The sequence below is a fragment of the Tepidanaerobacter sp. EBM-38 genome, assembly GCA_001896545.1.
Lineage (GTDB): Bacteria > Bacillota > Thermosediminibacteria > Thermosediminibacterales > Tepidanaerobacteraceae > Tepidanaerobacter.
Map to the genome: position 1 here is coordinate 57,672 of MPOT01000025.1, position 57,671 is coordinate 115,342.

Annotated in this window: 54 protein-coding genes, 1 tRNA gene, 1 pseudogene and 1 riboswitch (2 of these 57 cut by a window edge); of the genes and pseudogenes, 44 read left to right on the top strand and 12 right to left on the bottom strand. The window is 38.8% G+C overall.

From position 1 onward, the window contains the following. The 3 genes from rd to BUC45_RS02135 form a co-directional block, all read right to left on the bottom strand. A protein-coding gene (rd, locus tag BUC45_RS02125; RefSeq protein WP_296969994.1) for a rubredoxin crosses the window boundary here: on the bottom strand, positions 1 to 22 show its beginning. 137 nt of this gene lie to the left of the window's left edge; the window shows 22 of its 159 coding nt (coding positions 1–22); the start codon lies at positions 20 to 22; the stop codon falls past the left edge of the window. Positions 23 to 64: 42 nt separating this feature from the next. Further along, complete coding sequence (locus BUC45_RS02130; protein ID WP_296969995.1) at positions 65 to 400, bottom strand: rubredoxin-like domain-containing protein; 336 nt, start codon at positions 398 to 400, stop codon at positions 65 to 67. 367 nt (positions 401 to 767) lie between these two features. After that, on the bottom strand, positions 768 to 1,859 hold the full coding sequence (locus BUC45_RS02135) for a D-alanine--D-alanine ligase family protein (RefSeq protein ID WP_296969997.1): 1,092 nt from the start codon (positions 1,857 to 1,859) through the stop codon (positions 768 to 770). A 264-nt stretch (positions 1,860 to 2,123) separates the two neighbouring features. On the opposite strand from BUC45_RS02135, the gene BUC45_RS02140 reads away from it, so the two are divergent. From BUC45_RS02140 to BUC45_RS02205, 14 genes are all read left to right on the top strand, one after another. Continuing rightward, positions 2,124 to 2,270, top strand: a complete 147-nt coding sequence (locus tag BUC45_RS02140) for a hypothetical protein (protein ID WP_013777485.1) — start codon at positions 2,124 to 2,126, stop codon at positions 2,268 to 2,270. 147 nt (positions 2,271 to 2,417) lie between these two features. Beyond that, positions 2,418 to 2,585: riboswitch (cyclic di-AMP (ydaO/yuaA leader) on the top strand. 96 nt (positions 2,586 to 2,681) lie between these two features. Then, positions 2,682 to 3,815 (top strand): NAD/NADP-dependent octopine/nopaline dehydrogenase family protein, encoded by a 1,134-nt coding sequence (locus BUC45_RS02145; protein WP_213974349.1) that lies wholly within the window; start codon positions 2,682 to 2,684, stop codon positions 3,813 to 3,815. Beyond that, positions 3,812 to 5,464, top strand: coding sequence for a cobalamin B12-binding domain-containing protein (locus BUC45_RS02150; protein WP_296969999.1), 1,653 nt, complete (start codon positions 3,812 to 3,814; stop codon positions 5,462 to 5,464). Before BUC45_RS02145 ends, BUC45_RS02150 begins: the two co-directional genes overlap by 4 nt. 297 nt (positions 5,465 to 5,761) lie before the next feature. Continuing rightward, positions 5,762 to 6,181, top strand: a complete 420-nt coding sequence (locus BUC45_RS02155) for a PaaI family thioesterase (RefSeq protein ID WP_013777489.1) — start codon at positions 5,762 to 5,764, stop codon at positions 6,179 to 6,181. Between the two features lie 106 nt (positions 6,182 to 6,287). Continuing rightward, positions 6,288 to 7,058 (top strand): prolipoprotein diacylglyceryl transferase, encoded by a 771-nt coding sequence (locus BUC45_RS02160; RefSeq protein ID WP_296970001.1) that lies wholly within the window; start codon positions 6,288 to 6,290, stop codon positions 7,056 to 7,058. A gap of 56 nt (positions 7,059 to 7,114) precedes the next feature. Then, positions 7,115 to 7,192, top strand: a tRNA-Arg gene (locus BUC45_RS02165). 318 nt (positions 7,193 to 7,510) lie between these two features. Beyond that, complete coding sequence (locus BUC45_RS02170; protein ID WP_296970084.1) at positions 7,511 to 8,080, top strand: DUF2284 domain-containing protein; 570 nt, start codon at positions 7,511 to 7,513, stop codon at positions 8,078 to 8,080. A 250-nt stretch (positions 8,081 to 8,330) separates the two neighbouring features. Further along, positions 8,331 to 9,758 carry a stalk domain-containing protein gene (locus tag BUC45_RS02175; protein WP_296970003.1) on the top strand — a complete coding sequence of 476 codons (1,428 nt, stop codon included), beginning with the start codon at positions 8,331 to 8,333 and terminating at the stop codon, positions 9,756 to 9,758. 207 nt (positions 9,759 to 9,965) lie between these two features. Next, entirely contained in the window at positions 9,966 to 10,802 is an 837-nt protein-coding gene (locus BUC45_RS02180; RefSeq protein WP_296970004.1) for an Asp23/Gls24 family envelope stress response protein, read from the top strand. Between the two features lie 33 nt (positions 10,803 to 10,835). Then, positions 10,836 to 11,684 (top strand): sulfide/dihydroorotate dehydrogenase-like FAD/NAD-binding protein, encoded by an 849-nt coding sequence (locus BUC45_RS02185; RefSeq protein WP_013777496.1) that lies wholly within the window; start codon positions 10,836 to 10,838, stop codon positions 11,682 to 11,684. Beyond that, on the top strand, positions 11,672 to 13,066 hold the full coding sequence (gltA, locus tag BUC45_RS02190; RefSeq protein ID WP_296970006.1) for an NADPH-dependent glutamate synthase: 1,395 nt from the start codon (positions 11,672 to 11,674) through the stop codon (positions 13,064 to 13,066). Before BUC45_RS02185 ends, gltA begins: the two co-directional genes overlap by 13 nt. A gap of 161 nt (positions 13,067 to 13,227) precedes the next feature. After that, positions 13,228 to 14,187: an acyl-CoA dehydratase activase-related protein gene (locus tag BUC45_RS02195; RefSeq protein ID WP_296970008.1), complete on the top strand. Its 960-nt coding sequence runs from the start codon at positions 13,228 to 13,230 to the stop codon at positions 14,185 to 14,187. Then, positions 14,184 to 15,311: a 2-hydroxyacyl-CoA dehydratase gene (locus BUC45_RS02200; RefSeq protein WP_296970010.1), complete on the top strand. Its 1,128-nt coding sequence runs from the start codon at positions 14,184 to 14,186 to the stop codon at positions 15,309 to 15,311. The genes BUC45_RS02195 and BUC45_RS02200 overlap by 4 nt, the downstream gene beginning before the upstream one ends. Further along, positions 15,312 to 16,274, top strand: coding sequence for an acyl-CoA dehydratase activase (locus BUC45_RS02205; protein WP_013777500.1), 963 nt, complete (start codon positions 15,312 to 15,314; stop codon positions 16,272 to 16,274). Between the two features lie 142 nt (positions 16,275 to 16,416). Here the strand turns inward: BUC45_RS02205 and purE are convergent, their stop codons facing one another. Together purE and BUC45_RS02215 are read right to left on the bottom strand one after the other, a co-directional pair. After that, complete coding sequence (gene purE, locus BUC45_RS02210) at positions 16,417 to 16,938, bottom strand: 5-(carboxyamino)imidazole ribonucleotide mutase (RefSeq protein ID WP_296970012.1); 522 nt, start codon at positions 16,936 to 16,938, stop codon at positions 16,417 to 16,419. Positions 16,939 to 16,941: 3 nt separating this feature from the next. Beyond that, positions 16,942 to 18,084, bottom strand: coding sequence for a 5-(carboxyamino)imidazole ribonucleotide synthase (locus BUC45_RS02215; RefSeq protein WP_296970014.1), 1,143 nt, complete (start codon positions 18,082 to 18,084; stop codon positions 16,942 to 16,944). 327 nt (positions 18,085 to 18,411) lie between these two features. Between BUC45_RS02215 and alr the strand changes: the two genes are divergently transcribed. Next, positions 18,412 to 19,554, top strand: coding sequence for an alanine racemase (gene alr / locus BUC45_RS02220; protein ID WP_296970085.1), 1,143 nt, complete (start codon positions 18,412 to 18,414; stop codon positions 19,552 to 19,554). A gap of 48 nt (positions 19,555 to 19,602) precedes the next feature. Continuing rightward, positions 19,603 to 20,676: an NAD(P)/FAD-dependent oxidoreductase gene (locus BUC45_RS02225; RefSeq protein WP_296970016.1), complete on the top strand. Its 1,074-nt coding sequence runs from the start codon at positions 19,603 to 19,605 to the stop codon at positions 20,674 to 20,676. A gap of 137 nt (positions 20,677 to 20,813) precedes the next feature. On the opposite strand, the gene BUC45_RS02230 is transcribed toward BUC45_RS02225, so the two are convergent. After that, positions 20,814 to 21,305: a YhcN/YlaJ family sporulation lipoprotein gene (locus BUC45_RS02230; RefSeq protein WP_276792579.1), complete on the bottom strand. Its 492-nt coding sequence runs from the start codon at positions 21,303 to 21,305 to the stop codon at positions 20,814 to 20,816. A 92-nt stretch (positions 21,306 to 21,397) separates the two neighbouring features. Between BUC45_RS02230 and BUC45_RS02235 the strand changes: the two genes are divergently transcribed. The 4 genes from BUC45_RS02235 (at position 21,398) to BUC45_RS02250 (ending at position 25,457) form a co-directional block, all read left to right on the top strand. After that, entirely contained in the window at positions 21,398 to 21,874 is a 477-nt protein-coding gene (locus BUC45_RS02235; protein ID WP_276792580.1) for an FHA domain-containing protein, read from the top strand. Beyond that, on the top strand, positions 21,834 to 23,066 hold the full coding sequence (locus BUC45_RS02240) for an FtsW/RodA/SpoVE family cell cycle protein (RefSeq protein ID WP_296970018.1): 1,233 nt from the start codon (positions 21,834 to 21,836) through the stop codon (positions 23,064 to 23,066). The genes BUC45_RS02235 and BUC45_RS02240 overlap by 41 nt, the downstream gene beginning before the upstream one ends. After that, positions 23,059 to 24,471, top strand: coding sequence for a penicillin-binding transpeptidase domain-containing protein (locus BUC45_RS02245; RefSeq protein ID WP_296970019.1), 1,413 nt, complete (start codon positions 23,059 to 23,061; stop codon positions 24,469 to 24,471). Before BUC45_RS02240 ends, BUC45_RS02245 begins: the two co-directional genes overlap by 8 nt. A gap of 77 nt (positions 24,472 to 24,548) precedes the next feature. After that, positions 24,549 to 25,457, top strand: a complete 909-nt coding sequence (locus tag BUC45_RS02250) for a DMT family transporter (RefSeq protein ID WP_296970021.1) — start codon at positions 24,549 to 24,551, stop codon at positions 25,455 to 25,457. A gap of 73 nt (positions 25,458 to 25,530) precedes the next feature. Here BUC45_RS02250 and BUC45_RS02255 read toward each other — a convergent pair whose 3' ends face one another. The 5 genes from BUC45_RS02255 to BUC45_RS02275 all read right to left on the bottom strand — a co-directional run bounded on the left by BUC45_RS02255 (position 25,531) and on the right by BUC45_RS02275 (position 30,016). Further along, positions 25,531 to 26,235: an ABC transporter ATP-binding protein gene (locus tag BUC45_RS02255; RefSeq protein WP_296970023.1), complete on the bottom strand. Its 705-nt coding sequence runs from the start codon at positions 26,233 to 26,235 to the stop codon at positions 25,531 to 25,533. Beyond that, a complete protein-coding gene (locus BUC45_RS02260) occupies positions 26,229 to 27,011 on the bottom strand; it encodes an ABC transporter ATP-binding protein (RefSeq protein WP_296970025.1) in 783 nt (260 codons plus the stop codon). Before BUC45_RS02260 ends, BUC45_RS02255 begins: the two co-directional genes overlap by 7 nt. Before the next feature lie 3 nt (positions 27,012 to 27,014). After that, the gene (locus tag BUC45_RS02265) at positions 27,015 to 27,878 is read right to left on the bottom strand and encodes a branched-chain amino acid ABC transporter permease (RefSeq protein ID WP_296970027.1); all 864 of its coding nucleotides are present in this window, start codon (positions 27,876 to 27,878) and stop codon (positions 27,015 to 27,017) included. 11 nt (positions 27,879 to 27,889) lie between these two features. Then, the gene (locus BUC45_RS02270; protein ID WP_296970029.1) at positions 27,890 to 28,759 is read right to left on the bottom strand and encodes a branched-chain amino acid ABC transporter permease; all 870 of its coding nucleotides are present in this window, start codon (positions 28,757 to 28,759) and stop codon (positions 27,890 to 27,892) included. Between the two features lie 87 nt (positions 28,760 to 28,846). Next, positions 28,847 to 30,016 (bottom strand): ABC transporter substrate-binding protein, encoded by a 1,170-nt coding sequence (locus BUC45_RS02275; protein ID WP_296970031.1) that lies wholly within the window; start codon positions 30,014 to 30,016, stop codon positions 28,847 to 28,849. A 688-nt stretch (positions 30,017 to 30,704) separates the two neighbouring features. Between BUC45_RS02275 and groES the strand changes: the two genes are divergently transcribed. From groES to BUC45_RS02305, 6 genes and pseudogenes are all read left to right on the top strand, one after another. Then, positions 30,705 to 30,989 (top strand): co-chaperone GroES, encoded by a 285-nt coding sequence (gene groES, locus BUC45_RS02280; protein ID WP_013777515.1) that lies wholly within the window; start codon positions 30,705 to 30,707, stop codon positions 30,987 to 30,989. A 22-nt stretch (positions 30,990 to 31,011) separates the two neighbouring features. Further along, positions 31,012 to 32,628: a chaperonin GroEL gene (gene groL, locus BUC45_RS02285; RefSeq protein WP_296970033.1), complete on the top strand. Its 1,617-nt coding sequence runs from the start codon at positions 31,012 to 31,014 to the stop codon at positions 32,626 to 32,628. 145 nt (positions 32,629 to 32,773) lie between these two features. Continuing rightward, complete coding sequence (locus BUC45_RS02290; RefSeq protein WP_296970034.1) at positions 32,774 to 33,025, top strand: LytTR family transcriptional regulator DNA-binding domain-containing protein; 252 nt, start codon at positions 32,774 to 32,776, stop codon at positions 33,023 to 33,025. Positions 33,026 to 33,154: 129 nt separating this feature from the next. Then, a pseudogene (locus BUC45_RS02295) lies at positions 33,155 to 33,379 on the top strand (carbon starvation CstA family protein); the annotation flags it as partial. A gap of 168 nt (positions 33,380 to 33,547) precedes the next feature. Beyond that, positions 33,548 to 34,594 carry an S-methyl-5-thioribose-1-phosphate isomerase gene (mtnA, locus tag BUC45_RS02300; protein WP_013777517.1) on the top strand — a complete coding sequence of 349 codons (1,047 nt, stop codon included), beginning with the start codon at positions 33,548 to 33,550 and terminating at the stop codon, positions 34,592 to 34,594. 32 nt (positions 34,595 to 34,626) lie between these two features. Next, a complete protein-coding gene (locus tag BUC45_RS02305; RefSeq protein ID WP_013777518.1) occupies positions 34,627 to 35,463 on the top strand; it encodes an amidohydrolase family protein in 837 nt (278 codons plus the stop codon). An 8-nt stretch (positions 35,464 to 35,471) separates the two neighbouring features. Here BUC45_RS02305 and BUC45_RS02310 read toward each other — a convergent pair whose 3' ends face one another. Further along, complete coding sequence (locus tag BUC45_RS02310) at positions 35,472 to 36,038, bottom strand: YdcF family protein (protein WP_296970039.1); 567 nt, start codon at positions 36,036 to 36,038, stop codon at positions 35,472 to 35,474. A gap of 254 nt (positions 36,039 to 36,292) precedes the next feature. Here BUC45_RS02310 and BUC45_RS11960 point away from each other — a divergent pair, with 254 nt between their 5' ends. The 18 genes from BUC45_RS11960 to BUC45_RS11965 all read left to right on the top strand — a co-directional run. Then, on the top strand, positions 36,293 to 36,364 hold the full coding sequence (locus tag BUC45_RS11960) for a hypothetical protein (RefSeq protein ID WP_197537071.1): 72 nt from the start codon (positions 36,293 to 36,295) through the stop codon (positions 36,362 to 36,364). Positions 36,365 to 36,366: 2 nt separating this feature from the next. After that, positions 36,367 to 37,467, top strand: a complete 1,101-nt coding sequence (gene mnmA, locus BUC45_RS02315; RefSeq protein ID WP_296970041.1) for a tRNA 2-thiouridine(34) synthase MnmA — start codon at positions 36,367 to 36,369, stop codon at positions 37,465 to 37,467. A 250-nt stretch (positions 37,468 to 37,717) separates the two neighbouring features. After that, positions 37,718 to 39,286 (top strand): sigma 54-interacting transcriptional regulator, encoded by a 1,569-nt coding sequence (locus tag BUC45_RS02320; RefSeq protein WP_013777521.1) that lies wholly within the window; start codon positions 37,718 to 37,720, stop codon positions 39,284 to 39,286. A 239-nt stretch (positions 39,287 to 39,525) separates the two neighbouring features. Continuing rightward, positions 39,526 to 40,419, top strand: coding sequence for an NAD(P)-dependent oxidoreductase (locus tag BUC45_RS02325; protein WP_013777522.1), 894 nt, complete (start codon positions 39,526 to 39,528; stop codon positions 40,417 to 40,419). A gap of 1 nt (position 40,420) precedes the next feature. Beyond that, on the top strand, positions 40,421 to 41,836 hold the full coding sequence (locus BUC45_RS02330) for a hypothetical protein (protein WP_013777523.1): 1,416 nt from the start codon (positions 40,421 to 40,423) through the stop codon (positions 41,834 to 41,836). Positions 41,837 to 41,853: 17 nt separating this feature from the next. Next, positions 41,854 to 43,071 carry an aconitase/3-isopropylmalate dehydratase large subunit family protein gene (locus BUC45_RS02335; protein WP_013777524.1) on the top strand — a complete coding sequence of 406 codons (1,218 nt, stop codon included), beginning with the start codon at positions 41,854 to 41,856 and terminating at the stop codon, positions 43,069 to 43,071. After that, entirely contained in the window at positions 43,058 to 43,594 is a 537-nt protein-coding gene (locus BUC45_RS02340) for a 3-isopropylmalate dehydratase (protein WP_013777525.1), read from the top strand. The genes BUC45_RS02335 and BUC45_RS02340 overlap by 14 nt, the downstream gene beginning before the upstream one ends. Then, complete coding sequence (locus BUC45_RS02345) at positions 43,575 to 45,422, top strand: cobalamin-dependent protein (RefSeq protein WP_013777526.1); 1,848 nt, start codon at positions 43,575 to 43,577, stop codon at positions 45,420 to 45,422. The genes BUC45_RS02340 and BUC45_RS02345 overlap by 20 nt, the downstream gene beginning before the upstream one ends. A gap of 33 nt (positions 45,423 to 45,455) precedes the next feature. Next, complete coding sequence (locus BUC45_RS02350) at positions 45,456 to 46,610, top strand: PrpF domain-containing protein (protein ID WP_013777527.1); 1,155 nt, start codon at positions 45,456 to 45,458, stop codon at positions 46,608 to 46,610. Continuing rightward, positions 46,607 to 48,031 (top strand): glutamate mutase L, encoded by a 1,425-nt coding sequence (locus BUC45_RS02355; protein ID WP_013777528.1) that lies wholly within the window; start codon positions 46,607 to 46,609, stop codon positions 48,029 to 48,031. The genes BUC45_RS02350 and BUC45_RS02355 overlap by 4 nt, the downstream gene beginning before the upstream one ends. A gap of 20 nt (positions 48,032 to 48,051) precedes the next feature. After that, positions 48,052 to 48,924 carry an isocitrate lyase/PEP mutase family protein gene (locus BUC45_RS02360; protein ID WP_013777529.1) on the top strand — a complete coding sequence of 291 codons (873 nt, stop codon included), beginning with the start codon at positions 48,052 to 48,054 and terminating at the stop codon, positions 48,922 to 48,924. A 241-nt stretch (positions 48,925 to 49,165) separates the two neighbouring features. Then, complete coding sequence (locus BUC45_RS02365) at positions 49,166 to 50,437, top strand: cytosine permease (RefSeq protein WP_013777530.1); 1,272 nt, start codon at positions 49,166 to 49,168, stop codon at positions 50,435 to 50,437. 175 nt (positions 50,438 to 50,612) lie between these two features. Next, on the top strand, positions 50,613 to 51,773 hold the full coding sequence (locus tag BUC45_RS02370; RefSeq protein WP_013777531.1) for an amidohydrolase family protein: 1,161 nt from the start codon (positions 50,613 to 50,615) through the stop codon (positions 51,771 to 51,773). Between the two features lie 284 nt (positions 51,774 to 52,057). Then, positions 52,058 to 52,645, top strand: coding sequence for an amino acid synthesis family protein (locus BUC45_RS02375; protein ID WP_013777532.1), 588 nt, complete (start codon positions 52,058 to 52,060; stop codon positions 52,643 to 52,645). 66 nt (positions 52,646 to 52,711) lie between these two features. Beyond that, complete coding sequence (locus BUC45_RS02380; protein ID WP_013777533.1) at positions 52,712 to 54,220, top strand: FAD-binding protein; 1,509 nt, start codon at positions 52,712 to 52,714, stop codon at positions 54,218 to 54,220. An 839-nt stretch (positions 54,221 to 55,059) separates the two neighbouring features. Next, positions 55,060 to 56,151, top strand: coding sequence for a PTS transporter subunit IIC (locus BUC45_RS02385; protein WP_013777534.1), 1,092 nt, complete (start codon positions 55,060 to 55,062; stop codon positions 56,149 to 56,151). A gap of 101 nt (positions 56,152 to 56,252) precedes the next feature. Next, a complete protein-coding gene (locus BUC45_RS02390; RefSeq protein WP_013777535.1) occupies positions 56,253 to 57,125 on the top strand; it encodes a xanthine dehydrogenase family protein subunit M in 873 nt (290 codons plus the stop codon). A gap of 5 nt (positions 57,126 to 57,130) precedes the next feature. Beyond that, positions 57,131 to 57,671 carry the 5' portion of a molybdopterin cofactor-binding domain-containing protein gene (locus BUC45_RS11965; RefSeq protein ID WP_366749564.1) on the top strand. Its footprint extends 1,286 nt past the window's final position, so only the first 541 of its 1,827 coding nucleotides appear in the window; the start codon lies at positions 57,131 to 57,133; the stop codon falls past the right edge of the window.

Sequence of the window (57,671 nt, forward strand, 5' to 3'; positions counted from 1 at the left end):
TAGTGCAAACCCATTTTTTCACGAGATTCATCCTCCTTGTTTCTTGTTTAAGAATATTATGGTATTAACCCCATTTGTTTTTACTAATATGTCCCTTGAGTTCGGCTTTTATCCTCTGCTGAATATCAGTAGCAAAAGCTTTCGTTGCTTCAAATATTTGAACACAAGGCGGATCCAATTCATCTTCAATGCCTTTCTCGCTAACTTCTTTTGCCTTTTCAAGCAAAGTTAGCAGTTCCATATGCAGGTTATTGGTATACCTAGATCTTTCCACTTTAGCGGCAGTATCATCATCTAATCTTTGGAATTTTTCTTTAGGTGCACCGCATTTAGGACATTTTTCAGGAGCTTCATCTCCATCGAATATGTAACCACAGACACCACATTGCCATTTAGACATAAAAACGACCTCCTTATTAATTAATAATTTTAAAAATTACTACTACAACCTCATAATTAAAACTTGATTCTACTGTAAAAACCTTCTTGCCTAAACTTATGGCAGCATATAGTGTGTCGTGCTATAATCGGGAACAATGTGTGTTGGTATTTAAGGTCAAATTTGATTTTTACAGTACAATCAAACTTAACAATAAAAACATTTATATTATTAATACTTTTGTAACTCCAATCATATTATAATAATAATTACTATTACATGTCAATACATAAATTAAAAAAATGCCGAAAATCGGCATTTTGGACTTTGAACAAAATTCGAAACAATATAAGTTATTTTGCGGACAAATGTGAAACAAGCTCCATACTTACGCTAATGTCAATTCGTTCTTCTGCCTGTGGCGTTCAAAAGCAAGATTAATTAGTTTATCTATAAGGTCTTTATACGAAAGGCCGGAAATCTCCCACATTTTAGGATACATACTTATTCTGGTAAATCCTGGAATAGTATTTAGTTCATTTATATATATATTACCCGAAACCTTACTCATGAGAAAATCGACTCGAGCCATACCGCTACAGTCTAAAGTCTTAAAGGCTTTAATGGCTAACTCTTGGATTCGTGTTATATCTTTTCGTGAAACAGGGGCGGGAAGCAGCAGCTTGGATTTATCACCGTCCAGATACTTTGCGGTATAATCGTAAAAATCACGGCTGGGTATTATTTCTCCAGGCAAAGAAGCCTTAGGTTCGTCGTTGCCCAGAACCGCACACTCAATCTCGCGGGCATCAATAAACCTTTCTACAAGTATTTTTGTATCATACTGTGCCGCCAACCTCATAGCCGACTCTAATTCGCTAGGGCTGCCGGCTTTACTGATACCAACACTTGAGCCTAAATTGGCAGGCTTAACAAAGCAAGGATAACCTAAGAATTCTTCTACTTCTGAAATAATTTCAGGCATTCGAGCAAGTAATTCTCTCTTATAGAACACCTTATAGTCTACAATAGGCAGACCGCTTTGTTCAAGGATTTTTTTGGAAAAAACCTTATCCATACAAATGGCGGAAGAGGTGACACCACAGCTTACATAAGGAATGTTCATCAACTCGAAAAGACTTTGCACTGTGCCATCTTCGCCGCGAGGGCCGTGCAGAACAGGGAAAACCACATCAAGATAGTAGCGGCTTTCCATTCCATCCTTTAATGTAATAACACATTTGCAACTCGGATCAGGTGACAGTAAGGCTGGAATAGCTTCATCTTCCCAACTGCCGTTTTCAATTTTCGATATGTCACCTAAAAAAAGCTTCCAATTTCCCGCTTTTGTTATTCCTATAGGTATAATGTCATATTTTATTTTATCCATTACTTGAATAACTGAAACACAAGACATTAGCGATACCTCGTGTTCACCGGATTGACCTCCGAATATAATGCCGACCTTTATTTTTTGCACTGATAATACCCCTTTCAATTTAACATAAAAACGCAAGGCTATCTATAATAATAACTTCGTATTTGCAATCTGTAATCATTAATATAGTATTCATTATAATATAAAAAAAGTCTTATAACAAACCAAAAATACCTCACATAGCAAAAATTCTAAAAATATTCTTATTGACTATTGACTATTGACTTTTTGATAATTATGACATAATATATTATTATACAATCGATATTGAATTGCATTATCAGTGACGCAGGAGGAGGATGTTCTATGGCAAGAGATAAGATATCCATGCTCAAGTTAGAAAGAGAAAGCCTTTTGAACCAATGGACAAAAAATGAAGGCAGCAGGATAAATCTTTTGGTTCGTATTATGGAAATCGAAGAGCAGATAGATGAATTGAAAAAAGGTGCATAATTTGACAATAATTAACCTTTTAATCCAACTAAGCAGGCTTAAAAGGTCGATTGCCGTCATATAAAAACCGCCAAAATTAGGTGTAGTGTAGTTGACAGCGGTTAAAATATTTGTTATAATTAACTGAAATCAATAAAATCTAAGCTCTCAATCTGAGCGCTTAATTCTTTCATTTTGAAAGAAGCGGGGGAACCAATCTTTTGGGGTGAATCCCCTTCGATTAAAGAATAATAATTCATTCTTAATCAAAGGGGTAGGGTTAGACTCTTCAATCCGAACCCGGCAGCTAACCTCGCAAGCGTGGCAAGAGGAGGTTGATAGTATTGAGTGCTATTAAAAGTAACTCAAAAGCTATGGATCTCCATAGCTTTAATTTTGTCCAAAAATATATTAAAAAGGAGGGGTATTGTGATGATGAGCCCTATGGATGTAAACTTTGTAGTTATAGGTGCAGGTAATGGTGGATTAGCCATGGCAGGTTATCTAGCTTATAAAGGTTTTTCAGTTAATCTTTACAACAGAACTGAGTCGAAAATCCAAAACTTAATCGATAATCCTCGCATTGACTTAAGCGGTTCCATAGAAGGTACGGGAGTACTCAATTTAGTCACAAGCAATCTTAGAGAGGCTATACAGGGAAGGGATATCATAATGGTGACAACACCTGCTACAGGCCATTATGACTTAGCTCGATTAATGGCACCTTACTTGGAAGATGGTCAGATTATAGTATTAAATCCAGGCCGCACCGGCGGGGCGCTAGAGGTTTATGAAACCTTGAGAAGTTTTGGATGCCAAAAAGAAGTTGTGGTTGCAGAAGCTCAAACGTTTATCTATGCATGTAGAGCAACAGGGCCTCAAAGTGCTAAGATATTCAGCGTAAAAAACGAGGTAGCCCTAGCGACAATTCCAGCTATACACACAGAGGAAGTCATAAGACTTTTATCCGGGGCTTATCCTCAGTTTACTCCTGCTGATAATGTAATGGAAACCAGTCTCAACAATTTTGGTGCAATATTTCATCCCGCACCGACATTGCTAAACAGTGGTCATATTGAGCGAGGACAGACTTTTGAGTATTATATTGAAGGCATAACTCCCTCAATAGGTCAAATGCTCGAGAAGCTCGATTCCGAAAGAATGAAGGTGGCTACGCTGCTGGGCGTAAAAGCCGTTTCAGCCAGACAGTGGTTAGAGGAATCCTATGGAGCAAAAGGCGACACTATTTATGAAGCAATTCAGAACAACCCGGCTTATAAGGGGCTTACAGCACCTAAAGGCCTAGATACGCGATATATATATGAGGATGTGCCATGCAGTCTGGTTCCGATTGCATCTATTGCTAAAGAACTTGGTGTTGAAACTCCTGCCATAGACACCATTATTAGATTGGCCAATATTATAACGGGGAAAAACTTCCTAGACGAAGGTAGGACAGTCGAAAAACTTGGCTTAAAGGGTATGACTGCATCACAAATTCTTGAGCTTGTTCACACAGGAGAAGTTGTTACTACTTCAAGTGAAGATGAGGAGGTGGTAGCATGATGAAAAAAGTAATTGCTGCCTCAATAGGCAATTGTGTCCATGTTGCAGGTATAATGAATTTTTTATCTCTGGCAGAAAGGGAAGGATATAGTACCTACTTTTTGGGAGCTGCGATTTCCATTGATGAACTTATCGAAGCTGTGAAAGAGGAAAGACCAGATTATGTAGGAGTAAGCTATAGACTTACACCTGAACCGCTGGAAAAAATCTTAGCAGAACTAAAGGAAAAAATATCTCTTGAACACTTAGAGGATATAAAGTGGATTTTCGGTGGGACCGAACCTACGGCTAAAGTTGCTGAAGAAAGTGGGATATTTAACTTTATCTTTAATGGAACAGAAGACCCCGATGAAGTGATTGGATTCTTAAAAGGTGTTACATTTACAAAGAGCGATGACTATCCACAAGACCTTGTTTCAAGGATTTTGTCAAAATATCCGTATCCGATATTGCGCCATCATATCGGTTTACCTTCACTGGAGGAAACCATTGATGCCATTAAGAAAATAGCTGAATCCAAAGTTTTAGATGTTATATCAATAGCACCGGACCAAAATGCACAAGAGCACTTTTTTGAACAAGAGAAGATGGATCATAGATTGGACGGTGCGGGTGGTGTGCCACTGCGCTTTAGAGAGGATTTTGAAGCAATCTATGAGGCATCCCGCCGTGGAAATTATCCAATCCTTCGTTGCTACAGTGGAACTAAAGACCTTATTCCATTTGCAGAGATGCTAAATGAAACCATAAAAAATGCGTGGTGTGCGGTTCCGCTTTACTGGTACAGTGTTTTAGACCGTAGAGGTCCCCGCACGGTTGAAGAAGCCATTAGAGAAAATCAGCAGGTTATGAAATGGCACGGCGAGCGGTCAATCCCGGTTGAAGTTAATGAGTCCCACCATTGGAGCCTGCGAGATGCTCATGATACGATAGGTGTGGTCACTGCATATTTGGCGGCATATAATGCCAAGAAAATGGGAGTTAAGGATTATGTTGCACAGTATATGTTCAACGTGCCTCCTTCTATCTCACCTGCAATGGATCTTGCAAAAATGCTAGCAAAAATTGAAATGATAGAAGACTTGCAAGATGAAAACTTTACCGTATACCGTCAGGCTCGGGCAGGTATTGCCAGCTTGCCTGCGGATCTTGCTCAGGCTAAAGGACAGCTTGCAGCATCTGCTTATCTTGCTATGGCCATAAAGCCGCATATTTATCATGTTGTAGGTTACTGTGAAGCTCACCACGCAGCAACTGCCGACGATATTATCGAAAGCTGCAAAATAGTGCGGGGCATTATCAGAAACACGATGTTGGGGGCTGTGGATATTACCAAAGACTCCAAGATACAGGAACGAAAGAATGAGCTGATTGAAGAAGCGAGTATTACCTTACAAGCTATAAGAGCATTAAGTCCTGATGTAAAGGACCCATTGACAGATCCGGCCACTCTTACTAAAGCTGTGGAAATCGGAATACTTGATGCGCCACATCTTAGAGGAAATCCTGCTGCTAGGGGAGATTTAGTAACACAGTTGGTTGATGGGGCTTTATATGCATACGATGCGCAGGAAAAACGCATCATTAGCGAAAAGGAACGCATTGACAGGATATTAAATAAAAATAAAGTAAGCTGTGTTGCAGTATAAACCGGCTTTTGCCGGTTTATATTTTTCTCTTCATTTCCCTTAACAAAAATTGACTTTATGTGAGTTGCTTTCTGTGTTGAAATCAAAATTTTTTCAAAAAAATCAAAGTTTATGCTTTGATTTTTTATATCTATAAAATCAGTATTCGCATTTTGTGCTGCTCTTGTTTTTACAGCGGCATTCTGCTAATATTATAAAACAAGATTACTTTTAAAGTAGAAACATATTTACTCAAGCATGTCAAGATACTATATAAAAATACAGAAAAACAATTGCTTTTTAAAACGGAGGTTGTCTATGACCACAAACAATGGAGTAACAATTGATTTTTTGAAAAATATAAATTCCCCTTTTGACAAGAAATTAGGATTAAGAGTGGTTGAGGTGGAAAGGGGCAAGGCAGTTATAGAGCTGAATATAAAGCAAGAATTTTTGAACAGCAACGGTATAATTCATGGTGGGTTAACGGCCAGTTTATGTGACACAGCCATGGGTGCTTCGGCAATGACACTGGGTGTTAATCCCTTAACTGTGGAGATGAAAGTAAATTACCTATCTCCAGGCGGCACTGACGGCAAATTTATCGCTGTGGGCAGAGTTATTAAAGAGGGTCGCACGTTGATATTTGCCGAAAGTGAAATATATTATAACGATAAACTTATAGCTAAAAGCATTGGAACATATATTGTAAAACAACCAAGGGAAATTGTAGGCTGACTTGTGTATTTACGCGCTATTTTATTGATAAAACCTTAAATATAAGAGAGCCGAAAGGTGGGTTATCTATTACCCGGATATTTTTATTTTACAAGGAGGTTTATTTATGCTGCTTGATTTAAGTCCCTATGCTTTTAAGATAGGACCTATCGCTGTGCATTGGTACGGAATATTCATGGCAATTTCGTTTTTGGTGGGTTCGTATCACTTATTAAAGATGGGCAAAAAGAAGGGTTTCGATGAAGATTTTTTACTAAACCTTGCTATGACGGTAATCATTGCAGGGATAATAGGGGCAAGACTGATGTTTGTACTGTGCAATTACCCGCAATGGTTTATTTCGGCGCCTTTGAATGTGATAAAAATATGGGAAGGCGGCTTGGCTTGGCATGGCGGACTTCTTGGTGGCCTTTTAGCCGGCTGGTCATACTGTAAGAAAAACGGAGTAAACCCTTATGTTTTGGCTGATTGGACAGTGGTTGGCTTATCTTTCGGGTATTTCCTTGTAAGAATAGCCAATATTTTTAATCAAGAAGTTTTAGGCAGGATGACTCAATTTTCATTTGGACGTTGGCCGGCTCAGCTTATAGGTTCTTCCATCGGCTTGATACTGCTGATACGATATATTTATCTCCAAAAAAAGGAGGTTCCTCCGGGATATCAGTTCTGTTCATTTATTTGGTATCACCAACTGCTTAGAGCTGTTATAGAAGAGACAGTGAGGGAAAACCCGGTGTATTTAATAAAATATGTAAATCCACGCTGGGGCTTGGGAGTGGTAACGCTGACACAGTGGTTTACACCACTTGTAATGGGCATTGCATATTATATGTATAAAATCTCTAATAAATACAATGTAAAAGACAGCGACAGTTAAATCATTGACTTGCAATGAGAATTGAGGTATCATTTTATATGTAGCATAAGCGCTATGCGCCTGTAGCTCAGCGGATAGAGCACCGGCCTCCGGAGCCGGGTTTTGCGGGGGTTCAAGTCCCTCCAGGCGCACCATATGATTTACCAAGGCTTTTAGCCTTTTGTATTTGCAGGTGGAATAAAATCATAGTTATATAATAGATGCTTTATCGAAACAGTAGTTATTCAAGATATTTGTAACTTTTTTATAAGTTAAAGAGCCTCCGGGCTCTTTTTTCATAAATGGACGACCGCATCTTGCAGTGCCGATTCATATGTTATAACACAATTTATATAAAAGTAAATACTCGAAGCGTCCTTGACGTAATCGACGGCTGGATTCATTTGTAATTTTATGGGGAAATATCGTATAATAAAACTGAAAATTAGGGGAGGAGGTAATATCGAGTGGATATGTTGGCCGAAGTCGAGAAAGCCAAGGAATTAGTAGATATGGCATTAAGTTTTAACGGTATTGTCGAGGCAAAGCTAATACATTCAAGAGATATTGTAGTGGATGAAAGAGTAAGATTTCAGTGCAGCTATTCAGGTTGTAGGGATTATGGACGAAAGCTTATGTGCCCTCCGCATACTCCCGGCGTGGATGAATTTAAAAAGATTTTATCAAGCTACTATATGGCTGTTTTAGTACAATTAGAAGGAGCCATAGTAAATAAAGATAATTGGGAGCCTGAAACGGATCGGTGGGCATTGCAGCTTCATGATATTATTTATAAATTAGAAAAAAAGGCTTTTTCACTTGGATTTCCTTTTGCAGCAGGATTAATTGGAGGTTCATGTAAACTATGCAAGGATTGTCCGGGAGAAAACGATACTAATGCTAAGTGCCTGCATCGGGAAAAGGCAAGACCTTCAATGGAAGCCATGGGCATCGATGTGTTATCGACTTGTAAGAACACAGGAATAAAAGTGGAGTTTTCGCCGACAAAGGTCATATGGGCGGGAATGGTGTTGCTCGCTTAATAAGATAAATACCGATAAAATATTACAAAAACATTACAGTTATGTTTAATTAGCCACTTTCCATAAAAGAGGTGTTATAATTAAATAGTGCTTCATATTTTTCACGTTCGGAGTACATAAAAACAAGGAGGATGTATAATATTCAAAAAATTATGCACGTATAAGCGGCATGTAACAAGTCCTTATCGACAAGTATATGCCGCAGTTTTTCTTACTTAAAAGATTTGTATTATCTGAAAGGAAGATAAATATGACTAGCAGTCGAAGTTGGAGAAAGTTTATTACATGTATTATTATTACCCTGCTTATTTCGGCAATTTTTGCACCGATAAAAACTTGTTTGGCTGCAGCCCAGGTTCAGGTATTATTAAACGGAGAGAATTTGGACTTTGATGTTCCGCCGATTATAGAAAATGATCGCACATTAGTGCCTTTTAGGAAAATTGGCGAAGCACTTGGCGCTCAAGTCGAATGGGATCAGGAGACCAAAACTGTTACGGCTTATAAGGAAGATAAAACAGTAATCCTGCGTATTGGAGACTATACAGCCTATGTAAATCAAACTCCTGTAGAATTGGACATGCCTCCTGTGCTCAAAGATAATAGAACCTTGATACCCATAAGGTTTTTTAGCGAAGCTTTTGGAGCTACGGTTATGTGGGATAATGCCATTCGAACGGTTGTGATAAATACGGGCGAAAAGCCTTCAAAATACATAATGGGCTATTACTACTCCCAATCTTATGAAGATTTTTTAAAAAACCTTGATAAAATGTCGGCTATAGCAGTTAAATGGTACACTTTGGACGATAGCGGCGGTTTGACTAATAAAGATAATTTGCGCCATATAAATGTTCCTGAGGGTTATGACAGCGTGACTAAACTCTCTAAAGAAAATGGCATAGAGATTCACATGCTTGTATTTGAAAGCGATAAAACCAGGCTTCAAACTGTATTGGCAACTCCTGAATCCCAAGCAGGCTTGATAAACCAGATAATTGCAACAGTTGAAAGCGAAGGTTTCGATGGAGTTAATATTGATTTCGAGGCTGTAACGAGTGAAGAAAAGGAGCAGTTCAATGAATTTATAAAGAGCCTTTACGAAAACTTAAAAGCCCGAGGCAAATCGTTAAACCTTTCACTGCCAGTTAAGACTGAAAAAGTTGATTGGAGACCGGGATATGATTATGTAACACTTGGCAAGTATTGTGATTTTGCAGTTTTAATGGCCTACGACAAGAATCCGGGTACACCCGGTCCCCAATCGGGAATCGATTGGGTGGAGGAAGTTGTAGATTATGCCATAGCCCGCATTCCGGCAGAAAAAATAGTATTAGGTATAGGCTGTTACGGATATGATTGGGCTAATGGGGGAAGAAGCACTGTTATTTTAGAAAACAACGGTGCAACCTACTTAAAATTCGCCGATGAACTTTTGAAAAAATATGGTTTAAACCTCAATCTTGATCAAAATTCAGGTCTCCTAAACGGAAAGTATACCGATGAAAATGGACTTGTGCATGAAGTTTGGATGGAAAGCGATTATTCGGTAGATGCTAAGGCTAAAATGGTTATGCAAAAAGGATTAAAAGGTATTGCCATATGGAGATTAGGCTACACTACCCCATCGTTTTGGGATACTTTAGCGAATAATTTCGAACCTGCGAAAATGAATTAAAATGTAACGCCTTTTTATTTGTATATTATGTAATAAATTAAGACCCTCTTGTCATCAGGGTCTTAATTTATATCTTAGCCGATATGCTTTTAATTAATCAATGAAATTCAATTTAGAAGTTTATATGGTAAGATGACAGTTATCATGTATACAAATATCTTTAAAAAGATGATATAATAAATAAGATACATATTTGGAGGCACAATCATGCGAACGTTAGCTCTTGTAGGAAAGAGCGGTACAGGCAAAAGCCATAAAGCTCAAATAGTCGCAAAAAGAAATGGAATAAATTTTATAATAGACGACGGTCTTCTTATACATGGCAGCAGGGTGCTTGCCGGCTATTCGGCTAAAAGGGAAACTACGCGGGTAGGAGCGATTCGTCGAGCTATCTTTCAAGATCCGGCACATGCAGATGAAGTAAAAAGCAAGATTTCAGAGATGAAGGTAGACAGCCTTCTTATTCTGGGCACGTCATATTCCATGATTGAAGTAATATGTAAAACTCTTGATATACCAATGCCGGAGCAGATTATCAAAATAGAAGATGTTTCTTCACCGAGGGAAATTAACACTGCTATCAGGATACGCGAAACAACCGGGAAACATATAATCCCCGTCCCTACTCTGGAAATAAAAAAAGACTTTTCCGGATTTCTTTTAGATCCTTTACGAATATTTAGAAAGGGAAAGAGCAAATATCCGGAAATGTTGGAGGAAAAATCCGTTGTAAGACCTACTTACAGCTACATGGGCAGGTATACCATAAACGATACTACTGTAAATCAGATTGCTCTATATACTGCTCGACAGGTGCCGGGAATCGGTCCTGGAGGGAGAGTTTTTATTGAAAACAATGCAAATGGAGTTATATTAAAACTTGAGCTATCTGTTGAGTATGGTATACAAATGCAGCCAGTCCTTGCTGAGGTAAAAAAGAAAGTAACCGAAATGATTGAACATATGACAGGCTTAAATGTTTTAAGTGTAGATGTAATTGCAAAAAATCTTTATTTTAAGCCTGAGCCGAAAAATAAAAACTAATATAAAATGTATTAAAATTTAAGGAGGTTTACCATGTTTCAAATAATAGACAAAAAAGACCTAGCGCCATCCATCAAACAGTTTGTGGTAGATGCGCCGCTAGTAGCTCAAAAAGCCCGGCCCGGGCAGTTTATAATCCTGCGGATAAAAGAAGGTGGAGAAAGAATCCCCCTTACGATAGCTGACTATGACACACAAAAGGGCACTATAACAATAGTATTCCAAGAAGTTGGCAAAACAACCAAAGAACTAGGAACACTTAAAGCCGGGGATTACTTGGCAGACTTTGTAGGTCCATTAGGCAAGGCAGTAGAATTTTCAAACCACAAAAAAGTTCTCGGAATTGGCGGAGGACTTGGGGTAGCTCCACTATATCCAAAACTCAAGATGCTGCATGAAAACGGAGCTGAGGTAATCAGCATCATTGGTGCAAAAACAGCTGATATGCTTATAATGGAAGAAGAAATAAAGGCGGTCAGTGATAAAACATATGTCTGCACAGATGACGGTTCAAAAGGGCGTCATGGCTTTGTCACTGTAGTTCTTAAGGAGCTGCTGGAGCAGGGAGAGAAATTTGATGAAATCATTATCATAGGCCCGCCAATATTGATGAAAATTGGGACAGAAATTGCCAAACCATATAATATACCTATAATGGTCAGCTTAAATCCAATTATGATAGACGGTACAGGCATGTGCGGAGGCTGCAGGGTGACAGTGGGTGGAGAAACTAAGTTTGTGTGTGTAGATGGTCCTGCATTTGATGGAAGTAAGGTAGATTTCGATGAACTTATGAAGCGGCTCCAAACATATACAAGCGAAGAAAAATTAGCATTAGATAAATATCATAGCGAAAGGGGTGCCTGCAAATGCCATCAATAAACAGAAGCAAAACAAAAACCCCCATGCCTTCACAAGATGCAAAATTGCGCAGCAAAAACTTTAATGAAGTTGCACTAGGCTATACAGAAGAAGATGCAATAAATGAGGCCCAGAGATGTCTAAACTGCAAGAAACCTTCATGTATGGAAGGTTGTCCGGTACAGGTTCAAATACCTCGTTTTATTAAACATATAGCAGAAAAAAACTTCGAAAGTGCCATAAGCGTTATAAAAGAAACCAATAGTCTTCCGGCAGTATGCGGAAGAGTTTGCCCTCAAGAAGAACAGTGTGAGCAAAAATGCGTACTGGCAAAAAGAGGAGACCCGGTAGGCATTGGAAGACTTGAAAGATTTGCGGCTGATTGGGAGCGGCAGCAGGGGGTAAAAATTCCTGATAAAGCTAATCCCATAGGCAAAAAGGTGGCAGTAATAGGTTCCGGCCCTGCAGGTCTTACCTGCGCCGGAGATTTAGCCAAGCTGGGCTATGATGTTACAGTATTTGAGGCTTTTCATGAACCTGGCGGAGTCTTGATTTATGGTATACCTGAGTTCCGATTACCTAAAGAAATAGTAAAGCAAGAAGTAGATTTCTTAAAAAAACTTGGTGTAAAGGTACAAACAGATATGGTCATGGGTAAGGTATTGACAGTAGATGATATTTTCGAGAAGGGATATGAGGCTGTATTTATAGGAACAGGTGCAGGCCTGCCCAAGTTTATGAAAATTCCCGGGGAGAACTATCTAGGTGTATATTCGGCTAATGAATTTTTAACAAGGATAAATCTCATGAAGGCCTACAAATTTCCTGAAACTGATACACCGGTGAAGGTTGGCAAGAAAGTAGCAGTTGTAGGTGGAGGCAACGTAGCTATGGACTCGGCAAGATCTGCCCTTAGAATGGGAGCCGAGGAGGTATACATAGTTTACAGACGCTCGGAATCAGAAATGCCTGCAAGAAAAGAAGAGTTTGAACATGCTAAGGAAGAGGGAATTATATTCAAATTTCTGACAAATCCAACCCGCATAATCGGTGATGAAAAGGGATGGGTAAAAGGCTTGGAATGCATTCAAATGGAACTTGGCGAGCCTGATGCCTCAGGCAGACGCAGGCCGGTTCCCATAAAAGGTTCCGAATTCACCCTGGATATGGATACGGTAGTGATTGCCATAGGGACCGGTCCAAACCCTCTACTAATTGAGGCTACGGAAGGTCTTAAGCTCAACAAATATGGGTATATTGAAACCGATGAAGATGGCAGGACTTCAAAAGAAGGAGTCTGGGCAGGCGGAGATATAGTGACTGGTTCGGCTACGGTTATCTTAGCAATGGGTGCCGGCAAGAAAGCTGCTCAATCGATACATGAGTATCTGCAAGGTAAATAAGCAGCGCAAAGCGATAAAATATAAAAGATAATGCATAAAGGGCGGAACCGTTTTATAATTAGTGTAGTTACTTTTTCCGCCCTTTTATGAATCTGATGAAGGAATTATTAAATCCTCGTTGAAATATATTTAATAAGGCGTAATTTAGAGGAGAGATAAGGATGAAGATAGGTATTCCTAGAGCACTGGCTTATTATGCCTACTACCCGTTTCTGGAAACCTTTTTTGAGAAGCTGGGTTTTGATGTAGTGGTATCTGACAAAACGACCAAAGAAATTATGGATTTGGGCATTGAAGATGCTATCACTGATGCCTGTGTTCCTATTAAATTATTTCATGGTCATGTGCGGAATCTCAAGGATAGAGTTGATTACGTGCTAGTTCCACGACTAGTGAAGATAAAACATGATGCTACCTTTTGTCCTAAATTTTTAGGATTGCCGGACATGCTCTCTTGTTCCATACCACAGTTTAAAAATATGTTAGAAGTAAGGGTGGATTTAAAAAGAGGCAGACTTGACTTATTTATGCTTTGCATGAAATTTGCTAAGAAGTTTAAGAAAAGTTTTTTTAAAGCATATAATGCATATTTAAAAGCATTACTGAGTTTTAAAAATTATACTCATCAATTTCTGCAAGGAGGTATCCCGCCTCTGGGAATTGTTGGGCAGAAAAAAAATAGTCCCATATGTCTTGCGGTTTTGGGTTATCCATATATGCTCTATGATCCATACTTAAGTTTAGATCTTATAAAAAAACTGATAAATATGGGTGTATATGTGGTTACTCCTGAGATGCTTAGGGAAAAGGATAAGCAAAAACAAGCAAGTAAACTTAAAAAGACGCTTTTCTGGACATTTAGCAATGAAGTTATAAGGTCGGCATATTGTCTTTTTGAAAATCAAAATGTTGATGGAATAATACACGTTACAGCCTTCGGATGTGGCCCTGACTTTATTGTTGATAAACTTATGGAAATTGATGCTAAGAAGTACGAAATGCCATATCTGACTATAACACTTGATGAGCAAACTGGTCAGGAAGGTTTAAATACAAGGCTTGAAGCTTTTGTGGATATGTTGAAAATAAAAAAAGCAAAGAAAGAGGCGGCAATGGCATGAGAAAGGTTTCCTTTCCTTATATGGGAACATCTTATATCCCGTTTGAAAGATTGTTAACAGCATTTGGTAATGAAGTGGTAGTTCCTCCAAGACCTACTGAAGAAACAATCAGCTATGGGACTAAATATGCTCCCGAATTTGCCTGCTATCCTTTCAAGATTGTCTTAGGAACATATATCCAAGTGCTTGAAGCAGGAGCCGATACTTTGGTTTCTTCCGGCGGTGTTGGACCTTGTAGAGCAGGCCTGTATACGACTCTACAGGAAAAAATATTAAAAGATTTAGGATACGAATTTGAAATGATTACATTAGAGCCACCCGGAAGACATCTCAGGGATTTGATAGATAATATAAAAAAACTGATAAACGACAGGCTTAGTTTAAAGGATTATATATCTATAGGCCGATTTGCATGGAAACAATTAGTTCTTTTGGACAAGGCGGAGAGGTTGTCACACAAGATGAGACCCTTGGAGGTCAAAAGAGGTGACACCACTCAAACATATAAAAAATGTGTAGAATTAATTGCAGGAGCAAAAAAATATAGTGATTTAAGGGAAATAGAACGTGAAGTTGAGCTTTTATATGATGCGATAGAAAAAAAAGATTACGATCCGATAAAAATTGGAATTGTAGGAGAAATCTATGTTTTACTGGAGCCCTCTTCAAATTTGGAAATTGAAGAAATGCTGGGAGAATTGGGAGTTTATGTTGAGCGTTCCATGTTTCTATCAGAATATACCATATCTAATGCAGTAATGGATTTATTCCATATTGCAGGCGATAGAGATGCTAAGAAAATGGCTGCTCCCTATTTTAAGGAAATGTGCGGAGGTCATGGCAGGGAATCGGTAGGAAACTCGGTGCTCTTTGCAAAAAGAGGCTTTGATGGGATAATTCAGCTTTCACCTTTTACCTGCATACCTGAAATCGTAGCAAAGAGTATTCTTCCAAAGGTATGTAAAGAGCATGGGCTGGGGTTTTTAACCATAAGTCTTGATGAACAGACAGGGAAAGAAGGCTTACGAACCCGGCTGGAGGCTTTTGTAGATTTACTTATGGCTAAACGAAAAAAAGCTGAGTCTTTTAGGGTTAAATCACAGTATGTAAAGGAGATGGCTTAATTGTCCCATTATCTAGGTGTTGATGTGGGTTCGGTTAGCACGAACCTTGTTTTAATAGATGAGGACGGCTTTTTAGAAGAGGCAATATATATCAGGACACAGGGCAATCCCATAAAAGCTGTTCAAGAAGGGATGGAACAGCTTTCATTTCGGAATAAGGGCAAATGGAATGTAAAGGGAGTTGGGGCTACCGGCAGCGGCCGTCAATTGGCAGGTGTAATCGTTGGTGCGGATGTAATAAAAAACGAGATTACCGCGCATGCGGTGGCGGCTCTGCGAGAAGTTCCGGATGTCCAGACGGTTCTTGAAATAGGCGGCCAAGACTCTAAAATTATCATTCTTAGAGATGGAGTTGTGACTGATTTTGCCATGAATACGGTATGCGCCGCAGGGACAGGTTCATTTCTTGACCAACAAGCCAATCGGTTGAATATTCCCATAGAGGAGTTTGGCGATTATGCTTTAAAGTCTGAAAGTCCTGTGCGCATTGCCGGTAGATGTGCTGTTTTTGCCGAGTCGGATATGGTTCATAAACAGCAGTTAGGATATAAAACCCAGGATATCATTCGTGGCTTGTGCGAAGCTCTAGTAAGAAACTATTTAAATAATATTGCAAAAGGTAAAGAAATTCGTCCCCGCATAGTTTTTCAAGGTGGGGTAGCAGCAAATACTGGTATGAAAGCAGCCTTTGAAGATGCTCTTGAAGAAGAAATATACATTCCAAAGCACTATGATGTTATGGGTGCAATAGGTGCCGCATTGTTGGCAAAGGATGCGGAGATATCCAAAACCCGATTTAAGGGATTTGGATTATCAAACATAGAATTTACAGCCGACAGTTTCGAATGTAGCGGTTGCCCAAACCATTGTGAGGTTGTTAATATAAAGATGGAGGGCAAGGTCATAGCTCGATGGGGAGATAGATGTAATAAGTGGAAAATTGTAGATAATGGAGTAGCATAATATACTTTAAAAAGTAAAGAAAGAGTGGAAATGATAAGGGGTGCCATTTGAGCGGCACCCCTTAAATAATGGGTATAACAGTAATACCTTTCATACAGCTTAGCGGTTGCATTGCCACATGTGTAAGTACTCTTTTCGAGAATTACTCATCGCCTAAATAGTCATTATATCCTATTGTTTCAAGCCTTTCGGCCTTAGCCGTTACTTCGGACTTCATATTTTCCTTATATTTTTTTATATGGTCTCTAATAGCAGCATATTTAATTCCCAAGATTTGTGCCGCAAGCAAGCCGGCATTTATTGCATTGTTTATTGCTACAGTAGCAACAGGAACGCCACCGGGCATTTGAACTATTGAAAACAATGAGTCAAGACCATTTAAAGTGGAGGTTTTGATGGGCACGCCGATGACCGGTAATGTAGTAATAGCTGCTACCATTCCGGGAAGGTGAGCAGCCCCCCCTGCACCTGCTATAATTACCTCGATGCCTCTTGATTCCGCATATCGAGCGTAGTCAAACATCCGCTGAGGGGTTCGATGAGCAGATACTATGGTAATCTCATAATTTATGTTGAATTTCTCTAATACTTTAGCAGCTTCCTTCATTACGGGAAGGTCTGAGTCGCTACCCATGATTATACCTACCAAAACCTTATCATCCATTTTCTATCCCTCCGAAATGACTTTTATAGTTTTTCTTACCATATCAGCCTTTTTTAAAGCACTATCCAGATTTTTGTCAACAATGGTGACATGCCCCATTTTTCTAAAAGGCTTTGTTTCCTTTTTTCCGTAAATATGAAGGTTTACGCCTGGTATGCTCAGTATATCTTCTACACCTTCAAAACAAGGTTTGCCTTGGTAGCCTTCAGCACCAAGAAGATTAACCATCACTGCCGGTATTATTAATTCAGTAGAACCTAGAGGTAAACCTGTTATTGCTCTTAAATGCTGCTCAAATTGTGATGTAATACAGGCCTCAATGGTATAATGCCCGGAATTATGAGGCCTAGGAGCTATTTCATTTACAAGAACCTTTTTATCCGGTGTCAGAAACATTTCTATACCAAAAATACCGACACCATCCAAAGCCTCGACACATCTCATAGCCAAATCCAAAGCTTGTCTTTTGACAGATTCTTCAATGCGGGCCGGAGCTACTGTATTATCACATATATTGGCCCTTTGGTCAAAAGTCATTTCTACGACGGGGTAACATTTTATTTCCTTATTTGTGTTTCGCGCAACCATTACTGCTAATTCTTTTTCAATAGGAATAAGTTCCTCTAAAAATGAGTCGCATTTTAAGGCATTTGAAATATCTTCAGGTTTTTCAATTACATAAACACCTCGGCCATCGTAACCGCCCTTACATGCCTTTTGAACTGCGGGAAGCCCGAAATTCTCAATAGCATCGGACAAATCATCATTTACCATGACCCAGCGGGCGGTAGGTATGCCGTTTTTGTCCAGCATCTGTTTTTGTTTAGATTTATCCTGTATAATTTCAAGAACATGAGGAGAAGGGAATATTTTATGTCCTTTTGCGCTGAGTTCGTTAAGTATACGAGTATTTATATGTTCTATCTCAAAAGTAGTAATGTCGCTATTTACGACAAGTTCACGAATTTTATCCTCATCGTAAAATCCTGCTACGATTTGGCGGTCTACTAATGAATAGGCTGGGCACTCAGGTGTAGGATCGAGAACCGTTACGGTAAAATTAAGTTTTTTTGCTTCCTGTGCCAGCATTTTCCCCAGTTGACCGCCTCCGATAATGCCAATTTTAAAATCCATTGGGTGAGCCATGAATTAGTTCATCTCCTAAAATAATTACTTTGTTTGAAAAGTATTATATCATAAACTTGGACAATTTTATACAAACACAAGAAACCTGTTAATGACTAACTATCGATACCATTAGGTAAAAGTACCTCGCTAGTCATTAACAGGTAATATTATATTTCCCAAAAAAAATAGAGTTATAACGATAATTTGATGGATATTTTACCAAATGCTATAATAATAGATGAGCGGCCCATAATCATTTTAGCAGACTGTAAAAGCTGCCGGACAATATTATGTATATTCAAAATTGACATAATAACACTAAATTAACTCGGAGGTAGTAAATTGATGGAATTACCAATCGGTCCAACGTACATGGAAATAAATTTGGATACGATAGCAAGTAATACGAATAATATAAAGAGATTAATTGGAAATAAAGAACTGATGGCTGTTGTAAAGGGCAATGCTTACACCCATGACATGATTGAAGTTTCCAAAACTGTTCTAAAGAATGGTGCATCAAGGTTGGGCGTTGGAAGACTTGAAGAAGGAATTTACTTGCGGAAGGCAGGTATAACCGCGCCAATCTTAAATATGTGTTTGAATATGGAAGGTCAAGAAAGAGAAATAGTTAAGTATGATATTGTACAGACGGTCTGCGATTTGGACACCGTACACAGGCTTTCCTGTGAAGCGGCAAAAATGAATAAAAGTGCAAAAATCCATGTTAAGATTGATACGGGTATGGGCAGAATAGGTATTTTCCCAGAGGATGCATTGAATTTCATCAGCGAAGTTAGCACTATGCAGAATATAGAGCTAGAGGGTGTATATACCCATTTTGCCACTCCTCATGATAAAGAATTTATGAGTTATCAGTTAAAACTGTTTTCAAGTGTTTTGAAACGGCTTAATCAAGAAGGGTATTCAATACCGCTTAAACACTGTGCATCGAGCGAAGCATTTGTTGCCATGCCAGATACATGGAAAAAGTTTGATATGGTTAGAATCGGTGATCTTGTATATGGTGTCTATAACTCAGAAGAAGAAAAAGATAAAATCAAAGTCAATTTTGCTCAGACCTTTAAAACAACCATAGTATTCCTAAAAAAACTGGGCCCAAATACCAGTATAGGCTATGATAGAACATACATAACCGATAAAGATACAATTATTGCAACACTGCCTGCAGGATATAATGACGGATATACTAAGCTATACTCAAATAATGGTATTGTGCTCGTAAGAGGCAAAAAAGCTCCTGTGGTGGGAAGAGTATGTGCAGATCAGATGATGATAGATGTTACAAATATTCCGGATGCTAAGGTCGGCGATGAGGTTGTTTTGTGGGGAAGACAAGGCAATGAAACAGTGCTGCCTGTATATGATTATATTTTCATGGGTGACAAGCAGAGAGTTCCAAAAGTGTTTATAAAAAATAATAAACCGTGGAAAGTCAAGAGCATATTTGGGGAAAAGGTATTTTAAACGCATTAAAAATAATTTACTAATACCAAGATCAACGGGGGTGATTGTTTGACCAAAATTTTAGTTATAGGCGGTGGGCCGGCAGGGCTTACAGCAGCCATTGAAGCTGCTAAGCAAGGATTTGATGTAACACTCTTTGAAAAAGCTAAAATCGGTGAAAATATAAAATGTGCCGAAGGCTTTTTCGATACCATGAAATTGTTGGGAAAACCATGTGCAGGTGTATTGTTTAAAGTGGAACAAATTATAGTAAAAGCTAAATCGACGTATAGCTTTGATGCCAGTTATTTAAATTTATGGATGATTGATAGGGCAGTTTGGCAAAAAGCATTGTCAAAGCAAGCAGAAAATAATAATGTTATAATTAAACAAGATTTTCCTGTTCAGCATAGAGAGTTAGAACAACTAAGAACAGCATATGATTATATTATAGATGCAAGCGGTGCTCCCTCGGTTACATCAAGGTTATATGGTTTTTCAAGTTTTCATAAAGAAAATTCCGCAAGGACAGTTCAATACACTTTAAAAGGAGACTTTTCTCATATCGGTAATTGCCTTAAAGTTGGTCTGATGCCGGATTTTTGGGGATATTATTGGATTTTTCCGAAAGGAAAGGATGTTGCAAACGTCGGTGTCGGAGATTTCTATCCGGTGCAAAGTGAAAGCCTGTGGGCGCGCCTTGATAAGATAATTGAACAAGAAGGTTTAAGCGAGTATGAAATATTAAAAAAAATCGGCGGTATATGCCCGACGGCAATACCTGAAAGTTTAAAGTATGATAATATATTATTGGTAGGCGATGCGGCGGGCCTTACATCTCCTTTGCACGGCGGAGGACTCGATATGGCTGTTATAAGTGCCATGGAAGCCGTAAAAGCCATAGCTTCTAATGCTCAATCCTATGATAAAAATTTGAGAGCAGTTTTTGCTGCAAAACTGAAGTTTGAAAGGTTTTTAGCTAAACTATGGCGTCAAAGGAATCTCGATGAAATGGATGAGTTAATTAAGAATTTAGAAAAAAATAGGATATATGGTTTTATGCTAAATCCTCATCTGATAAATGATACTACGATAACTTTATTAGAAAAGTTTTTTGCAAAACAGCAGTCTGTTGAAAGCTAAAAATATTATTATAAAGTAAATATCTCATAAAAAACGAAAATTTTTGTATTAATAAAAAATGTTTTTTAATTTTTCTCAAAAAAAAGGAAGTATCGCAAGTTATTTAAAGGCAACCATGCGATGCTTCCTTTTTAGATTTACTTTGTTTTGGTTTTTGGAGTTATTCTACGAGTAATTTCGGCTATTTCGTCAGCAAAACTAGAGATCGGCTTTCCTTCTTTTATACCTTGGGCTACTTTTTTTAAACGAGTGATTAGGTTCGGATCTGTTGTGATACTGACTGTTTTAATACCAGTGTCGGCTCTTTTGATTTCATCGGCTACTTTAGTCTTAATTTCTTCGGTTTTTTTAGCTTCAATATTCGGATTTGTTTCCAAACCAACCATGGCTGTAGAATCAGTTATAACAACAGTAGCCGATTTAACACCTTCGACCTTCTCCGCTGCCTTAGCTAACTTAGTAGCTCTTGTATGAGCTGAAGTTGCCGGCTTTTTAGCAGGCGACGGCGTAGGCGTCATTTTTGCAGGAGGAGCCGGCTTGGGAGCTGGTTTTTTAGTTGTGCTACAACCGCCAAGGGCCAATGAAAGACTTAAAGACAGTATTAAGCTTAATACCAATATTTTTTTCATGGCTTTTTCCCTCCTATCTAGTTTTATCATAAGAAATTTGAAGGTATTTTATACTGTAAGTTTAAGGGTAAAATTATCAGCCAGAGTTTACCATGTGTGATTTGTGGTATAATATACTTGAGGTGGTTTTAGTGTTTGAACTGCTGTCACGAGTTTCAAAATATATTTTTATTGCTCTCATATATTATTTTTTGTTCAATTTCCTAAAAATAATGATGGCAGATTTAAGAAGAGAAAAAAACTATCCAAAGGAAACTGGATTTATCTTAGTAGAAGAAAATGGCAAAAAACACACGCTGTTTGATATAAATACGATAGGCAGAGCTGATGATGCAGATATAATTATTGATGACCCTTTTATTTCCAGCAAACATGCTTTAATTGCAAAAAGAGGTTCAAAGTTAGTAATTCAAGACTTAAACAGTACAAATGGCACATTTTTAAATGGTAAAAAAATTAAAAAACCGGTTAGGTTAAAAGAAAAGGACGAAATTCGTCTGGGTACAAAAAAATTTACGTTCTTAAGAGGTGAAACCATTGGAACCGGGGACCGAAGCTACTTACAATAAAAATATAGCAATAACTGCATTAATAGGACTTATAGCATCTCTGCTGCTATCAGTGCGTGAAGGTTCTTTTTCCCCTGTGCCTATTTATGGTGATATAATTTTTATGGTGATTATGTTTTTTGGATATTTTTTAAGTAATATTTTATTTCCCGAACAAGATCCAGCATTACTTATTCTTGTAAGTTTTATAGCTCAATTAGGATTGATAATGCTCTACAGAATAAACCCCGAATCGGCTGTCAAGCAACTAGCTTGGTTTGGGATAGGTTTATTTTTATTTTTTGCAAGTACATTTATATCTAAAGCTTGGGTTGAAGTTAGGATAGGTTCATTTTACCTTTTTGTGATAACTGCATTATTATTGGCATCACCACTAGTTCTTGGAGTGGAACGCTGGGGTTCTAAAAGCTGGATAACATTTCAAAATTTCTCATTTCAGCCTTCAGAGTTGGCAAAAATAACATTCAGTCTTTTTTTGGCCGACAGCTTAAAAAATAAAAAGATAGAGAATCCATGGCAGTTTTTTGGGCAAATTTTTATAATCCTGGCTCTTTTGGCAGCAGCCAAAGATTTGGGTGGAGCAATGCTTTTTTATTGTACGGCTCTTGCAATTATTTTTGTGGCTACATCTCGCATAGATCTCACAATAATCGGCATTGTCATTGCATGTATTGCAGGCCTTTTAGGCTATGAATTTTTTGGACATGTACAAGTCAGGGTGAAGGCGTGGTTAAATCCTTGGGAAGATGTCCCAGGTAAGGGTTATCAAATCGTACAATCACTTTTTGCTATAGCTGAAGGCGGATTTTTTGGTACCGGCTTAGGTCTCGGGCGTCCAGACTATATACCGGCTGTTACCACGGACTTCATTTTTTCGGCATTTTTTGAAGAATTTGGTTTTTTAGGCGCATCGGCATTAATTGTAGTATATTTTTTATTGGTATATAGAGGGATAAGGATATCATTATCCATAAAAAATAGCTTTCTAAGCTTGTCAGCTTTAGGTATTACATCTTTTTTCGGAATACAAATTTTTACTATAATAGGTGGAGTGATAAAACTTATTCCAATGACGGGAGTGACATTACCTTTTATGAGTTATGGCGGCAGCTCCATGGTTATGAGCTTCATTTCCTTGGGAATACTGAACGGCATAAAGATAAGGGCTTCAGGCGGTGAAAAGGATGGATAAGCTTGAGAGAAATATAAAACTCCTATTTACTGTTTTTTGTTTCCTTTTTATTTCGCTTATAATATATTTAACATATTTTACTACTGTCGAGCGGGAAAGGCTTATCAAAAGCTCATATAATCGTAGACTATGGGAGCAGGAAGAAAAAGTAATGAGGGGGACCATTTATGATAGGAAAGGCAGACCTTTAGCCGAGTCAGGCATAGAGGGTGGAAATAAAAAAAGGATATATAATGGCGGAAAAGCTATAGGACCGCTTGTAGGATATTCGGACCGAATTCTAGGCAGAGCAGGGCTTGAAAGTATTTTTAACGGTGAATTGCTGGGAATATCTGAGCAGGATCCGGTTGCACTTCTGCGCCAAAAGATATTAGGAGTAAATGAACGCGGAAGTAATTTATATCTTACCATAGATTTAGATTTGCAAAAAAAGGCTTATAATTTGTTTCAAGGTCGTAAGGGAGCATTGGTAGCACTAGAACCGAAAACCGGCCAAATTTTAGCATTAGTGAGCTCCCCAGGCTATGATCCGTCAACGATTAAGCAAGATTGGGAAACCATTTCTAATAATGAGGACAAACCTCTAATGAATCGAGCCACACAGGGTCTTTACCCTCCGGGTTCAATTTTTAAAATCATAACATTAGCAGCAGCGTTAACACATAATCCTGAAATAGAGACTGAAACCTTTTATACTCCTGGATATATAAAAGTTAATGGAAACATTATAAGAGATTCAGAACATTTATGGCCTGGTGAGTATGATTTGTCCACAGCTTTTCGATATTCGAGCAATACTGTTTTTATTCAAATAGGGCAGAGGGTGCAAAGGGAAAAAATGATATCGATGGCTGAAAGTTTTGGCTTTAACAGCTCCAATAGATGTGATATTCCCGTAGCCAAAAGCACTTTTCCCAGACCTTCTATGCTTGGAGGTGATGTTGAAATGGCCGAGGCTTTTATAGGCCAAGGGAAGATTTTGGCTACACCAATGGAGATGGCTCAGGTAGCTGCGATTATTGCAAATGAAGGCAGAGCAGTAACCCCATATATTATGGAAAAAATTATTTCTCCACTGGGGGATGTAAAAACTGTGAAATCTAGCACAAGCACGACTCAGATAGTGAGCAAGCAAGTAGCCGATAAGATAAAAGCCCTTATGGTAGAAGTCATAAGAAACGGTACCGGAACCGCTGCAGCAATAAATGGAATTGAAGTTGCCGGTAAAACAGGAAGTGCTGAAAATCCGCATGGTAGGGCACATGCTTGGTTTATCGGCTTTGCTCCGGCACAAAACCCCGAGATTGCATTAGCGGTTATAGTGGAAAATGCAGGTTCAGGAGGTGCTGTTGCCGGCCCTATTGCGCGAGATGTAATCTTGCAGTATTTGAACAGCTTAAAATAGTTAGCTCTATATAGCTGAATTTACTTGCACTTGTAAAACCTAATATAAATGACTAAATTTTATTGTAGAAGTTAGAGGTGAACAATTTGAAAAAAAGTACGATTGCAGACATAGCATTATTTTTCGTGGCTCTTGGCTGGGGGCTGAATTTTGTTGTAGAAAAGAAATCTTTAACAGCGATTACTCCACTCATGTATCTTGGCTTAAGGTTCACTCTAAGTGCATTACTTATGGCCGTAATATTTCATAAACAATTAAAAAATATAACTAAAGAAGATATTAAGGGTGGCCTAATCATTGGTCTGTTTGTGCTGTTGGGCTTTGTAACTCAGACCGTTGGTCTTGTTTATACAACCCCGTCAAAGTCCGGATTTATTACCGGCAGTAATGTGGTTATGGTGCCATTTTTGGCTTACTTTATAACAAAAGAATTTCCCCAACTAAACCAAATAGTCGGTGCAATAATAACATTTGTGGGTTTAGGATTTGTTTCTATCGATGAAAACTTAGTTATTGGCTGGGGGGATATACTCACATTATTGTGTGCATTATGTTTTGCATTGCAGATTACCTTTACCGAATACTATGTAAAAAAATCCAATCCGATAAATATAGCATTTATACAAATAGCACTGACAGGCATAATAACTATGGGTATTGCAATAATCCAAGAACCTGCCATATCTTTAAGTTATGACCTAGAAATATGGGGTTCAATTTTCTTTGGCGCGGTATTCTGCACTGCTGGAGCTTTTGCTGTTCAAAATGTTGCTCAAAAATATACCAGTTCTACACATGCTGCTGTGATACTGTGCACTGAGTCAATTTTTGCAGGCATCTTTTCTTACCTGTTCTGGGGAGAACCCCTGGCTTTAAAGACAGTAGTTGGTTTTGTTTTAGTTCTAGCAGGAGTTTTAATTACAGAAATAGTTCCCGCCAGAGCAACCGAATGCATTAAAGAATCGGCAGAAACAACAACACTGTAAAAGGCATTTAATTTATATTAAAAAGTGAGCGTCTCAAAACTATTTTTTAAATAGTTTTGAGACGCTCACTTTTTTATTCTCCAAGATAGGCTTTTTTTACTTCTTCATTTTTTAAAAGATTTTCTGCAGTATCTTGTAGTACTATTTTACCCGTCTCTATGACGAAACCCTTATGAGCTATTGATAAAGCCATTCGGGCATTTTGCTCTACTAATAGGATAGTGGTTCCTTCTTTGTTTATTTCTGTTAATATATCGAATATATTTGCTACTATTTTAGGTGCAAGCCCCATGGAAGGTTCATCCAAAAGCAGCAATTTTGGTTTGGCCATTAAGGCTCGGCCTATGGCTAGCATCTGCTGCTCACCGCCGGAAAGTGTGCCGGCAATTTGTCTTTTACGATTTTTAAGAATAGGAAAAAGTGTAAAAACTTCTTCAAGATAATTTTTTACTTCCTGTCGGTTTCTATTAAGGTAAGCACCTAACTGAAGATTTTCCAGTACAGTCATCCTGGGGAAAACTCTACGCCCCTCGGGAACCATGGCTATACCTGCCTCTACTATATCCGAAGTTGCTTTGCCTGTTATATCCTTATTTTGAAAATAAACCTTACCTGAAGTAGGAGATATAAGGCCACAGATGGTTTTTAATGTAGTCGTCTTACCGGCTCCATTAGCCCCTATGATTGTAACGATTTCTCCTTGCTTTACCTCGATAGATATTCCTTTTAATGCTTGAATGTTACCATAATGTGTTACAATATCATCTAGCTTTAGCATGCACGGCCCTCCTTGAGGGAACTTTCCCCAAGATAAGCTTTTATGACCTTTTCATCATTTTTTATCTCGTCAGGAGGTCCATCGGCTATTTTCTTACCATAGTCAAGCACCATAATTCGCTTAGAAATACCCATGACCAATTTCATATCGTGCTCTATTAAAAGCACTGTTTTACCCTTGTCATTAAGTTTTTCAATAAGCTCTATTAGTTCGTTGGTTTCCTGAGGATTCATACCTGCTGCTGGTTCATCAAGTAAAATAAGTTCCGGGTCTGTAGCTAAAGCCCTTGCCATTTCCAGACGCCTTTGCTTGCCGTATGGAAGATTTTTTGCCTTTTCATTGTGCAGTGCTTCAAGACCGACAAATTTGAGAACATCCATAGCCCTTTCCTTAACGAGTGCCTCTTCTTTCCTGGTTGACGGGGTTTTAAATATAGCGCCAAAAACACCTGTCTTAGTGCGGCAGTGCTGTCCGATTATAACATTATCAAGGACACTCATTTCACCGAACAACCTTATATTTTGAAAGGTTCTAGCAATGCCCATTTTTGTAATTTCATAAGGCTTAAGATTTCTAATTTCCTTTTTTCTAAAGTATATTTTACCTTCTGTAGGTGAGTATACTCCGGTTAAAAGATTAAAGAGAGTAGTTTTGCCGGCACCGTTGGGGCCGATAACACTTAAAACTTCTCCCTTATTTATTTTAATGTCAACTGAATTTAATGCTGAAAGACCTCCGAAAACCATTGTAAGATTATTACCTTCTAATAGTTCCATTGATTATTGACCTCCTTTCTCGAGTGAGTTTTTGTATTCTTTTTTATTTGAAGATGGTGCACTTATTATCCCTTGAGGTTTTACAATCATCATTATAATAAGCAGCAAACCATAAAAGACCATACGATATTGAGCGATTACCGGTGATATTGAACGTAAAAGCTCAGGCAGCACAGTTATTATACATGCGCCTAAAACAGCACCATAAGTGTTGCCCATTCCGCCCAAAACTACCATACACAGTATTTCAATTGACTTCATAAATCCGAAGTCCTTCGGATTTATGTACCGGAACAAAAAAGCATATAGCCCTCCTGCTAATCCGGCGTAAAATGCACCTATAATAAATGCGAGAATTTTAAACTGAGTAGTATTTATTCCCATTGCTTCGGCCGCCAATTCATCTTCGCGGATTGCAATAAAGGATTTTCCTACACGGGAATTCATTATTCGATTTAGAGAAAAAATGACCAAAAACAGTGCTACTGCAGAGATATATATATTTGTAACCTTTGGGATACCTCGAAGACCCATAGGACCGCCTGTAATTTCAAGATTTAAAAGGATATTTTTCATAATTTCGCCAAAGCCGAGAGTAGCGATAGCAAGATAATCGCCTTTTAATCTTAAGGTAGGCACTCCGATTATGAATCCAAAAAAAGCTGCTACAGAAGCACCTAAGATAATGGAGATTAAAAAAGGCAAATGCAACTTTAACGTAAACAAGGTGGCAGCATATGCTCCTATACCCATAAACGTTGCATGACCAAGAGAAAGCTGGCCAGTATATCCTGTTATTAAATTCAGGCTTACAGCTAGTATAGAATTTATCATAATAACTGTCAATATTTGAAGATAATAATTCAACCTTACTTCACCTACACTTTCTCTTGTACACTGCGGCCCAAAAGCCCGGTAGGTTTAAGTAATAGAATAAATATCAAAACTGCAAAAGCAATAGCATCCTTATATCGTGACATATAAACCGCTCCAACCATTTCGACAAGTCCGAGAATTAAGCCACCAAGCATTGCACCGGGAATACTGCCGATTCCCCCCAGTACAGCTGCTACAAATCCCTTTAAACCGGGGAAAAATCCCATCATTGGATCAACTGAATCAAAATAAACTCCGACAAGTACTCCTGCGGCCCCACCTAATGCCGAACCTATGGCAAAAGTAAAGGTAATAACATGATCGATTTTTATTCCCATTAACTGAGCAGCTTCTTTGTCTTGAGCAGTAGCCCTCATAGCCTGACCGAGTTTAGTTTTTTGTATCAAAAAGTGCAATCCTACCATAAGAATAATAGATACAAACAAAATTAAAAGCTGTAATGTTGAAATACGAAATCCTCCGATATTCAAAGTTGTTATATGAAGACCGGAAGGAAATGACCTGGCTTGTGGACCAACTATCATTAAGACGGCATTTTGCAAAAAGATAGAAACTCCTATTGCACTAATCAGCGGAGCTATGCGATTAGCTTTCCTTAACGGTTTATATGCGGCTTTTTCAATAATAATGCCTAATATACATGATCCTATCATACTAATAAGAAGTGCTGCAAAAAAAGGCAGCTTATAAACCGAAACCATTGTAAGTCCTATAAAGGCTCCAATCATATATATTTCGCTGTGTGCAAAGTTAATAAGTTCCAAAATTCCATATACCATTGTATAACCAAGAGCTATTAATGAATATGTGCTGCCAAGTGTTAGACCATTTATTATTTGTTCGAAAAACATTTCTAAATCAATTCCTTTCTAAAGGGCAAAGTCAATGGATGGACTAGTCCATCCATTGACAAATTTATCTAACATCAACTGTTATTGTTAACGAAGCTTGGTAAATTTTCCATCTTCTACTTTTAATATAATTATATCTTTTATTGCATCTCCAACATCTGTAAAAGATGTGTTTCCAGTGATACCTGGGAAATCCTTAGTTTTTGCCATTTCCTGTTGAAGAACTTCTCCGCCTTTGCCATCAGTGTTTTTAATAGCAGTTAACAGTATCATTGCTGCGTCATATGCTTGGGCCGCAAACATATCAGGTTCACTGTTGAATTTCTCTTTATATACCTTGACAAAATTCTGTGTGTTTTCAGAAGGATCATCAGTAAAGAATCCGGCTGTAAAAACTGCACCTTCCACGGCATTGCCGCCTAGTTCAAGTAATACAGGGGAATAAAAACCGTCTGCACCGAGAATTTGAGCATTAAGACCTTGGTCTTTTGCCTGTTGGGCTATCTTGGCGGCTTCGGTATAATAACCTGCGATGTATAAAGCATCAGGATTTGTTCCTTTAATCTTAGTGAGCTGAGCCCTGAAGTCTTTCTCGCCATCGTTATAGGTTTCTATGGCTGTTATTCCTGCAAGTTCTTTAGCTTTTGCCTCAAAAGCTTCCTTAAGTGAAAGACCATAATCATTGTTTGTAAACATTATGGCAAATTTCTTAAGCCCCAATTCTTTAACGGCGTATTCGGCTAATTGTATAGCTTGAACTTCATCTGACAGGCAGTTTCTGAAAATATAATCACCAATTTCCGGAACTCCGGCTGCTGTTGATGAAGAGGAAATCATAACAACTTTAGCATCATTGGCTATCGGACCGGCAGTGAGCGTTTCCGAGCTTATTACGCCTCCGACAATGGCTACTACCTTATCCTGCTCTATGAGTTTTGAAGCAGCATTGGCAGCTTCGGTTTGTTCGCCGCGTGTGTCTTCCGATATTAGCTTTATAGGCTTACCGTTGATTCCACCGTTTTGATTAAACTCTTCCACAGCTATCTCTACACCGTTTTTAGTACTTAGACCATAAGTAGCAATATTTCCGGTAAGAGGACCTATAGTACCAATTTTAATTGTTTCATCAGGTTTTGCCGGTTGTGATGTATCAGGACTTTTTTCCGACTGATTTTGGCTGCAGCCGGATAAAAGTGCTGCTGTCAACATAATTATAAAAAGTATGGTTAGAAACCTTGAGCGTTTAGACATAAGCATAAAATAACCTCCTGCGAGTATTTTCAAAATGATATTAATAAAAATAAGCTTTCTTCAGACAAGTAACTCAATTCGTAAATATTTAAACTACTTTAGACTTTAACCCTACTATATTATACACCACCCCCAAAGTTCCAAGTATAAAAAAATAGCAGATTACTCATGACAAAGCATAAGTGGAACCTGCCGCTAGAGTCTTTTATACTCACGGTGTACTAGAAAAACTAGCTGTACCGCTCGGACCAGACGCAATATAGCCGGAACCCTAGGTACACTCCCACATCCTATATATATAATAAAACATTAGATTTTATATCATATTATAATCTAAATCAATCAAAATGTCACTAATAAAAATGATAATTTATAAATATATTCGCATAAAACATGCATATTTTTCTTCTATAAGTGGAAAAATACAAAAGTGGATTTTATTTAAATAACGCGAAAAATAAAGAAAAAAGCAGTATAACTGGCAAAAATACAATTTATTCAACTAACAGCGAGAATAAGAGAAATTGATTTTAATGGAAGCTTTGTATATCATATTAAATGAAGTTAGCACTCATCACGAGGGAGTGCTAACAACTTGCTTAATAGAATTTAACAGCAAAGTCCTTCATGCTTTGTTAAAAGCTTTTGCTTTAAACAAGATTGATAAATAAAATCATAAAAGGAGGGTTATACAATGAATATTAAACCACTAGGTGATCGAATTGTCATCAAAGTTTTGGAGGAAGAAGAGAGGACTAAGGGAGGCATAGTACTGCCAGATACTGCGAAAGAAAAACCTCAGAAAGGTGAAGTAGTTGCAGTTGGGTCCGGTGAAATCATTGATGGGAAAAAAGTTCCATTAGAAGTAAAAGTAGGAGATAAAATTATTTTCTCCAAGTATGCAGGGACAGAAGTTAAACTAGATAGTGAAGAGTATTTGATATTAAGACAAAGTGATGTTCTAGCTATATTGGAATAAAAATGCGAGGAGGGATTTTTAAATGGCAAAACAGATAAAATTCGAAGAAGATGCTCGTAGAGCTTTATTGGAAGGTATTGATAAGCTTGCTGATACTGTTAAAGTAACTTTAGGACCTAAAGGACGTAATGTTGTTTTAGAGAAGAAGTTTGGAACACCCACTATTACTAATGATGGTGTTTCCATAGCAAGAGAAATAGAACTTGAAGACCCCTATGAAAATGCAGGAGCTCAACTAATAAAGGAAGTTGCTACAAAGACACAAGATGACGCAGGTGATGGAACTACTACAGCAACCTTGCTGGCTCAGGCCATTATACATGAAGGTATGAAAAATGTAGTGGCAGGCGCCAATCCGATAATTTTGAAAAAGGGTATTAAAAGGGCTGTAGACGCAGTAGTCGAGGAGATTAAAACCTTCAGCAAACCTGTTGAAACGAAAGAGGCTATAGCGCAAGTAGCATCAATTTCCGCAGCCGATGAAGAAATCGGAGAACTTATTGCCGAAGCTATGGAAAAAGTAGGTAAAGACGGTGTCATTACTGTTGAAGAGTCACAGACAATGGGAACTACACTTGAAGTAGTTGAAGGAATGGAATTTGATAGGGGATACATATCTCCCTACATGGTAACCGATACTGAAAAAATGGAAGCTGTCCTTGACGATCCGTATATTTTGATAACCGATAAAAAGATCACAACAGTTCAAGACCTGCTACCCATCCTGGAGAAAATAGTACAGCAGGGCAAGAAGCTCGTTATAATTGCAGAAGACGTGGAAGGCGAAGCGCTTGCAACATTGGTTGTTAATAAACTGCGCGGAACATTGACATGTGTAGCGGTTAAAGCTCCTGGATTTGGAGATCGCAGAAAAGAAATGCTGGAAGATATAGCTATTTTGACTGGCGGACAGGTGATTTCCGAAGACCTTGGCATGGATCTGAAGAATATCGATATGAGTATGCTTGGCAGAGCAAGACAGGTAAGAGTAGATAAAGAAAATACTACAATTGTCGAGGGCTCTGGCAAAACTGAAGATATTAAGAAACGCATTAATGCAATTAAAGCCCAGATTGAAGAAACCACATCCGATTTTGATCGGGAAAAGCTTCAAGAGCGCTTAGCAAAATTAGCCGGCGGTGTAGCTGTCATTCAAGTCGGTGCCGCTACTGAAACAGAACTTAAAGAGCGGAAGCTTCGCATAGAAGATGCTCTGTCAGCTACAAGAGCCGCTGTAGAAGAAGGCATAGTTCCAGGTGGCGGAACGGCATTTATTGATGCCATACCAGCCCTTGATAAAATCCAGGCAGAAGGCGATGAAGCTATTGGCATAAATATAATAAAGAGAGCATTAGAAGAACCGGTAAGACAAATTGCAGCAAATGCCGGCTATGAAGGCTCAATTATTGTAGAAAAACTGAAGGCCAGTGAAAAAGGCGTTGGATTTGATGCCCTACGTGAAGAATACGGAGATATGCTTGCTAAGGGTATTGTAGATCCGACAAAAGTAACGAGATCGACACTCCAAAATGCTGCTAGCGTAGCATCTATGGTAATCACCACAGAAGCTGTTGTAACCGACATTCCGGAAAAAGAAAAACCAATGCCACCCATGCCCGGCCAAGATATGATGTATTAATAAAACGTAAATAAAAAGACTCGCAAAGTGATTTGCGGGTCTTTTTGCTTATTCAACATTAATATTTATATTTAATAATTTCCATCCATTGCAAAACCATTTTCAGCAGCTTGGGAACTGGTTCCACTCGAACAAGAAATAGAACATGTTCAAAAGTAATGAAAATCATTTTGAGATGTATAAATTTATAGAGTATGTAGAAACGATGAATAAATCTCAGAATATCAAAATCCCCGTTTGGAAGAACAACAGAATTTACTTATTAAATCCGTCAGACATAAACTACTTTGAGGCCGTTGAAAAGGGCAGTAAGGTGATGGCTTCTAAAGGTGAGTTTGAAACTAATTACTGTCTTTCGGAGTTAGAAGACAAGTTAAGAGAACGTTTAGAAATCTAAACCGAGTAGACCTCATATTCAACCGATGAGGTCTACTTTTTTACCTTTTAGCGAGAAAATAGTGAAAATTTATCGATATATTCGTACAATATATAATACGTAAATAATTTTAATAAAGGGGGTTTTATGATGTTTTCTTTTATTGGATCTATTATTGTATTATTATTAGGTTATTTTATTTATGGCCGTTTTGTTGAACAGGTTTTTGGAGCAGACCCAAGCAGAGAAACACCGGCTTATACCCTACAGGACGGTGTAGATTATGTCCCGCTTAGTCAAACAAAAAGTGCCCTTATACAATTACTAAATATTGCGGGCCTCGGGCCAATATATGGAGCTATACAAGGAGCTGTTATAGACGATGACAGCTCCTTTTTTGTTTATCACATACAAAAGATAAAGTATTAAAATCTTATTTGTTGCTCGTGGATGTTAAAGAAGGAAAAATCATGAGAATTATCGAAATGTAATTAAAGAAACAGTTTGCTTTAAGTTTACGATTACACAGGGAGGTTATTTCAAATGACTTCGATTCAAAGTTTAGAATTTAAGGACGGAAAACTTTACTTGATTGATCAGAGAAAATTGCCGGAAAAACTTTCTATGTTTGAATGTAAAGAATATAAAGATGTGGAGTTTGCCATAAAGGACATGATAGTACGTGGAGCCCCGGCCATAGGAGTTGCCGGAGCTTATGGCATAGTCCTTGCCGCTAAAAAATTTTTAGATTTGCCGAAAGAAAAGTTTTTAGAAAAAATAAAAGAAAGTGCTGCAATTGTAGGAAATGCAAGACCTACAGCGGTAAATTTGATGTGGGCTGTTCGGAGGATGATGAATGTTTTAGAAGTAAATAGAGATAGAGCAAATAGTGAAATCTACGAGATTTTATTAGATGAGGCGAAAAATATAGAGAAAGAAGACTTAGAAACAAATAAAGCCATAGCCAGGTATGGAAATGAAATTGTTCCGGAGGGAGCTACCATACTGACTCATTGCAATGCCGGTGCCCTTGCTACCACAGGATATGGCACAGCACTAGGCGTTATAAGGGAAGCTCACTACATGGGTAAGAACATACGGGTTTTTGCCGACGAAACAAGGCCGCGGCTTCAAGGTGCCAAGCTTACGGCATGGGAGCTGGTGCAGGAGAAGATTCCAGCTAAGCTCATCCCCGACAGTGTAGCTGCCGTGCTAATTAGAGATGGAAAAATTGATGTAATTATTGTGGGAGCTGACAGGATTGCGTTAAATGGCGATACAGCCAATAAAATAGGCACATTTATGCTGTCACAAATGGCAAAAGATTTTAAGGTTCCTTTCTATATTGCAGCGCCTATTTCAACTATTGACTTTGATATAAAAAGCGGCAAAGAGATAGTAATCGAAGAAAGGGCTGCAACTGAGGTTACTCATATAAACGGCGTAAGAATTGCTCCGGAAGGCATAGATGTTTATAATCCCGCCTTTGATGTGACACCTAATGAGAATATAACAGGAATAATAACAGAGAAGGGTATTATGAGGCCGCCATATTTAGAAAATTTAAGTAAACTTAAAGAACGGCATTAATAGCAATTAAATAAAAAAGGAGATTGTTAAACTTGAAGATAGATTTTCATGTACATGTAACACCGCCGGATATTATAAAAGACTGGAAGAAAATAGCTGAAAAAGAGGACTACTTTAAGCTTCTAAGTGAAAGTCCTGTAAATAAGTTTGCTACGGCTGATGATGTTGTAAGAGAACTTGAAGGCTCAGGGGTTGATAAGGCAGTCATCTTTGGGTTTGCCTTTAAAGATATGGGTCTTTGCCGTTATGTCAACGACTATACGGCTGAAGCCGTAAAGAAATATCCCGAAAAACTAATAGGATATATGGTAGCTATGCCTACAGCGACGGAACTGGAAAAGGAAATTGACAGATGCCGAGCTGCCGGACTTAAGGGCGTTGGAGAACTTTTTCCTCAAGGGCAGGGATTTGATATAGCAGATTCTAAAGAGATGTCAAACCTAGCTAATTTATGTATAGAGCGAGAACTTCCCCTGATAATCCATACAAATGAGCCTGTAGGCCATTACTATGCCGGAAAGACTAACACCACTCCAGAAAAAGCCGGTGCCTTTGCTCAAAATTTTCCCGACATTAAAGTTATATTTGCCCATTGGGGCGGTGGGCTTATGTTTTATGAATTGATGCCTGAGATAAAAAAACAAAATCAAAACGTATATTATGATACGGCTGCATCTCCTTTGCTTTATAATAAAAATATATATAAAGCAGCCGGTAATATCGAAGTTTTACATAAAGTGCTATTTGGAAGTGATTTTCCCTTGCTGCCTATGAAAAGGTACCTTAAGGAAATATCAGAATCCGGCCTAAGCCAAGAAGAACAAGAGCTAGTAAGCGGACAAAACGCCTGTCGCCTCCTAGGCCTTTGAGCATGAAGCTAATCAAATAAAAAGGATTTAATCACAGCAAAATATTCCCGTATGTAATATAGAGGCTTTAAATATCTGGGATATGCCGGAGTGGGCGCACATATCCCGTATGGGATAAATCCGTATCGCCTTGCTAAAAACTTGGAACGGAACATATGATATTCACTGGTTACAATCATGACCTTCGGTCTTTCTGCCTTACCTGTATATTTAATTACTTCTCTTGCAAAAAGTAAATTTTCACCGGTATTTGTTGAGCAATCTTCTTTTATTATTCTTTCTTCTTTGATTCCGTGTTTCACCAAAAAGCGCTGCATTGCTTCAGCTTCACTTATCCATTCATTGGAACCTTGGCCGCCGGATACTACTATGGGCACTTGAGGGTATTTATTTGCGTATTCTAAAGCTTGCTGCAGCCGATACCTCAGAGACGGTGACGGTTCATCGCCATATAATCCTGCACCCAAAATTATCATATAATCAACGGGCATATCATCATTAGAAAATGAGTTGACTATAATCAAGCTTTCAATTATCAGAAAAGAGAACAGCAAAACAAAAACTATTATAAACAAGAGCCGTTTGAGCATTAAATCAGATATTTCCCTGACCCCTTTACTTTTTTATTTTTCCCTGCAATTTTCTATTCTTTAACTATGCCGGCATCAAATTACGAAGTTACCGTCTTTAGTTTATCATTGTCGTAAATTTTATCAACCTTAAAGTTATGTGTTCTATGGATAAATGAATTTATCGAAGCTTTTCCGATCTATTATTACAATGATGTAATTTATGCTATAATTAAGTTCAGAAAACTTTACCGAGCAAAATGCATTGTTCAAATCTTGCTGCTGACGCGCTTAAGGAAGCGATAAATGATTATAAAAAAAGTAGGGGTTAATATTGAACAAAAATAAAGTTGCAGTAGCGATGAGCGGAGGGGTAGACAGTTCTGTCTGTGCATATCTGTTAAAAGAGCAGGGATATGAAGTAATCGGAATAACTATGCAAATATTCGATGATGCGCCACGCAAAGTCGAAGCTAAAGAAGGCGGCTGCTCTAGCGAAGCTGTGCAGGACGCCCGGCTTGTAGCAGAAAAACTAGGCATACCGCATTATGTGGTAAATTTAAAACACTGCTTTAATGAAAAAGTCATAAAATATTTTGCAAACGAGTATTTGTCCGGCAAGACGCCAAACCCTTGCATTGTTTGCAATAAATATTTAAAATTTACCGAACTTCTAAAAGCGGCTTTTGAACTTGGCGCTTTTTATCTTGCAACCGGTCATTATGCCAGGGTAGAATATGATGATACTCTAAGCCGATATATTTTAAAAAAATCTGTCGACAGCGACAAGGACCAATCTTATGTTTTATATGGTTTGACTCAGCGCCAACTTGAGCATGTCCTTTTTCCGCTGGGCAATTATACAAAAAAGGAAATTCGCCAAATAGCTCAAAAAATAGGTCTATCTGTTTCGGACAAACCTGACAGCCAAGAGATTTGCTTTATCGATACCAATTACCGTGATTTTCTATATAAGAAAGTCCCGGACAAAATCAAAGAAGGGCCATTTATAGATATAAACGGCAAGGTAATTGGAAGGCATAAAGGCATTTCGTTTTATACAATAGGCCAAAGGAAAGGCCTTGGCATCTCTGCCGGTAAGCCTCTTTATGTAGTAGATATAGATGCTCGGAATAATGCCGTAATTTTAGGGGACGAAAAAGACCTTTATATAAAGGAGTTTACAGCCCATCAAATTAACTGGGTATCAATAGATGCACCTTACGAAAAGTTTAGTGCAAATGTAAAAATAAGGTACAATTTTGCTGAAAAGCCGGCCAAAATCATCCCACTTGATAGCGATACGGTAAAAGTAATTTTTGAAAATCCTCAAAAAGCCGTTACCCCCGGCCAATCAGTGGTATTTTATAACGGTGATAAAGTATTAGGCGGCGGCGTTATAAAACGGCGCTGTCTTTCTGAAAAATCTTTTTAGAAAGACCTTACATTAAACAATTTCTTGGTTTATCGTTATATTGCAATTACCGACTAAATATGTGATAAGCTATATTTGAGGTAAAAAAATCGGGTAGGAGGTAGATAAAATAATTGTCTATCTACTACCCGATTATTGTTTTAAAGAAGGGTTTTAAAACAAGTTTGTCGAATTACTAAATAATTCAGTCATAATTAACAGGATCAACAGGGGGTATACTTAAGGGGGTATACTTAAGGGGGCATACTTAATGAACGCAAATTTACAGGAAATCTTGATAGACTGTTTGGAAGTCTTAGCTAGAATAACCGGAGGTTATGCCACTGTAACTGATAGAGATGGAGTAAGATTAAAAACCGTTGACTCATCTGGTAATGAAATAGAATCTTTAAAGGGTGTAGTATTTGGGCTTGCAAAAAAGGCAGCTCAAACAGGCAAAGCTATTAGTGGCATGTCTCAACTGGAAGATGGAGCGGAATCGTGGTGCCTGCCCATAAGTGAGTATGTCTTAGCTTGCAGCAACATAGAAAGGGTTAAACGAAATAATGATTTGAAATTATCCCTTATAGAGTCTCTGCCCTTTATAGCCCGTGTAGCAGGGGGAGAAGCGGTAGTATTTGACAGTCAAGGTAAAAGAATAGCAACTGTTGATTCCAAAGGCAATACAGACCATAAAAATTTGGGGTTAGTAAGCAAGGGCGCCAGAGAATCAATGATAAAGCAAAAACCTGTTATCGGAGAATCTTCGTCTGTCAGCGGCGCCATGGCTGTGCGAATACCAATAACCAAAGAATTTGGCTTCGGATTTAATAACGAAGAAATGGTCAGGCGCAGCAATAAACTTGTAAGTGAAGTAAGAAAACATCAAACTGCGAAGTACAACTTTTCAGATATTATAGGGGAAAGTCCGGCAATGAGAAAATTAAAAGAGACTGCAAAACTAGCGGCAAAATCCAATTCAAATGTCCTAATTTACGGTGAAACAGGGACGGGCAAAGAGTTATTTGCCCACTCGATTCATAATGCCAGCGAGCGGCATAATAAACCCTTTGTGGCTATAAACTGTGCTGCTCTACCGCCTACTTTAATAGAAAGTGAGCTTTTTGGATACGAAAGTGGTGCTTTTACCGGTGCAAAAAAAGGTGGTCACCCGGGAGTATTTGAACAAGCTAATGGGGGTACATTATTTTTAGATGAGATCAGCGAGATGGACATTGATTTACAGGCAAAACTTCTAAGAGTTCTTCAGGAGCGGGAAGTAACACGTTTAGGCGGAAGAAAGGCTATACCACTTGATGTTCGAGTAATAGCTTCCACTAATAAGCCCTTAGATAAAATGGTAAAAGATGGTAAATTCAGACAGGATTTATTTTTCCGATTAAATGTATTTGACATTAAATTGGTACCCTTGCGGCAGATAAGGGAGGATATACCTCTCATAGCTAGTGAGATAGTAAAAAAAATGAACGTGATCTTTGGAAAATATGTAGAGAAAATTGATGATGAGGCTACAAGGCTGCTTATGCAATATGATTGGCCAGGAAATGTCAGAGAACTTGTAAATTGTCTTGAAAAGGCCTTTAATATCTTAGGAAATGATAAATACATTACTAAAGATCACCTAAGCTTTAAATTCAATATGGATGATATAGGGGATGCAAGTCAAGGATTGTCGGCTATGTTGGCCGATTATGAAAAAAAAGTAATAGAAAAAGTGCTAAAAGAAACAAAAGGGGTAAAAGTACAAGCTGCAAAGATCCTTGGAATAAGCACTACTACTCTGTGGAGAAAAATCAAAGAATTAAATATTGAAGTCTGAAAACATTTCATTTTTGAAATTACATAACAAAAACGAAATGATGCAATCTTCAATTATACTGTGTATTCTGATAAAAGCCCAGGAAGCATTTCATATTTGCAATACTTTCTGGGCTTTTTGTTGAATATGTGGCCTTTTTTAAGGCTGTTTTAACGGCATAAAACTTGCAAGTATATATTATTGACTGTTTAAAGCATAAAGCCTGTTATGTTAATTAAAAACAATATTGGAGGTCAAAAATGAAGATAGGTTTTATCGGTTTAGGTGTAATGGGAAGTCGCATGGCAAAGCGCATACATAATGCAGGGTATAATCTAAAAGTTTTCGACGTAATGGAAGATGCGGTTATGGAATTTGAAAAGCTGGGAGTCGAAGTCGGAAGCTCCCCCGGCGATGTAGCTATTGACACTGATGTAATATTAATGTCCTTACCCAATTCACAAATCGTAACCAATGTAATACTAGGAGAAGACGGCATTCTTTCTAAGGCAAAACCCGGCACTATATTAGTAGACTTAAGCAGTATCACTCCTAAAGCTATCCGTGATATTTACAAAAAAACAAGCCAAAAAGGGGTAGAAATTCTAGATGCACCTGTCAGTGGAGGTTCTGCCGGGGCGGAATCTGGAAACTTGACTATAATGGTGGGAGGAAAAAAAGAAATATTACACGAAGTAATGCCAATTCTTGAAACTATGGGTAAAACTATCTATCACGTTGGCGATGTAGGAGCAGGAGATACTGTAAAACTCGTGAACAATCTTTTGCTAGGAGCTAATATGGTTGCTGTGGCGGAAGCTCTAACACTGGGTGTAAAAGCAGGTCTGGATCCTGAAGTAATGTTTGAAGTTATCACAAACAGTTCAGGCAACTCTTATGCACTCAAAGCCAAGTATCCGAAATTTATATCACAGGGTAACTTTGAACCGGGTTTTATGATTGATTTACAATATAAAGATCTGCAATTGGCAGTTGATACAGCAAAAGACCTAAACTTACCTCTTGTCATGGGAAATATGGCTCAGCAAATTTATGAAATGGCTAAGGCTGAAGGCTTGGGACAAAAGGATATTTCCTCAGTTGTAAAACTTTATGAAAAATGGTCTGGCATTACGGTAAGGAAGGAGGAATGAAGTGGCTACTGCTAAACTTAAGAGTCTAATTGAACAAAAAATGCCTTTAACTTTGGGAGAAGTAATAGAGATCGCTAATGAGACCAAATCAAGTCCAGCAGTTGTGGTCATTGAAGAGGCGCAAAATCAGACGGGTAAAAACAGAGGAGAAGTCTTAGACCTTGTCCTAAAACAGTTTGAGCATAATCTTAAAGCTGTAGAAATTGGTATGACTACAGGAGAAAGCCTGCTGTTTGGTAAAGTGGGTGCTGAACTTGCAGCTATTGATGGGTCTAAAATCTTTGAAGATGAATTTATCGATAAGGCATTAATGTATACCTTAGCAGCCCAAGTGGGAAATCATACTATAGGCCTTAGGCCATGTGCGGGTACAGGAGATCCTTGCCCCTATACGGGCTTCATAAAAGCCATGATGGATAGCGGTTATGATCAAGATCGAATTGCTCAGTTGGCCAGCCTTATTTTGAAGGTAGGATCCGTATTCAGAGTGGGCAAAATTGGCACCGGCTGTAATATGGAAGGCTTCGGTGCAGGAGCTTGTGCCATGGCTGCAGCTTTTGTAGAACTTAAAGGAGGCAGCCCCCAGGCAATGGAAAGAGCTATGGTTTTAGCCTTGTCTCCTACAATTGCAGTTCCGTGCACTCCTAGGGTTATGGTGCCGGGTTTATGCGCCACCCATATCGGTGGAGCCATATTAATAGGGGCAATGGCTGCAAGTCTAGCAATAAATACTAACATCGAGGTGAATGTTCCGATAGATGTTATGGTATCTATGGCTGCAGAGATTCATCCTATTTCAGCCAAAGAGATTGTTCCTACTGTGATAAAGTTCATGGAGCCTTTTTTCAAAACAAAGCCCATGGTGGAAGAACTGATAGACGACACAGTTAAATCAAAAGAAAAAACAAGAATTGAAGAAACCATAAAGGAAGCCAAGGAAATTTCAAAAAGGCTTGTCACCGGTGCAAGACCTATTACGGAAACCTTAGGTGAAGCTGTTGTAGGCGGTAGCAGTCAAGCAGTGGGTTCTCCTACTAATGCAGCACGAATTGCCCACTTTTTATGTAAGGGAAATATTAAAAAAGTAAAGATAGAGCTTTATCCTGAACTTTTTGCCCGGCGAGGGATAAATATCCCTGGCATACTGATGGCTGCTGTGTTCGGATCCTCTACTGCTGATTATGAGATGTACGGTAAAGTTATGGATAAAGTCAAGGAAAAAGGAATAGAAGTGGAGATTTTAGAAACCCAGGAATATCAGGTGCAGAGAATTACCATAGTGGCAGAAGAAGTGACTTCTATGGTAGATACTTTAAATAGAGGCGGGGGACGATTAGTTCTAAGAGATGCAAGCCCTTCTAAAGATGAGGCTTTAAAGATAGCAAAAGAACTGGGTATAGTAGTTATAAATCCTTAAGGGGCGGTGAACTAAGCTTGAATATCATTGAACGGATTATAGCGCAAAAGACCGGAAAAGAAACAGTGAAAGCGGGAGATGAATTGTGTGTGCCTGTAGATCTGGCAATAGCCCATGATGTTACCGGTCCGATGGCCATAGAACAATTTAGAAAAATCGGTGCCGAGAAAGTTTTTGACAAGGACAAAGTAGTATTTGTCATAGATCACAACATACCTTCTTCTTCTGTTGATTCACGATTGCAACATAATAGTTTAAAAAGCTTTTACAAAGATATGGGAATTAAATTGTACCACCAGGGAGATGGAGTCATTCATCAATTGGCGGCTGAGAAAGCCCTATACAAAGAGGGAGATATTGTGGTAGGCGCCGATTCTCATACATGCACAGCCGGTGCCTTCGGTGCCGTAGCTATTCCCGTAGGAGCAACAGAACTGGCAGCGGTAATGGCTTTAGGAACTATAGATATAGAAGTGCCCCAAACTTATCTAATTGAGGTTGAAGGGCATTTAAATCCCGGCGTATATGCCAAAGACGTCATTCTTTATTTAATAGGCAAATTTGGCACCCACGGTTTTACGGACAAAGCGGTGATTTTTGGCGGTAATACTATCACAAACATGTCCTTTGATGAAAAGATGACTATATCCAATATGGCCATAGAGATGGGGGCCATGATAGGGTATGTGAACCAAGGTGAGCCCATAGGAGAAGTTGAGGCAACTTACAGGATACAAGCATCGGACATACAGCCACAAGTAGCCTGCCCTTATTCTCCGGGCAATGTCAAACCGGTGAAAGATGTAGAGGGGACACCAATAACTCAAGTTGTTATAGGAAGTTGCACTAATGGTCGTGTTCAAGATATGGAGATTGCTGCCGAGGTTTTAAAAGGAAAAAAAATATCCGATATGGTGACCATGATAGTAGTTCCTGCATCCAAGAAAGTTATCGAACAAATGGACCACAAAGGTATAACCAAAATATTTCGCGATGCTGGTGCTATTGTGGTAAATCCGGGATGTGGGCCGTGCTTCGGTGCCCATCAAGGTTTACTCAGTGAAGACGATATTGCCGTTTCCACTACAAACAGGAACTTTCCCGGTCGCATGGGCCACAATAAAGCAAAGGTTTACTTGGCTTCTCCCAGAACGGCTGCGGAAAGTGCCATAGCCGGATACATTGTAAGTCCGGGAAGCGTTTTGCCATGGAGGGATGATTGTGAAAAAAGTTAAAGGTCGAGTATTTTTTCTGGGAGATAACATAGATACAGATCAGATTTTACCCGGCTATGCCATGTCGGTTCCAGCTTGTCAACTAAAAAATTATGCATTAAAGGGAAGCTCAATTCCGGATTTTGTCGAAAAAGTAAGACCTGGGGATGTGATCATAGGAGGCAAAAATTTCGGGTGCGGTTCAAGCCGGGAACAGGCACCTGTGGCCTTAAAGGACGCTGGAGTTGGTGCCGTTATAGCCGCTTCTTTTGCTATGATATTCAGAAAAAACTCTATAAATATCGGGTTGCCGGTAATCACATCTGAGTGCATAGACCTAATGAAAAGAGAAATTCAAGAAGGCGATCAAGTAGAAGTTGATATTGAATCGGGAATTTTACTGCATATTGATTCAGGTAGGGTCTATGAGTTAAAAAAACTTTCCGAACCGGCTTTGGCTACACTGAGAGCCGGCGGTCTTATAAATCGTGTAAGGGATATACTGTGTGAGAGAGGTGAGCTAATTGACTGTAAAAAGGCCTAATACTGAAAGAATTATCAAAGAAGATATGGAGCGAATAAAAGCCTATGAAAAGGCATTTGATGTTAAAATGCCATATATCGATGAAAAAGGAATTATTCAAGGGCTTCCAGAGCCTTATCCCCGGGAAGTTAACGGAGTGATGAGAAGCGGGTACCGGTTGACGGAATTAGGAAGAAAGGCCAAAAAAGACAGCATTCCTATAATGAATCCTATACTGGGCAGAAATACCGCGGAGGAAACTTACAGAGAATCAAAACATATGTACGATATGGCGGAAAAACTAGGTACTACTCTTTTTCACTTCGTACACTCGGAAGCGACTCGCCATATAGATCCTTTAGACGGCATCGAACTGATAGAACAGTCCCGAGGTAAAGGTGGGATTACACCTCTTGGTGAGCGAGAGTTTGTGAAACTGGGTGGGGGTTCAAAACACCCAATGCGGATTAATGCCACCGGCGATACTCCACACTTATCCATATTAAACTCTTTTATAGCTGGTTTCGATGGTACTGATATAGGGCCGGTTATCCACGTGCATTTTGGAGGTCGAGGTATTCATGATTATAAAACCAAGGTGTTAAACGGTTTTAAAGCTATTCAGATTTGTGCGGAAAACAATATTTTCGTCCAACTTGATTCTCACAAACATATAAACAATATTGAAGGTACCGATGGAATGGCTCTAGCAATGTGCTTATTAGCTGAAGGATTAGCAGTTTTGGGGGGTCTTGACCGGGCTTTGAGTTGTATTCAAATGAATGTAGCCGGTATAAACCTTATGGCAGATCTAGCACTGATGAAAGCCTTCAGAGAGATGATATGGAGTGAGTTCATTGTTGTAGTTCCCGAAACCTTCCAGAATCCTCCTGCTGATTTAACAGTGGAACAAGCCCACTTTGCTAGAATGGCTATAAGTGCAAAATTGGGCGGTGCCAATTTCTATAGACCAAAAGCTGCCGAATCTGTGGGAATACCTACAGGGGAATCTATGGCAAAAGCCATTTGGGCCACTATGAATGTATTTGAAAACACTTATAAAATTGATATCCATGATGAATATATCACGCAGCGCAAAAACGAAATAAAACAGGAGGCCTTGGCAGTATTAACAGCTGCTTTAGGTGAATCAACCATGCTTAAGCCAGAGCAGATCACTGAGGATTTCTGGAAGCGGTACAATCCCGAGGAGCTTATAGAGCTAATAGTAAAAGCCGGTAAAAGCGGTATATTAGATACTCCCCGAGCCGGAGGGTGGGACTTGAAGCGATTTGTAAAAACCCATCGGGATCCTGATGGAATCAGACGATATGTACCAGGCTATACTCCACTGGGAGTGGACAAAAAATATATGCCTGTTACTAAAGAGAAAGTTCAAGTTCCTAAACAGGTTCCAATTACTAAAAAACATAAAGTAGTACTTGCCACAGTTGGAGCCGATGCTCACGTAGTTGGGATAAACCAAGTTCGAGAAGCCATCCAACAGGCAGGTTACGAGGTTATATTCTTAAGGGGCATGAACCTACCGGAAACTGTAGCAGAAGTGGCTGCAGAGACTAAAGCCAGTGTAGTGGGAGTCAGTAACCTTTTGGGTCTTGGAATTACCTTATTTCCACGGGTGAACCAGCGTTTACAGGAACTGGGCATAAGAGACGATGTTGTGCTAATGGCTGGGGGCAGGATTGCAGAAAAGGAAGAAGACCACAAAGAATACGAGGATAAAATTAAAAATGAAGGCCCCGGTTTTCTTGGAGTTGACGGATTTTTTGGTCCTGGTTCCAAGTTGGATGATATTGTGGCATGGATTGATGAAAAGACTCAAAAATAATGTTTTCTAAAATACTTACAGGAGGAGAACTCTATGGAACAGGAAAAAATAAGGGCTGTAATAATGAGGGCGGGAACCAGCAAAGGTATATTCTTAAGAGATGAAGATTTGCCCAAGGATAAGGATAAGAGGGATGAGACAATTTTGAAGATATTCGGAAGTCCGGATGTAAGACAGATTGACGGCCTTGGGGGCGCAGACCCATTAACAAGCAAAGTAGCCATTATTGGTCCTCCTTCAAGATCTGATGCCGATATCGATTATACATTTGGGCAAGTGTCTTATGTAGCGCCTACCATTGATTATTCAGGCAACTGTGGCAACATTTCATCAGGAGTGGGTCCGTTTGCTATAGATGAAGGACTAGTAAAGGTTGAAGAGCCATATACGATAGTAAGAGTTCACAATACAAACACTAACTCTATTCTAATAGAGCAGGTCCAAGTGGTAAACGGAAAAGCAAAAGTGCTCGGAGACTATAAAATAGATGGAGTACCTGGAACAGGAGCAGAAATTTCCATTGATTTTTCTCAAACTGCCGGTGCCAAGACCGGTAAACTATTACCAACGGGAAATGTGAAAGATAAAATCCAAATAACTAATTTAGGAGAATTGGAAGTTTCCATAGTGGATGCAGCCAATCCCATGGTTTTTGTTAGGGCTGTAGACTTAGGACTAACAGGCACTGAGACACCTGAAGAAATCGACGGCAATCAAAAGATACTGGATATACTCGAGGAAATCCGATCGAAAACTGCACAAACCATTGGAATGGTTAAGGATTGGAGAGAAGCTAAGACGAAATCTCCAGCCTTTCCTATGGTGGCCTTTGTATCTCCGGCTTCAGATTATAAAGATTTTACCACAGGACAGCAGATCAGGGAAGAAGATATAGATTTTGTATCCAGATTGATGTTTATGCAAATAATGCACAAAACTTATGCCGGAACGGGGACTATTTGTACAGGTGCTGCTGCAAGAATTGATGGAACTGTAGTAAATGAAGTGATGAAAGAAAAACATCGGGGCAAAGATCCAATTCTAAGAATAGGGCATCCTGCAGGAATAATTACTATTGATGTATGTGCAAATCATGAAGAGGGAAAGTGGAATCTTAAAAAGGCTGCCATAAGTAGAACTGCAAGAAGAATCATGGAGGGATACTGCTATATACCTAAAGAAAGGTGATATTCGTGGCCAAATACGATTATTTTGTTATCGATATAGGCAGCACCTATACAAAACTAAGATTGTTTAAAGATTGTCGATTGGTAGCTACAGCTCAGGCACCTACTACTATTGAAAATGTATACAAGGGAATAACTCTGGGAAAGACAAAAATATGTGCAGCTACCGGAGATACATCTATCGATGCTTGTCATGTGCTTGCTACCAGCAGTGCCGCCGGCGGCCTTAGAATGGTAGCTATGGGTTATATGGCCAGAGTTACAGCAAAAGCTGCTAAAGAAGTAGCTATGAATGCGGGAGCCCGAGTATTGGAAATAGTATCACAAGAAGATCCCCCAGAATACCGAGTAGAAATTTTAAAAGAGATAAATCCAGATATAATTTTGTTGGCTGGGGGAACTGACGGCGGTGACGAATCTTCCATCATTGAAAATGCAAAATTGATACTGGAAAGCGGGATAAAGGCTGTTGTAATAATAGCAGGAAACATCAACTCTCAATCAGAAGTAGCTGGGATCTTACATGATGGCGGAGTTGCCTACGAAAGAGTACCAAATATAATGCCTACAATTCATGAACTTAGAGTTAGGGAAGCTCGGGAAGCCATTCATCAGGAGTTCATACGACAGATAACAAAGGCTCCAGGCCTTGCTCCCCTGAAACAAGAGATAACCACTGACAAGATAATACCTACCCCTGGAGCGGTACTTATGGGAGCCGAACTTCTCGCAAAGGGCGTATATGATGAAAAAGGCTTGGGCGACTTAGTGCTGGTTGATTTAGGAGGTGCAACTACAGATGTACACTCGGTGCTTCCTAGCTTAGAAAAACTAGCTGATGAAGAGAAAGGATTAATAGTGGCCAATGAAAAGCAGGTCGCCTATAGAACCGTAGAAGGAAATTTAGGTATGCGTGTCAGTGCTCAAGGTATTCTCGATGTGGTGGGGAGTAAAGGTTTATTAAAGAAAAGAAATATTGATGATAAATCCGTTGAAAGGGAAGTTACTCAATATGTACGCTTTTTAGAAAAGAATCCGGGGCATCTGCCTAAGAATGAAAGAGAAAAACTATTCGATGAACTTTTGGCAGAAACCGCTATAGAAGTTGCCTTAAAACGTCATGCGGGATTCATAACCCAAGAGTTTGATCCAATTATGGGTACAGTACCTGGGATGCCTATTGGCAGAGACCTTAGAAAGGTAAAGTACATAATAGGGGTAGGCGGATTTTTTGTTCACAACAAATTAAGTGATGCGCAGAAAAGAATAGAAAATGCTATCAAAAAACCCGAATTTTCCCTGCTCCCGGAGAATCCTGAAATCCTTATCGACCAAAACTATCTTTTGTATGCAGCAGGTGCTATATCACAAATCGATCGAGAATATGCGTTTACATTACTTAAAAATTATTTTGGAATATGAGCTTTAAGGAGGAACTGAAGTTGAAGAAAACAACTTTACTAAGAAAACTAATCGAAGATGAACAAATTCTTGTAGCACCCGGTGCTCATGATGTATTAACAGCTAAAGTCATCGAAAAAGTAGGTTTCAATGCAGTGTACATGACAGGATATGGCCGGGCTGCCAGTTATCTCGGCAAGCCCGATGTAGGACTGATAACCATGACGGAGATGCAGGATCAAGTCAGTAAACTTGCTGCAGCAGTGGATATACCAGTTATAGCGGATGGAGATACAGGCTTTGGCAATGCAATAAATGTTATGAGAACCGTTAAAGAGTATGAAAAAGCAGGAGCAGCTGCTATACAATTGGAAGATCAGGTTGCTCCAAAAAAATGTGGACACATGATAGGTCGTCAAGTAGTTTCAATGGATGAGATGTTAGGGAAAATTGAGGCAGCAATAAGTGCTAGACAGGACCCAGACTTTGTGATTATAGCACGTACCGATGCTAGGACATCTATGGGTTTTGAAGAGGCATTAAAGCGGGCAAAAGCCTATGCTGAAGCTGGAGCAGATGTTATATTTTTTGAATCCCCGGAGAGCAAAGAAGAGATGATAAGGCTCAACAAAGAGCTTAACGTTCCTACACTGGCAAATATGGTGGAAGGCGGGAGAACCCCCCTGTTTAGCGCCAAAGAGCTGGAGGAAATGGGATATGCGCTAGTTATATTTCCTACAGCATCAGTTTATACCACTGCCAAATCAATGATGGAGCTAATGCAGGAATTGAAAAGTAAAGGTACTACACGGGATTCTATTGAAAAGATGATCCCCTTTCAGGAGTTTAATGATTTAATTGGATTGCCTGAGATAAGAGAATTAGAAAACAAGTATGTAAGAGGAGGGGTGTAGATATAAAAAATAATTAAACAGTTGGATAAATACTAAACCAGATCAATAATTTTGTCAGCAGAGTTTATTTTACTTTTTTAAAAAGCTAATAGGAATGTATGTGTTGTTTGTATTAAGAACTAGCAGTAACCCATGAGTGACTTTCATTGTGAAAAGGTGTATTGGCAGCTAAAATAGTATTTGTGAAAGTGCACTCCAACTCAGCTCCCAATATTAAGTATTTTAATGAGGAGGAAAGTTAATGCAAACAGAGACAAAAAAAGTTGAGCAAAATACCGATATTTATGAAAGCGCATTTGCACCAGTTCCGGAATCTCAAAGAAAAACTTTATTAAGCCTGACCGCTGTTTTAGCAGGATATCCTATAGCCTTATCCAATTTCGTTATCGGAGGAGCGGCTGGAGTTGGATTGACCTTTGACAAAGCACTATTAGCGTTATTTATTGGGAACGGGATATTGATTGCGATAGTTATAATTACGGGTTTAATGGCTTACGAGACAGGATTGTCCACTGCATTTCTATCAAGAAGAGCTTTTGGCAAAAATGGTTCTAGCATATTTTCTTTATTGTTGGCAATGTCTTCAGTTACATGGATATCATTGAATGGTGACATATTTTCAAGGCTTATAAAAACTACATTCCCTTGGTGGCCGATTAGCATTCCTATTACCGCTGTAATTGTAATATTAATATGGATGCAATCCGCAATTAGAGGCTATAAAGGGTTAGAAGTTGTAAGCTTTATTGGTGTTCCTGCCGCACTTATCATGTCTTTAGTTGGTGTTATTGCTGCATTCAATGCAACGAATGGTTTTGCTGGGCTAACAAGTTATATACCTGAGAAACCAATGTCTTTTACAGCTGCTACAGCTTCAATAGTTGGTGGCTGGGTATTTGGTGCAACAATTACACCGGATATCTGTCGTTTTGCAAAAAGCAAAAGAGATGTAGTAATAGCCGGTTTAGTAGCATTTATAGTTGGTTGTTTTGGTTTACAGCTTGCAGGTGCGCTGGTAGCCCTTGCTACAGGACAAGGTGATTTTACTTTAGCAATGGCTGAGCTAGGTCTTACAGGTGTTGCTTTTGTGGCAGCTATATTCTGCCTTTGGACTACCCAAGACAATAACATATACGGGGCAAGCCTTGCAATACAAAATGTTTTAAGAGAAACTTCAGCAAAAGGAAAAGTAAGTCACATGCAAATAGCAATTGCAGTAGCAGGTGTTTCAGCTGTATTTGCTGCCTTGGGAATTTATAAATATATACTGCCTATAATACAATTCTTATCAGTTCTAATACCACCTGTACCAGGGTTACTTACAGCCGAATATTATTTTGTAAAAAATTCAAAAGAAAATATTACAACAAATTGGTTAGCAATGTTAGCGTGGGTTTTAGGTGGAACTACAGGATATATTTCACTTAAAACGAACTTCTTCATTCCCCCTGTTGTAGGCATGGTTGCCGCAGGTGTAATTTATACAGTCTTAAGTAAACTGTTTGATAAATAAACAAGTTGAAAAAGAAGTTCAACAAAGCAATAGTGAAATGAATATATAGTTTTTCAAAGCATTAAAATTCAAACCTGTGTAGGGAACTGCAAAAGGTTGTCCACAGGCAGTAGTAAGTGACTAATTATAAAGTAACTTTTCAAAATTAACAATTAATAAGGAGGCAGAAGAGATCATGTCAGTTTTAGCCATTAAAAACATAGGGATCTTGGTTACCGGAGATATTAATAATCCTATATCAGAGGCAAATACCGTTGTTGTAGAAGATGGAAAAATCAAGAGGATTGGCGATGAGAAACTACTAGAAAAGTTTCAGTGCGATAAAGTTATAGATGCTCAAGGAACAACTGTAACACCGGGGCTTATAGACTCTCACGTACACCCTGTTATAGGTGATTTCACACCAAGACAAAACATGTTAGGGTTTATTAACAGTTCACTTCACGGTGGAGTAACAACCATGATATCCGCAGGTGAATGCCATACCCCGGGAAGACCAAAAGACGTTGAAGGAACAAAGGCCCTTGCTCTACTTGCCTATAAGTCTTCTAAAAATGCTAGACCCGGTGGTGTTAAACTTCACGGTGGTGGATTAATATTAGAAAAGGGATTGACGGAAAAAGATTTCGAGGAATTAGCAAAGCAGGGCGTTTGGATAGTTGGCGAGATAGGCCTTGGTACAGTTAACAATCCAAAGGAAGCAGCACCAATGGTAGAGTGGGCTAAAAAATACGGTTTTAAAGTCATGATGCATACGGGAGGAACCTCGATTCCGGGTAGCACTACTATAACAGCGGAAGATGTTATGACAGTGAATCCAGATGTTGTATCACATTTAAACGGTGGTCCCACAGCGATTTCTTTAAACGAAGTTAAAAAACTTATAGACGAAACATCCTATGCCTTAGAACTTGTCCAGTGTGGAAATTTCAAAGTATTAAAGCAAGCAGTAGAATGGCTTAATGAAAAAGGGCAACTTGATAGAATAATACTCGGTAACGATTCACCATCAGGCACAGGAATAATAACACTTGGAATATTGAGATCAATTGCCTATATAGCTTCTATGGCGGGGATTCCTGCTGAAAAGGCCATATGTATGGCTACAGGTAATACGGCAAGGATATATGGGTTAAATGTTGGAATTATCGAAGAAGGCCGTGAAGCTGATTTTGTAATCATGGATGCACCTATGGGGTCCGTAGGAGAAGATTGCCTAAAGGCACTCGAAGCGGGTGATTTACCTGGAATTTCAATGGTTATAATCGATGGAAATATTGCTGTTTCTAAAAGTAGGAATACGCCACCACCTGTAACCAAAGCGGCAATATGCTAAGAAAACAATATATGTTTATATGAGTGTTTAAAAGGGAGCAAATAGATTATCACATGATTCTAATTAATAATGATAAATGCAAGCGATGCTACACTGAAATAAGCCATAGAATTGGGTGCAACTAGAGTTTATAGTAAGCAATGGAGGTGATAGCACTTTTACATTTAAACAGACGCGTTTATTAATGTTGGAATTATCAAAGAATTGGTCATTTGCCTTGGGAATGAAATTATAGTCATCCCCAAGGTATAGCTTAAAAAATAATGAAGGGAGTAATTTGGATTATGGATGTAAAAATAAGAAAGTTTTACACCATTGTTGAAGAGATCAAGAGCGATGGCGGAAAAGAAATTGAAGGTAAACCCCACAAACGGGCTGCTGCTGCAGTAGTAATTGAAAATCCATTTGCAGGTAAATATGTAGAGGATTTATCGCCATTGACAGAGTGGAGCGTAGAAATCGCACCAATACTGACCCAAAAAGCCCTTGCTGCCGCTGGCATGAATAAAACAGAAGTGGAAAGCTATGGAAAAGCAGCTATAGTCGGCGGAAATGGAGAGTTAGAACACGCAGCGGCACTTCTTCACCCAAAACTGGGCAAACCCTTTAGAGACGAAGTTAATGGAGGCAAGGCAATAATACCATCAGCTAAAAAGATGGGATATCCAGGGTGCGCCATAGATGTACCACTGCATTTCAAGGATGCGGCTTTTGTCAGATCGCATTTTGATGCTATGGAAGTAAGAGTACCTGACGCACCTAGAGACAATGAGATAGTTTTAATACTTTCTGTTACTAACTGTGGCAGGCCTCACCCGAGAGTTGGCGGACTTACAAAAGAAGAAGCCAAATGCGAAGATGGTTTATGGTAATACCATTGCCAGGCGGGGGATTTCCCTACCTGGCAAAACAACATTTCTTATTTAAGGAGCAAAAGCATGCTTCAAATAATGAATATAGGAATTACAGATGTAGCAGTAATAGGTGGTGGGCTTGCAGCCATGTATGCAGCTTTGGAAGCAAGCAACTATGATAAATCCGTAGTCATTATATCAAAAAAACCTGTGGGTAGATCCGGTGCTTCTGTTATTTCTAAATCGGTTCATAGGTTTCCCCCTGACCATTTAAAGGAGAAGCTTTCATATAAAAATAAGATTATTGAGGCTGGCAGATATATTAATAATAGGGATTTAGTAGATACTTTCGTAGAGCATGCCTCACAAAAAATGGATAATATTGAAAAGTTAAAAGTCGGATTGAACTTTAAAGAAAAACTTATAGATGGCAAGAATCATAAATATTTTGCTGCATGCAAGCCTAAGATGGGCAAACATCTTACTATACCGCTTTCGAACATTATAAAAACTAAAGACAACATAAATATAATGGAAGGATACATGGCAGTTCAGATAGTAATAGAAAGAGATACTGTCTGCGGAATTTTAATAGAAAATAAGAATCGCCTATATTTTCTCGGTGCAAAAGCTGTGGTAATTGCGACAGGTGGAGGAGGATATAATTACATCCAAACTAGCAATACCAATGACTTAACCGGGGACGGGTATGCTATGGCCTTAAGAGCTGGCTTGCCTTTGATAGATATGGAGTTTATTCAGTTCTACCCATATAGAACAGTATATCCCTTTCAACACGATATTTTCCCAGATATTTTTAGCCATGGGGCTAAATACTTAAACGAAAAAGGCGAAAGATTTATGGATAAGTATCCCAAAAAGGAGCTGGAGAACAGAGATATTTTATCTCGTGAAATGTTTTTTCAAAAGGAAATATATCTTAATATAGAGGATTGCGACAAGGATTTTATGAAAGAAGAATGTGATGACTTATACGACAATTATTTAAAATATAAAGGTGAGCAAATCAAAGTTTCACCTGTTGCTCATTTTATGATGGGCGGCGTTAAAATAAATGCAGATACATCTACAGATGTAAGAGGATTATTCTGTTGCGGAGAAGTAGCCGGAGGTTTACATGGAGCAAATCGGTTAGCGGGGCATGCCCTTACTGAAACTGTAGTATTTGGTCATATTGCAGGAGAGGAATCCGCTCATTATGCTGGAAGCAAAACAAAGATTTCTGTAAACTTTGTTAAAGAAGAAACTGCTAATTGGGTTCCTAATATAGGCGAGGAGAGTCCAACGAATATAAAAAATATATTAAGAAGAAATATGTGGGAATCAGCAGGAATTGTTAGGAATGAAGATGATCTGCAACGAGCAAAAGATAAAGTAGAAGAACTAGAACAACAAATAAAAAACTTAAAACCTCTAAAATTGAGAGATTGGATTGAATGCCAAAATATGATCCAGACCTCAAAAATGATAATAGATTCTTGTATTTTAAGAAAAGAGAGTAGAGGAGCACACTATAGATCTGACTTTCCTGAAGAAGATATTAATTGGCAGCGGAATATAATAATAAACTAAATAAATACTTCAAACCACATATAAAAATGCTCATTTTCAGCCTTAGCAACATTACAATTCATAGTAGAAAAATTTAAAAAGAATTACCCATTCATGCTTATTAACCTACATCTATCAATCTCATAATCATTCTTAACGCTATTAAACGATTGTTCTGAAGCAAAATCCCATAACTTAGTTATACCTAAATTCAGATAAAGGACCCCAAACTCGGTCAAACCTATAATAATAGTTACAAAAAATATTTTAGCAATTTAAAAATATCAAGTTTGTTTTGGAACGTATATTCAAAATAATATCTTAGATTTAAATAATATCTCACAAATTATGCGAATACAATCAATTTAATAACAGCTACGAGTAAGTTCGGAAACAGGAAAAAATGCCTGTAAAAAACCAATAAAAGCACTAAAAATAACAAAACAAAAACTTTTAAGCTGTGAAAGCAAAAAAAAACAAAATGAGAGTAAGGAAACAAATATCAGGCTAAAAAAATGCAAAAAGAAATACCAATTCTTGCGGCTTATTACCCGAGAACATTCAATCTCATAACTCTTAGAGCAAATAGGAACACATACCCATTAACACTTGCTGCTGCCGTTAAAACATAAGGAGGTGGTACACTCAAAAAAAGAAGTTACCAAAAGGTGTAACAAGGAGAGGCTGTTTTTTCCATAATAATACTAAGTATTATTATGGAAGACCCCTGATTTGTGTAAACGGTCTTTAGTTATAAAGAGAAAAAATGAAACTTTTTTAAGAGGCTCTAAACCTTGCGGTTATTAGGTTTAATTACTCTGGATTTAAACTAATTTTATTTTATACAAGGAGGGTATAAAATGTCCGAACAGAAAGAAAAGGGTTTTTCTGCTTATCTAAAAGAGCAAAACATCGAACTCACTTTTGACAGAATTGGTATCAAAGCTCTTGGTGCTATGGCTCACGGTCTATTTGCGTCATTATTAATCGGTACAATTATTAACACCCTGGGCAATCTACTTAAATTCCCGTTTCTTAACGAAATTGGTGCCTATGCCACGGCAGGTACCGGCGCAGCCATGGCAGTATCCATCGGTTACGCTTTACAAGCACCTCCCTTCGTTCTTTATTCTTTGGTGGCTGTAGGTCAGGCTGCTAACAAATTAGGCGGCGCTGGCGGCCCTTTGGCCGTATTCTTCATTGCCCTTATTGCTGCCTTTTGCGGTATGCTGGTTTCCAAAAGAACGCGTATTGACTTAATTGTTACACCTTTTGTTACGATTGTTGTAGGCGTCACAGCTGCCTATTTTTTGGCTCCGCCCATCGGTGCCTTTGCTTCTTGGATTGGCAACATCATTATCTGGGCAACAGAAATGAGGCCATTCATAATGGGAATTCTGGTTTCCGCTATTATGGGTATCGTTCTTACACTACCAATTAGCTCTGCGGCACTGGCTGCCGCTTTAGGGCTGGTTGGTCTGGCCGGCGGCGCTGCCCATGCTGGCTGCTGCGCTCACATGATTGGCTTTGCAGTCGCCTCTTACAGAGAAAATAAAATCGGCGGTTTAGCAGCCCAAGGTCTTGGTACATCCATGCTGCAAATACCTAATCTGTTGAAAAAACCGGTTCTATGGATACCAGCAGTGGTTGCTTCTATCATCAATGGCCCTGTTGCTACTGTTGTTTTTAGGCTTAAACAAAACGGACCTCCTATCTCCTCAGGTATGGGCACCTCCGGTCTCGTCGGTCCCATCGGCGTTATCACCGGTTGGTATACGCCTTCGGAGCAAGCTCTTGCCCACGGCGAGGTAGCCATGATCCCCACCGCCATGGATTGGATTGGCTTAATTATGGTCAGTGTCGTGATCCCGGCGGTAGTAGCTTGGATTGTCTCTGAAATTATGCGCAAGAAGGAAATAATCGAGCCCGGCGATTTAAAAATCGAGGTCTAAAGTTAAAGACTCAACCAAAACCCAGAGTAAAGGTAAATAGCCTTTACTCTGGTAAAAAAATACTTTTTATAATATTGTAATAAACAAAGGGGGTAGGGTTAGTGCAGGAATTCAAATACTTTGCGCCTTCAGATATAAATCAAGCCTTAAAAATTCTTGACAGTGTAAAAGGTGATAAAAGAATCTTAGCTGGAGGAACTGATCTAGTCATAGCTATTAGAGAAAGGAAAATAAACCCTGAAGTAGTAATTGATCTAAAGAATACCCAAAATTTGAATTATATAAAACAGGAAAACGGATACATCAAGATAGGTTCCATGAGCACCTTTACCGATGTTATTGAATCAGAACTCATCAAAAGAAAGGCAAGAGTACTTCATGAATCTTGTTATTCAATGGGTTCCCCCCAGATTAGAAACTGGGCTACAATTGGGGGTAACATTATCAATGCTTCACCGGCTACAGATTCTGTACCAGCCCTTATGGTTCTTGATGCTACAGTTAAGCTTGAGAGTGTTTCGGGGATTAGAGAATTCAAGGTTCAAGATATTTTAAAAGGTATAAATAAGACCAATTTAAATGAAAATGAGATACTGACAGAAATATCATTTAAGATACCGTCAGAAAACACTGTAACAGGTTTTAGAAAACTTGGTCGGCGTGCCGCTTTATCCATTGCCAGAATAAGCATAGCATGTCTTATTGAAGTTGAAGAAAACACTATGAGATGTCGAGACGCTAGAATAGCCTTGGGAGCAGTAGCTAAAAATCCTATAAGGGCGACTTCAGCCGAAGAAGTGCTAATCGGAAAAGATATCTCACAGAAGCTTATTGATGATTGCGTTGAAGTAATATCAGAAATAGCGGTGAAAAATATAGGAAACAGGCCATCGTTACCTTTCAAGCGACAGAGCATAAAGGGCATTTCAAGGGAATTACTGAATCGACTTTACATGGAATTATGGTCAAACTGATGGAGGTGACAGGTTTGGAAGAAGTAAAAATATCTTTTATTTTAAATGATGAAAGTGTATCGGTGGAGGTAGATCCGAGAAAAAGACTCTTGGATATGTTGAGAGAGGACTTTTTGCTCACAGGAGTAAAAGAGGGTTGTTCTGTGGGAGAATGTGGTGCTTGCACAGTTTTGATAGATGGGAGAGCGGTAACATCATGCCTTGTTTTGGCACCACAGGTCAATGGACATAGAGTTACAACTATCGAGGGTCTACAAAAAAATGGAGAGTTACACCCACTTCAACAGGCTTTTATTGATTCCGGAGCAGTGCAGTGTGGATTTTGCACACCGGGGATGATACTTGCTGCTAAGGCTCTTCTGGACAGAAATCCACATCCAACTCGTGAGGACATAAAAACTGCAATTTCAGGAAATCTCTGTCGGTGTACCGGTTATGAAAAGATTATAAAGGCAGTCGAAACAGCTGTAAAATATCTTGAAGGGAAAGATGAAAATAACAGGACAAATGATAGAAAAAAGACTGAAACTTTAAAAAAGCTAACTG

What these genes read in the sequence shown, in the direction of transcription:
- BUC45_RS02130 (WP_296969995.1), bottom strand. Translation starts at nt 400, where the DNA reads ATGTCTAAATGGCAATGTGGTGTCTGTGGTTACATATTCGATGGAGAT.
- BUC45_RS02140 (WP_013777485.1), top strand. Translation starts at nt 2,124, where the DNA reads ATGGCAAGAGATAAGATATCCATGCTCAAGTTAGAAAGAGAAAGCCTT.
- BUC45_RS02145 (WP_213974349.1), top strand. Translation starts at nt 2,682, where the DNA reads ATGATGAGCCCTATGGATGTAAACTTTGTAGTTATAGGTGCAGGTAAT.
- BUC45_RS02150 (WP_296969999.1), top strand. Translation starts at nt 3,812, where the DNA reads ATGATGAAAAAAGTAATTGCTGCCTCAATAGGCAATTGTGTCCATGTT.
- BUC45_RS02155 (WP_013777489.1), top strand. Translation starts at nt 5,762, where the DNA reads ATGACCACAAACAATGGAGTAACAATTGATTTTTTGAAAAATATAAAT.
- BUC45_RS02160 (WP_296970001.1), top strand. Translation starts at nt 6,288, where the DNA reads ATGCTGCTTGATTTAAGTCCCTATGCTTTTAAGATAGGACCTATCGCT.
- BUC45_RS02170 (WP_296970084.1), top strand. Translation starts at nt 7,511, where the DNA reads ATGTTGGCCGAAGTCGAGAAAGCCAAGGAATTAGTAGATATGGCATTA.
- BUC45_RS02175 (WP_296970003.1), top strand. Translation starts at nt 8,331, where the DNA reads ATGACTAGCAGTCGAAGTTGGAGAAAGTTTATTACATGTATTATTATT.
- BUC45_RS02180 (WP_296970004.1), top strand. Translation starts at nt 9,966, where the DNA reads ATGCGAACGTTAGCTCTTGTAGGAAAGAGCGGTACAGGCAAAAGCCAT.
- BUC45_RS02185 (WP_013777496.1), top strand. Translation starts at nt 10,836, where the DNA reads ATGTTTCAAATAATAGACAAAAAAGACCTAGCGCCATCCATCAAACAG.
- gltA (WP_296970006.1), top strand. Translation starts at nt 11,672, where the DNA reads ATGCCATCAATAAACAGAAGCAAAACAAAAACCCCCATGCCTTCACAA.
- BUC45_RS02195 (WP_296970008.1), top strand. Translation starts at nt 13,228, where the DNA reads ATGAAGATAGGTATTCCTAGAGCACTGGCTTATTATGCCTACTACCCG.
- BUC45_RS02200 (WP_296970010.1), top strand. Translation starts at nt 14,184, where the DNA reads ATGAGAAAGGTTTCCTTTCCTTATATGGGAACATCTTATATCCCGTTT.
- purE (WP_296970012.1), bottom strand. Translation starts at nt 16,938, where the DNA reads ATGGATGATAAGGTTTTGGTAGGTATAATCATGGGTAGCGACTCAGAC.
- BUC45_RS02215 (WP_296970014.1), bottom strand. Translation starts at nt 18,084, where the DNA reads ATGGCTCACCCAATGGATTTTAAAATTGGCATTATCGGAGGCGGTCAA.
- alr (WP_296970085.1), top strand. Translation starts at nt 18,412, where the DNA reads ATGGAATTACCAATCGGTCCAACGTACATGGAAATAAATTTGGATACG.
- BUC45_RS02230 (WP_276792579.1), bottom strand. Translation starts at nt 21,305, where the DNA reads ATGAAAAAAATATTGGTATTAAGCTTAATACTGTCTTTAAGTCTTTCA.
- BUC45_RS02235 (WP_276792580.1), top strand. Translation starts at nt 21,398, where the DNA reads ATGTGTGATTTGTGGTATAATATACTTGAGGTGGTTTTAGTGTTTGAA.
- BUC45_RS02245 (WP_296970019.1), top strand. Translation starts at nt 23,059, where the DNA reads ATGGATAAGCTTGAGAGAAATATAAAACTCCTATTTACTGTTTTTTGT.
- BUC45_RS02255 (WP_296970023.1), bottom strand. Translation starts at nt 26,235, where the DNA reads ATGCTAAAGCTAGATGATATTGTAACACATTATGGTAACATTCAAGCA.
- BUC45_RS02260 (WP_296970025.1), bottom strand. Translation starts at nt 27,011, where the DNA reads ATGGAACTATTAGAAGGTAATAATCTTACAATGGTTTTCGGAGGTCTT.
- BUC45_RS02270 (WP_296970029.1), bottom strand. Translation starts at nt 28,759, where the DNA reads ATGTTTTTCGAACAAATAATAAATGGTCTAACACTTGGCAGCACATAT.
- BUC45_RS02275 (WP_296970031.1), bottom strand. Translation starts at nt 30,016, where the DNA reads ATGCTTATGTCTAAACGCTCAAGGTTTCTAACCATACTTTTTATAATT.
- groES (WP_013777515.1), top strand. Translation starts at nt 30,705, where the DNA reads ATGAATATTAAACCACTAGGTGATCGAATTGTCATCAAAGTTTTGGAG.
- groL (WP_296970033.1), top strand. Translation starts at nt 31,012, where the DNA reads ATGGCAAAACAGATAAAATTCGAAGAAGATGCTCGTAGAGCTTTATTG.
- BUC45_RS02290 (WP_296970034.1), top strand. Translation starts at nt 32,774, where the DNA reads ATGTTCAAAAGTAATGAAAATCATTTTGAGATGTATAAATTTATAGAG.
- mtnA (WP_013777517.1), top strand. Translation starts at nt 33,548, where the DNA reads ATGACTTCGATTCAAAGTTTAGAATTTAAGGACGGAAAACTTTACTTG.
- BUC45_RS02320 (WP_013777521.1), top strand. Translation starts at nt 37,718, where the DNA reads ATGAACGCAAATTTACAGGAAATCTTGATAGACTGTTTGGAAGTCTTA.
- BUC45_RS02325 (WP_013777522.1), top strand. Translation starts at nt 39,526, where the DNA reads ATGAAGATAGGTTTTATCGGTTTAGGTGTAATGGGAAGTCGCATGGCA.
- BUC45_RS02350 (WP_013777527.1), top strand. Translation starts at nt 45,456, where the DNA reads ATGGAACAGGAAAAAATAAGGGCTGTAATAATGAGGGCGGGAACCAGC.
- BUC45_RS02365 (WP_013777530.1), top strand. Translation starts at nt 49,166, where the DNA reads ATGCAAACAGAGACAAAAAAAGTTGAGCAAAATACCGATATTTATGAA.
- BUC45_RS02370 (WP_013777531.1), top strand. Translation starts at nt 50,613, where the DNA reads ATGTCAGTTTTAGCCATTAAAAACATAGGGATCTTGGTTACCGGAGAT.
- BUC45_RS02375 (WP_013777532.1), top strand. Translation starts at nt 52,058, where the DNA reads ATGGATGTAAAAATAAGAAAGTTTTACACCATTGTTGAAGAGATCAAG.
- BUC45_RS02380 (WP_013777533.1), top strand. Translation starts at nt 52,712, where the DNA reads ATGCTTCAAATAATGAATATAGGAATTACAGATGTAGCAGTAATAGGT.
- BUC45_RS02385 (WP_013777534.1), top strand. Translation starts at nt 55,060, where the DNA reads ATGTCCGAACAGAAAGAAAAGGGTTTTTCTGCTTATCTAAAAGAGCAA.